Source organism: Hymenobacter mucosus, from assembly GCF_900188255.1.
GTDB lineage: Bacteria > Bacteroidota > Bacteroidia > Cytophagales > Hymenobacteraceae > Hymenobacter > Hymenobacter mucosus.
The window spans coordinates 575403-632270 of record NZ_FZNS01000004.1; the positions used below are offsets into that span (position 1 = coordinate 575403).

At 57.2% G+C, this 56868-nt stretch carries 54 protein-coding genes (1 of these 54 cut by a window edge); 31 read left to right on the forward strand and 23 right to left on the reverse strand.

Features of this window, described 5'->3' with window-relative positions:
* Positions 1-78: 78 nt before the first annotated feature.
* Positions 79-495, reverse strand: a complete 417-nt coding sequence (locus tag CHB83_RS12440) for a hypothetical protein (RefSeq protein WP_089332847.1) — start codon at positions 493-495, stop codon at positions 79-81.
* Between the two features lie 463 nt (positions 496-958).
* Here CHB83_RS12440 and CHB83_RS12445 point away from each other — a divergent pair, with 463 nt between their 5' ends.
* Together CHB83_RS12445 and CHB83_RS12450 are read left to right on the forward strand one after the other, a co-directional pair.
* Positions 959-1720, forward strand: a complete 762-nt coding sequence (locus CHB83_RS12445) for a suppressor of fused domain protein (RefSeq protein ID WP_089332848.1) — start codon at positions 959-961, stop codon at positions 1718-1720.
* Between the two features lie 453 nt (positions 1721-2173).
* On the forward strand, positions 2174-3250 hold the full coding sequence (locus CHB83_RS12450) for a CBS domain-containing protein (protein WP_089332849.1): 1077 nt from the start codon (positions 2174-2176) through the stop codon (positions 3248-3250).
* Positions 3251-3315: 65 nt separating this feature from the next.
* On the opposite strand, the gene lpdA is transcribed toward CHB83_RS12450, so the two are convergent.
* Positions 3316-4722 carry a dihydrolipoyl dehydrogenase gene (gene lpdA, locus CHB83_RS12455; protein WP_089332850.1) on the reverse strand — a complete coding sequence of 469 codons (1407 nt, stop codon included), beginning with the start codon at positions 4720-4722 and terminating at the stop codon, positions 3316-3318.
* Between the two features lie 228 nt (positions 4723-4950).
* Between lpdA and CHB83_RS12460 the strand changes: the two genes are divergently transcribed.
* Positions 4951-5601 (forward strand): HAD family hydrolase, encoded by a 651-nt coding sequence (locus CHB83_RS12460; RefSeq protein WP_089332851.1) that lies wholly within the window; start codon positions 4951-4953, stop codon positions 5599-5601.
* A 129-nt stretch (positions 5602-5730) separates the two neighbouring features.
* Here CHB83_RS12460 and CHB83_RS12465 read toward each other — a convergent pair whose 3' ends face one another.
* Positions 5731-5970 carry a glycine zipper domain-containing protein gene (locus CHB83_RS12465; RefSeq protein ID WP_045687359.1) on the reverse strand — a complete coding sequence of 80 codons (240 nt, stop codon included), beginning with the start codon at positions 5968-5970 and terminating at the stop codon, positions 5731-5733.
* Positions 5971-6230: 260 nt separating this feature from the next.
* On the opposite strand from CHB83_RS12465, the gene CHB83_RS12470 reads away from it, so the two are divergent.
* The 5 genes from CHB83_RS12470 (at position 6231) to CHB83_RS12490 (ending at position 11767) form a co-directional block, all read left to right on the forward strand.
* Positions 6231-7109 carry a pirin family protein gene (locus CHB83_RS12470; RefSeq protein ID WP_045687358.1) on the forward strand — a complete coding sequence of 293 codons (879 nt, stop codon included), beginning with the start codon at positions 6231-6233 and terminating at the stop codon, positions 7107-7109.
* Between the two features lie 164 nt (positions 7110-7273).
* Positions 7274-8998: a PQQ-dependent sugar dehydrogenase gene (locus CHB83_RS12475; protein WP_089332852.1), complete on the forward strand. Its 1725-nt coding sequence runs from the start codon at positions 7274-7276 to the stop codon at positions 8996-8998.
* 74 nt (positions 8999-9072) lie between these two features.
* Entirely contained in the window at positions 9073-9894 is an 822-nt protein-coding gene (locus CHB83_RS12480; protein WP_089332853.1) for an aldo/keto reductase, read from the forward strand.
* Between the two features lie 164 nt (positions 9895-10058).
* Positions 10059-10283 (forward strand): hypothetical protein, encoded by a 225-nt coding sequence (locus CHB83_RS23535; RefSeq protein ID WP_143437127.1) that lies wholly within the window; start codon positions 10059-10061, stop codon positions 10281-10283.
* A 284-nt stretch (positions 10284-10567) separates the two neighbouring features.
* Entirely contained in the window at positions 10568-11767 is a 1200-nt protein-coding gene (locus CHB83_RS12490) for a Gfo/Idh/MocA family protein (RefSeq protein ID WP_089332855.1), read from the forward strand.
* 144 nt (positions 11768-11911) lie between these two features.
* On the opposite strand, the gene CHB83_RS12495 is transcribed toward CHB83_RS12490, so the two are convergent.
* The 4 genes from CHB83_RS12495 to CHB83_RS12510 form a co-directional block, all read right to left on the reverse strand.
* Positions 11912-13036: a glycoside hydrolase family 43 protein gene (locus CHB83_RS12495; RefSeq protein WP_245855341.1), complete on the reverse strand. Its 1125-nt coding sequence runs from the start codon at positions 13034-13036 to the stop codon at positions 11912-11914.
* Between the two features lie 306 nt (positions 13037-13342).
* Positions 13343-13606 (reverse strand): hypothetical protein, encoded by a 264-nt coding sequence (locus tag CHB83_RS12500; protein WP_045687351.1) that lies wholly within the window; start codon positions 13604-13606, stop codon positions 13343-13345.
* 112 nt (positions 13607-13718) lie between these two features.
* Positions 13719-14258 carry a DUF4136 domain-containing protein gene (locus CHB83_RS12505; RefSeq protein WP_179225525.1) on the reverse strand — a complete coding sequence of 180 codons (540 nt, stop codon included), beginning with the start codon at positions 14256-14258 and terminating at the stop codon, positions 13719-13721.
* 73 nt (positions 14259-14331) lie between these two features.
* The gene (locus CHB83_RS12510) at positions 14332-15312 is read right to left on the reverse strand and encodes an aldo/keto reductase (protein WP_089332857.1); all 981 of its coding nucleotides are present in this window, start codon (positions 15310-15312) and stop codon (positions 14332-14334) included.
* A gap of 377 nt (positions 15313-15689) precedes the next feature.
* Between CHB83_RS12510 and CHB83_RS12515 the strand changes: the two genes are divergently transcribed.
* From CHB83_RS12515 to CHB83_RS12535, 5 genes are all read left to right on the forward strand, one after another.
* Positions 15690-16139: a GNAT family N-acetyltransferase gene (locus CHB83_RS12515; protein WP_089332858.1), complete on the forward strand. Its 450-nt coding sequence runs from the start codon at positions 15690-15692 to the stop codon at positions 16137-16139.
* 146 nt (positions 16140-16285) lie between these two features.
* Positions 16286-17587: a PAS domain-containing protein gene (locus tag CHB83_RS12520; RefSeq protein WP_089332859.1), complete on the forward strand. Its 1302-nt coding sequence runs from the start codon at positions 16286-16288 to the stop codon at positions 17585-17587.
* A 42-nt stretch (positions 17588-17629) separates the two neighbouring features.
* The gene (locus CHB83_RS12525) at positions 17630-17986 is read left to right on the forward strand and encodes a CZB domain-containing protein (protein ID WP_143437128.1); all 357 of its coding nucleotides are present in this window, start codon (positions 17630-17632) and stop codon (positions 17984-17986) included.
* A gap of 42 nt (positions 17987-18028) precedes the next feature.
* Positions 18029-19693, forward strand: coding sequence for a M28 family peptidase (locus CHB83_RS12530; RefSeq protein ID WP_089332860.1), 1665 nt, complete (start codon positions 18029-18031; stop codon positions 19691-19693).
* Positions 19694-19881: 188 nt separating this feature from the next.
* Positions 19882-20454 carry a hypothetical protein gene (locus tag CHB83_RS12535; protein WP_143437129.1) on the forward strand — a complete coding sequence of 191 codons (573 nt, stop codon included), beginning with the start codon at positions 19882-19884 and terminating at the stop codon, positions 20452-20454.
* A 69-nt stretch (positions 20455-20523) separates the two neighbouring features.
* On the opposite strand, the gene CHB83_RS12540 is transcribed toward CHB83_RS12535, so the two are convergent.
* Together CHB83_RS12540 and CHB83_RS12545 are read right to left on the reverse strand one after the other, a co-directional pair.
* The gene (locus CHB83_RS12540; protein ID WP_089332862.1) at positions 20524-22074 is read right to left on the reverse strand and encodes an ArnT family glycosyltransferase; all 1551 of its coding nucleotides are present in this window, start codon (positions 22072-22074) and stop codon (positions 20524-20526) included.
* Positions 22075-22172: 98 nt separating this feature from the next.
* A complete protein-coding gene (locus CHB83_RS12545; protein ID WP_045687345.1) occupies positions 22173-22418 on the reverse strand; it encodes a hypothetical protein in 246 nt (81 codons plus the stop codon).
* A 143-nt stretch (positions 22419-22561) separates the two neighbouring features.
* Between CHB83_RS12545 and CHB83_RS12550 the strand changes: the two genes are divergently transcribed.
* Together CHB83_RS12550 and CHB83_RS12555 are read left to right on the forward strand one after the other, a co-directional pair.
* Positions 22562-23908 carry a YfcC family protein gene (locus tag CHB83_RS12550; RefSeq protein WP_089332864.1) on the forward strand — a complete coding sequence of 449 codons (1347 nt, stop codon included), beginning with the start codon at positions 22562-22564 and terminating at the stop codon, positions 23906-23908.
* Positions 23909-24415: 507 nt separating this feature from the next.
* A complete protein-coding gene (locus CHB83_RS12555) occupies positions 24416-26422 on the forward strand; it encodes a carboxypeptidase-like regulatory domain-containing protein (RefSeq protein ID WP_089332865.1) in 2007 nt (668 codons plus the stop codon).
* An 88-nt stretch (positions 26423-26510) separates the two neighbouring features.
* Here CHB83_RS12555 and CHB83_RS12560 read toward each other — a convergent pair whose 3' ends face one another.
* On the reverse strand, positions 26511-26912 hold the full coding sequence (locus CHB83_RS12560; protein WP_089332866.1) for a DUF6960 family protein: 402 nt from the start codon (positions 26910-26912) through the stop codon (positions 26511-26513).
* 195 nt (positions 26913-27107) lie between these two features.
* On the opposite strand from CHB83_RS12560, the gene CHB83_RS12565 reads away from it, so the two are divergent.
* The 9 genes from CHB83_RS12565 (at position 27108) to trpS (ending at position 37346) form a co-directional block, all read left to right on the forward strand.
* Positions 27108-27797, forward strand: a complete 690-nt coding sequence (locus CHB83_RS12565) for a DUF421 domain-containing protein (RefSeq protein WP_045687341.1) — start codon at positions 27108-27110, stop codon at positions 27795-27797.
* A 91-nt stretch (positions 27798-27888) separates the two neighbouring features.
* Positions 27889-28581, forward strand: coding sequence for a DUF421 domain-containing protein (locus tag CHB83_RS12570; protein WP_089332867.1), 693 nt, complete (start codon positions 27889-27891; stop codon positions 28579-28581).
* Between the two features lie 193 nt (positions 28582-28774).
* Positions 28775-30592, forward strand: coding sequence for an alpha-amylase family glycosyl hydrolase (locus CHB83_RS12575; RefSeq protein WP_245855342.1), 1818 nt, complete (start codon positions 28775-28777; stop codon positions 30590-30592).
* Positions 30593-30902: 310 nt separating this feature from the next.
* Entirely contained in the window at positions 30903-32741 is a 1839-nt protein-coding gene (locus CHB83_RS12580) for a glycosyltransferase (RefSeq protein ID WP_045687340.1), read from the forward strand.
* A gap of 138 nt (positions 32742-32879) precedes the next feature.
* Positions 32880-33710 (forward strand): DUF4198 domain-containing protein, encoded by an 831-nt coding sequence (locus tag CHB83_RS12585; protein ID WP_089332868.1) that lies wholly within the window; start codon positions 32880-32882, stop codon positions 33708-33710.
* Positions 33711-33818: 108 nt separating this feature from the next.
* Positions 33819-34193: an STAS domain-containing protein gene (locus CHB83_RS12590; protein WP_045687338.1), complete on the forward strand. Its 375-nt coding sequence runs from the start codon at positions 33819-33821 to the stop codon at positions 34191-34193.
* Positions 34194-34361: 168 nt separating this feature from the next.
* Entirely contained in the window at positions 34362-35279 is a 918-nt protein-coding gene (locus tag CHB83_RS12595; RefSeq protein ID WP_089332869.1) for a ribonuclease Z, read from the forward strand.
* Between the two features lie 97 nt (positions 35280-35376).
* Complete coding sequence (locus tag CHB83_RS12600; RefSeq protein WP_089332870.1) at positions 35377-36114, forward strand: queuosine precursor transporter; 738 nt, start codon at positions 35377-35379, stop codon at positions 36112-36114.
* Between the two features lie 254 nt (positions 36115-36368).
* Positions 36369-37346, forward strand: a complete 978-nt coding sequence (gene trpS / locus CHB83_RS12605) for a tryptophan--tRNA ligase (protein WP_089332871.1) — start codon at positions 36369-36371, stop codon at positions 37344-37346.
* A gap of 137 nt (positions 37347-37483) precedes the next feature.
* Here trpS and CHB83_RS12610 read toward each other — a convergent pair whose 3' ends face one another.
* The 5 genes from CHB83_RS12610 to CHB83_RS12630 all read right to left on the reverse strand — a co-directional run bounded on the left by CHB83_RS12610 (position 37484) and on the right by CHB83_RS12630 (position 41443).
* Positions 37484-38326: a hypothetical protein gene (locus tag CHB83_RS12610; protein ID WP_245855344.1), complete on the reverse strand. Its 843-nt coding sequence runs from the start codon at positions 38324-38326 to the stop codon at positions 37484-37486.
* A gap of 140 nt (positions 38327-38466) precedes the next feature.
* Positions 38467-39651, reverse strand: a complete 1185-nt coding sequence (locus CHB83_RS12615; protein ID WP_089332872.1) for a CaiB/BaiF CoA transferase family protein — start codon at positions 39649-39651, stop codon at positions 38467-38469.
* Positions 39652-39667: 16 nt separating this feature from the next.
* Complete coding sequence (locus tag CHB83_RS12620; protein ID WP_089332873.1) at positions 39668-40342, reverse strand: ATP-binding cassette domain-containing protein; 675 nt, start codon at positions 40340-40342, stop codon at positions 39668-39670.
* Positions 40339-40665 (reverse strand): hypothetical protein, encoded by a 327-nt coding sequence (locus CHB83_RS12625; RefSeq protein ID WP_045687334.1) that lies wholly within the window; start codon positions 40663-40665, stop codon positions 40339-40341. The genes CHB83_RS12620 and CHB83_RS12625 overlap by 4 nt, the downstream gene beginning before the upstream one ends.
* A 43-nt stretch (positions 40666-40708) precedes the next feature.
* The gene (locus CHB83_RS12630) at positions 40709-41443 is read right to left on the reverse strand and encodes a class I SAM-dependent methyltransferase (protein ID WP_089332874.1); all 735 of its coding nucleotides are present in this window, start codon (positions 41441-41443) and stop codon (positions 40709-40711) included.
* A 122-nt stretch (positions 41444-41565) separates the two neighbouring features.
* On the opposite strand from CHB83_RS12630, the gene CHB83_RS12635 reads away from it, so the two are divergent.
* Positions 41566-42582 (forward strand): Gfo/Idh/MocA family protein, encoded by a 1017-nt coding sequence (locus tag CHB83_RS12635; protein ID WP_089332875.1) that lies wholly within the window; start codon positions 41566-41568, stop codon positions 42580-42582.
* A gap of 234 nt (positions 42583-42816) precedes the next feature.
* Complete coding sequence (locus CHB83_RS12640; RefSeq protein WP_089332917.1) at positions 42817-44409, forward strand: DEAD/DEAH box helicase; 1593 nt, start codon at positions 42817-42819, stop codon at positions 44407-44409.
* A gap of 409 nt (positions 44410-44818) precedes the next feature.
* Here the strand turns inward: CHB83_RS12640 and CHB83_RS12645 are convergent, their stop codons facing one another.
* From CHB83_RS12645 to CHB83_RS12655, 3 genes are all read right to left on the reverse strand, one after another.
* Entirely contained in the window at positions 44819-45754 is a 936-nt protein-coding gene (locus tag CHB83_RS12645; protein ID WP_089332876.1) for a 1,4-dihydroxy-2-naphthoate polyprenyltransferase, read from the reverse strand.
* A 41-nt stretch (positions 45755-45795) separates the two neighbouring features.
* Entirely contained in the window at positions 45796-46461 is a 666-nt protein-coding gene (locus CHB83_RS12650; RefSeq protein ID WP_045690370.1) for an HAD family hydrolase, read from the reverse strand.
* A gap of 126 nt (positions 46462-46587) precedes the next feature.
* The gene (locus CHB83_RS12655) at positions 46588-47166 is read right to left on the reverse strand and encodes a glutathione peroxidase (RefSeq protein WP_045690369.1); all 579 of its coding nucleotides are present in this window, start codon (positions 47164-47166) and stop codon (positions 46588-46590) included.
* A gap of 259 nt (positions 47167-47425) precedes the next feature.
* Between CHB83_RS12655 and CHB83_RS12660 the strand changes: the two genes are divergently transcribed.
* Entirely contained in the window at positions 47426-48511 is a 1086-nt protein-coding gene (locus CHB83_RS12660) for a 3-oxoacyl-ACP synthase III family protein (RefSeq protein ID WP_045690368.1), read from the forward strand.
* A gap of 106 nt (positions 48512-48617) precedes the next feature.
* On the opposite strand, the gene CHB83_RS12665 is transcribed toward CHB83_RS12660, so the two are convergent.
* Positions 48618-49199 carry an LOG family protein gene (locus CHB83_RS12665; RefSeq protein ID WP_089332877.1) on the reverse strand — a complete coding sequence of 194 codons (582 nt, stop codon included), beginning with the start codon at positions 49197-49199 and terminating at the stop codon, positions 48618-48620.
* Between the two features lie 217 nt (positions 49200-49416).
* Positions 49417-51210 carry an arginine--tRNA ligase gene (gene argS, locus CHB83_RS12670; RefSeq protein WP_045690367.1) on the reverse strand — a complete coding sequence of 598 codons (1794 nt, stop codon included), beginning with the start codon at positions 51208-51210 and terminating at the stop codon, positions 49417-49419.
* 420 nt (positions 51211-51630) lie between these two features.
* Here argS and CHB83_RS12675 point away from each other — a divergent pair, with 420 nt between their 5' ends.
* Entirely contained in the window at positions 51631-52401 is a 771-nt protein-coding gene (locus CHB83_RS12675; protein WP_089332878.1) for a TerC family protein, read from the forward strand.
* Between the two features lie 80 nt (positions 52402-52481).
* On the opposite strand, the gene CHB83_RS12680 is transcribed toward CHB83_RS12675, so the two are convergent.
* Both CHB83_RS12680 and CHB83_RS12685 read right to left on the reverse strand, forming a co-directional pair.
* Positions 52482-52928, reverse strand: a complete 447-nt coding sequence (locus CHB83_RS12680) for a YbaY family lipoprotein (RefSeq protein ID WP_089332879.1) — start codon at positions 52926-52928, stop codon at positions 52482-52484.
* Between the two features lie 118 nt (positions 52929-53046).
* Positions 53047-54021: an arginase gene (locus CHB83_RS12685; protein WP_045688931.1), complete on the reverse strand. Its 975-nt coding sequence runs from the start codon at positions 54019-54021 to the stop codon at positions 53047-53049.
* Positions 54022-54345: 324 nt separating this feature from the next.
* On the opposite strand from CHB83_RS12685, the gene CHB83_RS12690 reads away from it, so the two are divergent.
* From CHB83_RS12690 to CHB83_RS23825, 3 genes are all read left to right on the forward strand, one after another.
* Entirely contained in the window at positions 54346-55749 is a 1404-nt protein-coding gene (locus CHB83_RS12690; protein WP_045688932.1) for a type III PLP-dependent enzyme domain-containing protein, read from the forward strand.
* 174 nt (positions 55750-55923) lie between these two features.
* The gene (locus CHB83_RS23820; RefSeq protein ID WP_161806918.1) at positions 55924-56079 is read left to right on the forward strand and encodes a hypothetical protein; all 156 of its coding nucleotides are present in this window, start codon (positions 55924-55926) and stop codon (positions 56077-56079) included.
* 177 nt (positions 56080-56256) lie between these two features.
* Complete coding sequence (locus CHB83_RS23825) at positions 56257-56409, forward strand: hypothetical protein (RefSeq protein WP_161806917.1); 153 nt, start codon at positions 56257-56259, stop codon at positions 56407-56409.
* 184 nt (positions 56410-56593) lie between these two features.
* Here CHB83_RS23825 and CHB83_RS12695 read toward each other — a convergent pair whose 3' ends face one another.
* Positions 56594-56868 carry the 3' portion of a D-glycero-alpha-D-manno-heptose-1,7-bisphosphate 7-phosphatase gene (locus CHB83_RS12695; protein ID WP_089332880.1) on the reverse strand. Its footprint extends 250 nt past the window's final position, so only the last 275 of its 525 coding nucleotides appear in the window; its start codon lies off the right edge, out of view; its stop codon occupies positions 56594-56596.

Genomic DNA, 56868 nt, shown 5'->3' on the forward strand with positions numbered 1-56868 from the left:
TCTTAAAAGGTGAGAATAAGGGAGTGGGAAGGTGGGCAGGTTACTGCCGAGGCATAGTCTACCTAGGCAGTAGAAGTATTACGTAAGCTCATCGGTACTTGGTGCAGCTTTTTTGCTGGCAGTGCTCCGGGCCTTGGCAGTTTTCGGATGATGCTTGTGGCCGTGGCTTTTCCGGGGCGCGTCTTCCGGTGCGGGCACCGCCTCGGGCTCCTCCGCTTCGGTAGCCGACGTATTCTTGGCTTCTAGCAAGCGGGCCAAGTCAAACGCAGGGGCGGAGCGGGGCGATTCATCGTCATCTCGGCGCTGATCCAGGTAAATGAGGCCGGCCGCCAACAACGTCAGGCCGCCCACTAGCTTTTGCCCAGTGCTCAGCTTAGCAATTTCGTTGGTCACCTTCCGAAATTTCTTGATGGACAGGACTGCGGCATCCAGAACATCTTCCGACACGGCATCCTTGCCTTTCTTCTTGTGCTTTTTCTTTTTGTGCTTGGCCATAGGAGTGCAGAAGCAGGTAGTAGGGCGGGAAACAGCGGGCCAAACCGGCCAACAGAAGTGCTGCCACCGTAGCCCGCGGACTAGGTATTCGCAACGCCCGCCCTCAAGGTTTCCATAAATCCATGATGTTCAGCCTACTGTACAGCTTACGGAGAGGCAGACACCCCACCTACCCTTCAGCCCAGCTACACTACTTGGCTATGAACCACAGATCAGGATAAGCAGGGCGGCTCCTGCTGTTCCTACCCCCTGGCTTGGGGCGAAGCATAGCCGGCAGAGGCGCTAGCAGCTAGCCCCTGGAAAGCAAAGTATTGAAACGCGGGTAGTAGCACGAAACGGCGTGAAAGCACTAGGCACCTTACCGTAGATACTTACTAAAACACGACGCTAAAACTAACATCAGCAGAATGGCAGCAGAAGAAAAATGCTAGCTTGAGGCTTCATGTATTCTATTTCAATACTTATGTCGGAGCAAGACCCAGAATTTGAAACAACGGGCAGCGGAGCGCCTATTTACCGCTACGAAGACGTAGAGCCAGAACCATTCAGCTTGGCCGCCGGCGACGAGGAAGCCATTGCGGCTATTTCCGCCCACATTGAGCAGCACGTGGGCCCAATCAGCTCAGTATTTCACGAAATCGTTTCTGATAAGGTACACATAGATGTACACATTGTAGCGCCCAACAAGGACTTCCCCTTCTACACCCTGGTTACGTCGGGCATGAGCGACTTGGCCATGATGGTACCGGAAGGCGCAGAGGATGTCCGCTATGCCGAGCTGTGCGTGCTACTACCCAGCACTTGGCCTATGCCGGACGTTGGACAACTTGGTAGCACCTTCGAGAATGAGGACGCCTACTGGCCCATTGGCTGGATGAAATTTATTGCCCGGTTTCCGCACGAGTATCGCACCTGGCTGGGCTCCGGCCACACCATCCCCAATGGCGAAAACGCTGCCCCCTTCGCCTCCAACACCAAGCTGGGCTGCATGATGTTACTACCGTCTCTGAGCCTGCCCGGTGAGTTTCACGAGCTGAAAATAAGCGAGGAGAAAACCATTTACTTCTACTCCCTCTACGCCATTTACAAGGAGGAAATGCACCTGAAGATGAACAAAGGTGTGGAGGCCCTGCTAGAGAAGTTTGATGAACAGGGCATTTCCGATGTGCTGGATATCACTCGCCCCAACGTGGCGAAGAAGAAGGGCTTCCTAGGCTTGTGGTAAGCAGCAAGGTAGAAGTGCGGGCGGCCTCTACCACGTCCGCACCGGCAGCTACGAGGCCATTAAGAACAAGCTCATCGAAACCATGAAGGCTGGCGGGGGCGACGCGCCCGACCTCATCCTGATTGCCGACAACTACACCTTCCCCGCGACACCAAGCTCCTCAAAAACACCACGGCCCACGTCCGCATTATCCTCTGCGGGGTCCACGACTATAGCAACCCCAAGTACCTCGCCCTAGCCTGCCAACACGGCTTCTCCCTGCACACCATCGAAGGCGACATTGAGAACCTAAGCAAGCTACTGGAAGGCGAAACCATCACCATCCAAGGCCAGCAGTACCAAGTGACGAAGGACGGGTTTAAACTGGTACAGAAGACGTAAGCGACTCCAACGTTCGCATCAAAGACAAGTCATACAGCAACATAAATTAACTAAAAACCAAGAGATCTAGCCATGGAAATAACCATAGACGAGAAATTAGAAGAAGTAAATACTTTAATATCCGAAGGAAGGTCTCCTTCCGTAACAGTAAGAGAACTTTTAAGTTGGGTTTTAGCAGAAAGAAGAGGATACGTGGTAGTAACCCTAATAAGATTAAAATTAAAAAGGCATAACCTTATTACTTTACCAGACTTTGAATCAGCTTATCTTGACTCCGAAATAGAATTTGTCCATCACACATATACAGATGATGAAACAAGCCAAGATACCTCAGACACAGTTCCAGAAACAGATAACGACGCTGATCAACCAGATATTTCTGAACCTGTGGCACTAGGACGCTATTCAAAAATAGAGCCTGCTTACAAAATTAGCCGACTGGAAGCCGCAAATCGCTCTCCAGTTTATGTTTCTCCAGATTCGGATTTGGAGCATGCTATAACTATAATGTTAGCAAATAGATTTTCCCAACTTCCTGTTATGACTAACGAAAGAGAAGTGAAAGGAATTATAAGCTGGGCATCTATTGGAAGCAGAATGGCATTAGGAAAAAGAGATTCATTAGTAAGGGAATTTATGGAGCCACATCAGGAGATGCGGCATAATGACTCTATTATTTCAGCAATAAACATTGTTAATCAACATGATTACGTACTAGTAAGAAAAGATGACAAAAGAATATCCGGCATAGTAACAGCTAGTGATTTAAATTTTCAATTTCAACAAATTTCTGAATCTTTTATGTTATTAAGCGAGATTGAAAATTATATAAGACGACTATTAGAACCAAAATTCAATGTAGAGTTACTTAATACAGCAAAGGACCCTAATGATACAGAAAGAACAATAGAATCAGTTTCAGACTTAACATTTGGTGAATATATCAGATTACTAGAAAATCCAGAGAGATGGAACATGCTTAATTTAGCTATATCACGTAAAATATTTTGCGAAAAAATAGACCAAACTCGTAAGATTCGAAATGATGTAATGCATTTCGACCCTGATGGAATACGTCCAGAAGACCTTAAATCATTACATGATTTTTCAATTTTTTTACAAAAGCTTCATAGCTTCAATTTGATATAAAGCCAAAAGCGGCTGGCGCTATAGTAGCCCCAGCCGCTTTCGTTTTACCTCCTTTTGGCGCAGAATTACATGTGAATCGCGCGGTTCTCAGTAGCGGCGAGGCAGGCTTCCTTCATGGCTTCGGCGTAGGTGGGGTGAGCGTGGCTCATGCGGGCTACGTCTTCAGCAGAAGCGCGGAACTCCATGGCCGTTACGGCTTCAGCAATTAGGTCAGCGATGCGGGGGCCGATCATGTGCACGCCCAGGATTTCGTCGGTTTCCTTGTCGGCCAGCACTTTCACGAAGCCGTCGAGGTCCATGGAGGCGCGGGCACGGCCCGAGGCGCGGAAAGGGAACGAGCCGGTTTTGTAGGCCTTGCCCTGCTCCTTGAGCTGCTCTTCGGTGTAGCCTACCCCCGCCACTTCCGGCCAGGTGTACACCACGCCGGGGATGAGCAAGTAGTTTACGTGCGGCTTCTGGCCCGCAATGGTTTCGGCCACGAACACGCCTTCTTCCTCGGCCTTGTGGGCCAGCATAGCCCCGCGAATCACGTCGCCGATGGCGTAGATGCCGGGCACGTTGGTTTGCAGGTGCTCATCTACCTTAATGCGGCCGCGCTCTTCCATGGCTACGCCGGCCGCTTCCAGGTTCAGGCCCGCAGTGTAGGGCACGCGGCCCACGGCCACCAGGCAGTAGTCGCCTTCAAACTTCACTTCCTCACCTTTCGGGTTGGTAGCGGTTACGGTCACGGCGTCGCCCTCGCGGGTAGCGCCGGTTACTTTGTGACTCAGGAAAAACTCGATGCCGATTTTACCCAGGATGCGCTTCAACTCCTTGCCGAGGGCGCGGTCCATGGTTGGGATGAGGGAGTCCAGGAACTCAATTACGGATACTTTCGCGCCGAGGCGGGCGTACACGGAAGCCATTTCCAGCCCGATTACGCCACCACCAATCACAATCATGTGCTTGGGCACTTCGCGGATGTTCAGGGCCTCAGTGCTGGTGATGATGCGCTCCTTGTCCTGGGCAATGAAGGGCAGCACCGTGGGCTTGGAGCCGGTAGCAATGATGACGTTTTTGGTTTCAATCTGCTGGGCCTCGCCGCCCGCCGTGGGCGCGATGCTGATGTGATTCTTATCCACGAACGAACCCACGCCATGCAAGACGTCGATTTTGTTCTTCTTCATCAGGAACTGAATGCCGTCGGTGTTGGCCTTCACCACCCCGTTTTTACGGTCGATGAGCTGGTTCATGTTGATCTGCAAGTCGCTCAGCTCAATGCCGTGCTCCTTGAAGGTGGTGTGGGCATTGTGGTAATGCTCCGTAGAATCGAGCAGGGCCTTGCTGGGAATGCAGCCCACGTTGAGGCAGGTGCCGCCCAGGGTGTCGTACTTCTCGATGAGGGCCGTTTTGAGGCCGAGCTGGGAGCAGCGGATGGCCGCTACATAACCGCCCGGGCCGGAGCCGATGACGGTAACGTCGTATTGGTTCATAGTCAGCGGATGAATTCGTTGAAATCAACGGGCGCGAAGGTACGCAAGGGGAAGTTGTGAGGTCGGGAAATTGTGTAGGCCAGTGGCGGCGCGGGTCCTGGCGGGGCCGTTGCTACCAATAACCATTGGGCAAGCGAGTGGTTATTTTCTTCGAGTAAGCCCGAAAAAGCCCAATTTGCAGCCGCCACAACGGCACCTGACGCCTTTGTCAACCCTGACCCCTTCCGCATGAAAGCCTTTCTTTTCGACCTCAACGGCACCATGATTCACGACATGGACTACCACACCAGCGCCTGGCAGCACGTGTTCAACAACGAGCTAGGCGGCAATTTTAGCTGGGAGGAAGTGAAGCCGCAGATGTACGGCAAAAACCAGGAGGTACTAGTGCGCATGTTTGGCCCCGACCGCTTTACCACCCAGGAGATGGACGAGCTTTCCTTGCGCAAGGAGCAGCGCTACCAGGATGAGTTTCGGCCCCACCTGCAGTTGCTGCCGGGGCTGCTAGATTTTCTGGTGCAGGCCCACCAGCGCGGTATCGCCTTGGCCATTGGCTCGGCGGCCATTCCCTTCAATATCGACTTCGTGCTGGACGGGCTCGATATTCGGCGCTACTTCTCGGCCATCGTCAGTGCCGACGATGTGAAGCTCAGCAAGCCTCACCCCGAAACCTTTCTGAAAGCAGCTGAAAAGCTGGGCGTGGCCCCTACCGACTGCCTGGTGTTTGAGGACGTACCCAAGGGTGCCGAAGCCGCCCAAAACGCCGGCATGAACACGGTAATTCTTACCACTACTCACACGCCCGCTGAGTTTGCCCACTTACCCAACGTGCTGCACTTCGCCCCCGATTTCACTGACTCGTTCATGCAGAATCTGCTGTAGCAGGAGATTAGGCTGCCTATTGGTGCTGCCGCCTGCTTACCCCACACAACACACCACCCTGGTCTGCTCAATGCACGCGCGCTGAGCAAACCGGGGTGGTGCGTTGAAGCATGTGCTCCTAAGAGTGTTCTATTGGTTGCGGCGGCGCTCCTCGCGCTCCGCTTTTTTCTTGTCGCGCTGGTTGCCAATTACGGCCCCGCCCACGGCCCCAGCCGTGCCACCTAAAATGGCGCCGCCGGTACCGCCCACGGCGCCACCAAGTACGGCGCCACCCGCTCCGCCAATGGCGGCTCCGGTGCCTTTGCTAGTGCTACAATCGGTGAAGAAGAAGCAGGCCGCAGCCACGAAAGCAAAACGTAAAGTTCTCATTGTCTGACTGTTTTTAACGTAAGCAAACACCCTTCTGCAGGAAAGGGATACCCTCGTTCAACGGGTAGTAGCACTGGTGAGTTGGAAAAAACAAAATTCTACTCCGCTGAGCCCGGCTCTTTCCTCTGCTACCTGTAAGGCTTACGCACGGCCAGGCGGGTAAGGCCAGCACATTTTCTGGTGCATGCAGTAGGATGCGCAACCATTTGCCAGTAATCTGCTTATTACTGCCGTATTCCACTTCTACTCCCCTCCCAACGATGGCAACCACCGGCAGAAGAATATTCCAGGTTATTGATGGCAATAAGAAGTTTGTTGGCGACGGCTTTGACGTGACCAGCCCCATGCCAGGGCCGCGCATCCGCCAGCTTAGCCCCTTCCTGCTCATCGACCACACGGGCCCCATGCCAGTAGCGCCCACCGAGGCGCCGCTGGGTACTCCGCCCCACCCCCACCGCGGCTTCGAAACCGTGACGGTCGTGTACGAGGGCTACCTGGCCCACCGCGACACGGCCGGCCATACCGGTGCCCTGGGACCCGGCGACGTGCAGTGGATGACGGCCGGCGCGGGCCTGCTCCACGAGGAACGCCACGAGCGAGAATTTGCCCGCCGGGGCGGCACTCTGGAACTGTTGCAGCTGTGGGTAAACGTGCCCGCCCGCGACAAACTGGCCCCGCCCCGCTACCAGAACATTCGCGCCGAAGCCATTCCGGAGGTACTCACGGCCGATGGCCGGGGCCGCATTCGGGTAGTGTCGGGTAGCTACGAGGGGGTAGCAGGCCCAGCGGCTACCTTCTCTCCCATCAACCTGCTCGACGTGCACCTGCCCGCCGGCACCGCCACCACCCTGCACCTACCCGCCGACTACAACGTGGGCATCTATGTGGTGAAAGGCAGCATTACACTACACGGAAACCGCTCGGCGGCCACCAAACAGCTGGTAGTATTTGGCTGGGACGCTCCCGAGCTGCACCTCACCGCCACCGAAGACACCGTGCTGGTCGTGCTGGCCGGGGAGCCCATTGAAGAACCCCTAGCCACCTACGGCCCCTTCGTGATGAACACCAACCGGGAGCTAGTACAGGCCATTGCCGACTTTGAAAGCGGTGGCATGGGCACGTTTCCCGAGGATGAATAAACCCGCAGCTGGCAACAGCCTCTGTAACCTAAACCTACTACTGCGGCTTACGCCGCTTGCCCCCTTTCATCAGAAATCCGCAAGGTCAAGCATAACCTAAGTTCTCGTCTGGAAGTAAGGTAAACCGCCTATAACAAGAGGTTTTACCTTGAAATTTTACTTGGATGCGGTTACGGTTTAGCTTGATATGGGTCCTGTGGGGGGCCATGGTAGTGCGGGGGGCAGCTCAGACGGTAACTGGCCCCCAGGGCGAGCAGTTTACGCGGCGCGTCATCACCGAGAAGCTTAGCGACCCGTGGGAGGTAGCCTACGGCCCCGATAATTTTCTGTGGGTGACGGAGGCCCGGGGCTACCGCGTCAGCCGCATCAATCCGTCCACGGGCGCCCGGCAGGTGGTACTGGACCTGAGCAAAAACCGTGAGTTTCCGCGCTACGATAAGGTGCCCGACTCGCTGGATGGGGGCAAGCCCTGGCCCCAGGGCGGGCTAATGGGCCTGGCCCTTCACCCCCAACTGCTTACGGGCAAGCCCTACGTATACTTGGCTTACATCTACCAATTTGAGGGCGCCAAGCAGCCCGACAAGGGTAGCCGGCCCAACCACGGGGGCAACTACTTCACCACTCGCTTGGTGCGCTACGAGTACAATGCCGCCCAGCAGCAGCTTACGCGCCCCGTAATCCTTTGCGACACCATTCCGGGTAGCAACGACCACAACGCTGGCCGCCTATTGATTGCCCCCGTAGCGGGCCGCGACTACCTGTTCTATTCCGTCGGGGACCTGGGGGCGGGACAGTTTGAAAACGGGGGCCGCCCCAACCATGCCCAAAATGCCCGCTTCTACGAAGGCAAGGTGCTGCGCTTTAGCCTGGAGCCGGATACCGACGAGAAGCCGACCGACCAGTGGATTCCCAACGACAACCCATTTAATGCGGGCGTGCAGAACGCCGTTTGGAGCCTGGGCCACCGCAACGCCCAGGGCTTGGCGTACGCCGTAGTGGGCGGAACCGGGCGCCTATATGCCTCCGAGCACGGCCCCTTTTCCGACGATGAAATCAACCTGATTGAGCGCGGCAAAAACTACGGCCACCCGCTAGTAATTGGCCTGACTGATGGCAACTACAACGGCCTGGCCGCCGCCGCTTCCGACCAGGCCAGCCTCCCGGGGCGCTGGCACACCACCTACCCCACCATTAGCAGCGAGAAAGCTAATGCGACCCTGCTGGGGGCTAACTACCGCGACCCTATTGCCTCGCTGTATCCGCTCAGCAATGCGTTTCTGACTACCGTGCTCACCCGCATTCGGTCCCACACCCCCGACGACCCCACCTGGAACTCGGAGGCACCTAGCAGCTTGGCGGTGTACACGGCCACGGCCATTCCCGGCTGGCAAAACTCCCTGCTGATTCCGACGCTGAAGAAGGGCAAGCTGATTCGGTTGAAGCTGACGGCCAACGGCTCGGGCGTGGCCTCCGATACGCTGATGTACTTTAAAGGCCCCGTGCGCTACCGCGACCTAGCCTTTTCGCCCGATGGCACCAAGCTCTACCTCGCCACCGACAGCGCCTCCATTACCTCCGGGCCCTCCGAAGAAGCCCCCAAAGGCACGGCTTGCCAAGGCTGCCTGCTTGAGTTTACCTATGTGAGCGGCGGTACCGCTACTACCCCAACTCAAGGTAGCAGCACCATGACCCCGGAAAAAGCCTTCCAGACCACGATGTCCCTGGTAAAATCGCTCAAGCCGAAAGACCGGCGCGTGAAGCGGGCCGGGCTGCCAGCCGCCCAGCAGCCCGTTTTCGACTTGTTTCTAAAGCCAGAAATGACGGCGGAAGAAAAGACCCGCGCCCAGCGCAGCGCACCTGCCCTGTTGGTAGCCCTGCGTCAGCAGTAAAATCAGCGGGCTTCGTCGGCGGGTTGGTTGTTGATTGATTAGTAGTCACGCTTCGTTTTCCCCTTACCTGGTGTATGCTCACACGTCTTATTCCAGCCAGCCAAGAGGCCCTGCCCGCCATTGGCCTTGGCACTTGGCAAACCTTTGATGTGCGCGGCGCCGGGGCATACCCACCACTGCGCCAAACGCTGGAAACCCTACAAGTGGCCGGGGGCAGCGTTATTGATTCGTCGCCGATGTATGGGCGGGCTGAGGAGGTAGTAGGCGAGCTGACGGCGGCCCTACCCACGCGCGATGCCTTTTTCTACGCTACCAAAGTCTGGACCCAAGGGCGGGAAGCGGGCGTTCGGCAAATGCAAGACTCCCTGCGCAAGCTGTGCCGCTCTAGCATCGACCTGCTGCAAATTCACAATCTGGTGGACTGGCAAACTCACCTGCCGACGCTACGGGCGTGGCAGGCGGCCGGAAAAGTGCGCTACCTCGGCATCACCCACTACACCGATTCCATGCACGGTGAACTGGAGCGGGTGCTGCGCCAGGAAAAGCTGGATTTCGTGCAGTTCAATTACTCCATCCTCGACCGCCACGCCGAGCAACGCCTCCTACCCGCCGCTGCCGACCTGGGCGTAGCTACGCTCATCAACCGTCCTTTCACGGAGGGTGGCCTGCTTGCCCACGTGCAGGGCCGGGCCTTACCTCCCTGGGCCACGGAACTGGGTATAAGCAGCTGGCCGCAGTTCCTGCTCAAGTTTATTCTCTCGCACCCTGCCGTCACGTGCGTGATACCCGGCACGAGCAGCCCAACTCACCTAGCCGATAACCTAGGCGCCGCCGCGGGCCCGTTGCCGGATGCCGCTACCCGCGAGAAAATGGCCGCTTACGTACGCACTTTGTAAGTCAAACGAGGGCGAAAACAGGCCCGATGCAGGGGTAAGCTGCGGGTAGGTTTTCGCACGTATATAGTAACTAGCTTTTTGCTTTGCAGGAACATCCTTTCTGGTAGGACTTCGGGAAAGAGGCCGGGCCCACTCATCTTTTCCGCCCTCTTTTTCCTGCCGCCATGCACAGCATGCACCTCAAGCTTACACCGCTTCACCAACCGACGATTGTTATTACGATGGTCGTCAACGTGGTACTAGCCGCTTGCAACGCCGATGCTATCCGGCTGGCTCACAAATCAATAGTCAGGATGGGCACGCTTTGGCGGTACCCACCGATATTGGCCGGGGAGAAGATATGGTACGCTCAACCGCGGCTACCAGTATTGGTACGGCAGCGTGGCTAATATGGCAAAAGCGAACTACCAACGCCGAGAAGGCCGCGGAAACTTCTCCCCAAGCACCGGTATTACTCCGCCGCTTCTACGGCTCTACTGGCTTGGCTACGGCCTACTTCGGGCTAGCGGACTCCGCCTACTTCACCACAAGTGCTTCTCTGGTCGCAAGCTTTTGCCTTCAGTCTTTCTGGCAGTAGTAGCTTGAGGAATGAGGCCACAATTTTGCTCTGGCCGCTTTCGCAACCCCCAGGTTATGAAAGCGGTATCAAGAGTATTCACCAATTGCTCGTATTATGCAATCCTTTGACGCTCATCCTGCCTCCCGCCGGGAGTTTATGCGCATGCTTTCCTTGGGCCTGGGCGCCACACTGGTAGGCACCTCAGCCGTTGGCGGCCCTTTGTCGTGGCTGGAGGAAATCAGCTACGGGCCGGCTAGCTTGGAAGCCCTGCAAACCGGGCGCCGGCTGGGCGTAGCGCTGGTAGGACTGGGCAAGTACAGCACGGGTCAGTTGGCGCCAGCCTTGCAGCAAACCAAGCTATGCAAGTTGGCGGGCATCGTCACGGGTACTCCTTCCAAGGCCGCCCAGTGGCAACAGCGGTACCAGGTGCCAGCCAAGAACGTGTACGACTACAAAACCTTTGACCGCATCGTCGACAACCCCGACATCGACATTATCTACATTGTGCTGCCGGTGGGCATGCATGCCGAGTACGTGGAGCGGGCCGCCCGGGCGGGCAAGCACGTAATTTGCGAAAAGCCCATGGCTCCTACGGCGGCGGAATGCCAGCGCATGATTGCCGCCATGCAGAAAGCGGGCAAGAAGTTCAGCATTGGCTACCGCCTGCATTTCGAGCCCCACCACCAGGAAATGATGCGCCTGGGTCAAAAACAAACGCTGGGCCCCATCAAGCGCCTAGTGGCTGACAATGGCTTCCGCTTCAACAATGACACCCCCTGGCGCGTGGATAAGGAGTTGGCCGGCGGCGGCCCGCTCATGGACATGGGCATTTACTGCGTGCAAGGTGTGGTGTACACCAAGGGCCAGCTGCCCACGTCCGTAACGGCCAAGCTGGCGCCCAACCCCGATCCGAAGGGGCTGTTCAAGGAAGTGGAAGCGGGCATAAACTGGCAGATGCAGTTTGCCGATGGCTCGGTAGCCGACTGCCGCACTAGCTACGCCGAGAATCTGAACAGCCGCCTGCGGGCCGAAACCGACAAAGGCTTTCTGGAATTGCAACCAGCCTTTGGCTACGGCGGCATTGAAGGCCGAACCAGTCAGGGGGCCATGAACATTCAGAACGTGCCTCAGCAGGCCCGCCAGATGGACGACTTCGCCGACTGCATCCTCAACAACAAGCCCACCCGCGTACCCGGCGAAATGGGCTTACGCGACGTGCAAATTCTACAAGCCATCTACCGGGCAGCTGCCACTGGCCAGAAGATTTCAACCAAAGACGTGGTAGCCGTGCTAGACAAAACCAACAGCCGCTAAGATTGGGCAATGAAGATCATTACGGGTTAGAAACCCAGTCCGCTAGTTAAGAGCGCTACCGCCCGAAACACCACGGGCCCCACACCAATATTCAGGTGTGGGGCCCGTGGTGTTTCGGGCTGCTTTCTAAGCGCAGGCTATTGCTTACGGGTTAATAGTTTCGAAGCCGCCGTCGGGAGTACGCTTTAGCTCGGTCACCTTCACGTTGCGCAGCCAGGTTTTGTTGGATAGTTCAGTATCATGGTAGAAGATGTACCACTTGCCGTTCTTCTCAACGATGGAATGGTGGGTAGTCCAGCCTTGTACGGGGTTCATGATAACGCCCTGGTAGGTGAAGGGGCCGTAGGGCGAGGTGCCAGTGGCATACACCAGCAAGTGCGTATCGCCGGTGGAGTAGCTGAAGTAGTATTTGCCGTTGTACTTGTGCAGCCAGCCGCCTTCAAAGAAGCGCCGCTTCGTGTCGCTAGACAGCAGGGGCTTACCCTCTTTATCCAGAATCTTCACTTCCCTCACTGGCTCGGCAAAGCTGAGCATGTTACCGCTTAGCTTTGCTACGCGTGGCCCCAGGGCCTGTTCGGTGGGTGCTGGCTCCTGGCTTTTGTCATTGGCATTGTAGGAGCCTGTGCGCCAGCGATGCAATTGCCCGCCCCAAATGCCACCCATGTACATGTAGGTGCTACCATCGGCGTCCGTAAACACGGCTGGGTCGATGCTAAGGCTGCCCTCAATGGGCTTGGGCTGGGCCTTAAAGGGGCCCGTAGGCGAGGTGCTGGTGGCTACCCCAATGCGAAAGACGTCCTGCTTGTCCTTCACCGGGAAATAGAGGTAGTATGTGCCGTTCTTGAAGGCCGCATCGGGCGCCCACAGCTGCCGACCAGCCCAAGGAATATCCTTAATGTCGAGGGCCACGCCGTGGTCGGTTACAGCTCCGCCTACGCTATCCATGGACAGGATGTGGTAGTCGCGCATGGCAAAATGGTCGCCATTGTCATTTTCCGGCATCCCCGTTTCAATGTCGTGGGAAGGATAAATGTAGATCTTCCCGTTGAACACGTGGGCCGAGGGGTCGGCGGTATAGATATCCTTGAGTAGGGGCTTGCTAAGGTATTTCTTGCCGGTTGTGTCAGCCGTGGCAGTAGAAGCAGCAGCTTCGGGAGTAGCGGCAGTATTTTCGCTGGCGGTGTTGCTTTGGCAGGCACTGCCGAGAGCAAGTGGCAGCAGCAACACCAGCGCAGACGGGTGGAGACGAGGTAGCAAGGAAACAGGCACTTTGTGGGAGTTTTAGAAGGTGAAAAATAGAGCACACAAACCAACGGCGGCGCACTGCTTGGCCAACTAGCGGCCGCTACTCACGGAGGTAGTTGCGGGATTGGCGCGGGAGCTAGCCTGCTGGCTGCTGCCAAATATAGACCCCTCCTTTGCCAGCTAATACACGCGAAATGGCCCTTTTGCCGAAGAAAAACTATCCAATCGTTTGCGGTAGCAACTTCCATTTTTCCATCTACCCCGAACGCAAAACGGCCCCGACGTTGTTCGTCGGGGCCGTTTTACTAGGTGCGCGTGCACCGTGGGCGTTTAGTCGGCATTGCCTGTAGCGCCGTCGTCGGTAAAGTCAGCGGCGTTGTTAGGGTTGTGCTCCGTGTAGCTAGCTACTTCGTTGGTCAGGGCTACGTCAACATCGGCAGCAGCACCCGCAGGCTGGGAGCTACCGGCTGGTGAGGGAGTAGCCTTTTTTGCGTTGAAAGGCCAGCTGCCTTGCGTGTAGCTAACATAGGCACCAGCCGCAACAGCAGCTAGTGCGGCCCCTACGAGGGCGGTGGTATTGGACTTCTTCGACATGATAAGAGTACGTTGAATGCAGGAGTACTGCGGCGAGGCTAGATGCGCCGCCGGGTTCTTGCTTAGTACGGTAACTCGTCGTTTTTTGTGACTGAACCGTTACTATTTTGCTTTACTGCGGCGGCACGGGGTACTTCTTAAACATGGTAGCAATGCCTTCATCAATGCGGGCGGCCAGCTTTTCTGGGTTTTTGCTGAGCGCGCTGGCTGCTATTCCCTGCCATACTTGCTCATTGCGCGCCGCGTCTACCACATCCACGGTGGCTGTGCCTTCGCGGTAGGTACCGGCCGACACTTGCTGCGCTTCCCAGTGGTAGCGGCGCTGACCAATGTAGCGTGGGGCCTCCCAAATCGTGCTTTCCCGGGTTTGCACCTTCTGCTCCGTCACTACCCCAATGTTTACCCACAGGTCCGGCGACTCGGCGCGCTGGTAGCCCCGGCGTTCCATCTCCCGCCCCACGGCCTGCTTCAACTCCTCAATACCTACAGCGCCGCCCGCAAAAGCAGCTTCGTTGCGAGCTGTCACGTCCATAAAATTGTAGGTTTTGTACGCAGAGAAGTTGACGCCGGGCGCCTGGGTAGTCGATTCTACCCGCACGGGCGAGCAGGCGGCTCCGGCGAGGAGCAACGCAGATAGCAGAACAATTTTCATAGCACAGGAAGGGAAAGATGAACAGGGGCCGGGCGAGTGCGTACCCGCCCAGCCAAACACAAGTGGCCCAGATTTAGGAGAAGCCCAGCACTGGGTGGGGCTGGTAGGGCTCCTCCAGACGCTTAATCTCCTCATCGGATAGCTTCACTGAAACGGCTGCCACGGCGTCTTCGAGGTGGCCGGGCTTGCTGGCCCCCACAATAGGCGCCGTGATGACCGACTTCGAGAGCATCCAGGCTAGGGCTATTTGGGCGTTGGGCAGGCCCCGCTCCTGAGCAATTTCAGTTACGCGGTCGGCCACGACAAAGTCGTCGTCGCGGCCGTAGAGGCTTTTCCCGAAGGCGTCGGTTTTGGCCCGCTCGGTTTCGTTGCGCTCCTTGCCGCGCCCACCCGTGAGCAGCCCCCGCGCCAGCGGCGACCAAGGAATAACACCAATGTTTTGGTCTTGGCAGAGAGGTAGCATTTCGCGCTCTTCCTCCCGGTACACGAGGTTGTAGTGGGGCTGCATGCTCACGAAGCGCGTCCAGTTGTGCTTATCGGCCAGGTACAGAGACTGGGCAAACTGCCACGCAAACATCGACGATGCACCAATGTAGCGGGCCTTGCCGGCCTTTACCACGTCGTGCAGGGCTTCCAAGGTTTCCTCAATGGGCGTGTCGTAGTCCCAACGGTGAATCTGATAGAGGTCCACATAGTCGGTGCCGAGGCGCTGGAGGCTGGCGTCAATGGCGCTCATAATGTGCTTGCGCGACAGCCCCCGTTGGTTGGGGCCCGGCCCCATGGGGTTGTACACCTTGGTTGCCAGCACTACCTCGTCGCGCTTGGCAAAGTCGCGCAGGGCGCGGCCCACTACTTCTTCACTGGCTCCGTTGGAATACACGTCGGCCGTGTCAAAGAAGTTGATACCCAGTTCCAGCGCTTTTTGAATGAAGGGCCGGCTTTGCTCTTCGTCCAAGGCCCAGGGCCAGCGTTCAGTGGGCGTGCCATAGGTCATGGTGCCCAGGCAAATACGAGAAACTTTGAGGCCAGTGGCCCCCAAGCGGATATAGTCCATATGGGTTGGTTTAGTTGAGGAAAGCCAGCTGCGCACAGCGGCTAGTTGCACGTCGGTTGTTATACGCCTTTCCCTTGCCTTTGCTCTAAGCCGGCTGCGTTAGTATCATAATTTTATCTATGCCGGTGGAGCTATACTCGGCGCTTGTTTCCCCCAACGCTTTTCGCGTTTGCCACCCAAGCCCAACCGTACAACTAACCCCTATCTATACTCAGTGACTATACGCCCGTTTCCGCCCCCTGCCATACCTTTGCGCTGCATGTACACGCGGCACGCACCTAGCTCGCCTCAAATTTCTGCTCTGCCTCAGCCCAGAACCGGCCAGAAGAATCTTGCCCCCGCTCCCCCAACACGTTTTGCCTTCTCGCTTCCCCCTCATGACCCTCACTTGGACCACTAAACCCTTCGACGCTCTCACCCTATCGGAACTATACGCCCTGCTGCAGCTACGCTCCGAGGTATTTGTGGTCGAGCAAACCTGCGCTTTTCAGGATATCGACGGCCAAGACCAGGCGGCGTATCATTTGCTGGGGCACAGTGAAACCGGTGAGCTGGCGGCGTACACCCGGTTGTTTGGGGCGGGCATTAGCTACCCCGAGGCCAGCATTGGGCGGGTAGTAGTAAGCCCCAAATACCGCCGCTATGGGCTGGGCCGGGAGCTGCTGCACGAGTCGATTGGGGCGATAGAAGCGCTGTTTGGTGCTCAACCCATCCAGATTGGGGCGCAGCTCTACCTCAAGGGATTCTACGAGAGCTTCGGCTTTCAGCAGCAGGGAGAGGGCTACTTGGAAGATGGCATTCCCCACATCCACATGATTCGGGCGTAAGCGACCGGCGGCGCAAAACGGTGTCGCCAAGCGGAGGTGTTGATTTTCGGGTTGCTCTTTTAATCCGCCTAACTGGATGGTATCTTTACTCGTTGGATAGCTGCGCCCCAGGTGCAGCTATTTTTGTCCTTTTGCCTACTGCCCCCATGACCACTCCACTCGTGCCGGTTGATTATCAACAGCTTTTCCGTTCTCTCCCCGATAACTTTTTGCTGATTGCGCCGGACGAAGACGCCACGATTCTGGATAACACCGACCGCCACGTAGGCGTGTCGTTGAAAAGCCGGGAGGCGGCCGTGGGCAGGCCCTTCTTTGAGGCCTATCCCGCTACCGATGAGGAGTCGGCTGCTATTATTCGGGAGTCGCACGAGCACGTACGCCGCCACTTGGAGCCGCATACCATGCCCCTGATTCGGTACGACCTGGCGCGGCCGGAGGCCGAGGGTGGTGGCCTGGAGGAGTTGTACTGGGAAGCTACCCACTACCCCGTTTTGGATGCCCAAGGCCAGCTGCAGTACATCCTGCAGCGCACCCAGGATGTGACGGAAAAGATGCGAGCGGCCCAACTGGCCGAAGCTACCCGCAAAGCCCTCAACGACGAGCAGGAGCGCACCCGGTTTATCCTGGAATCGTTGCCGGTGATGATCTGGACGGCCCAGCCCGATGGCAACCGAGACTTCTTTAACACCCGCTGGCTGCAGTTTACGGGCCACCCGTTGGAAGAAGAAGTAGGCATGCAATGGCTGAACCGCTTGCACCCCGATGACCGGGACCGAGTGTTGAAGATTTGGCAGGAATGTCTGCGGACCGGGCAGCCCTACCAAGCTGAGTACCGCCTGCGCCGCGCCGATGGCCAGTACCGCTGGATGCTGGTACGCGGCCACGCCCACCGCGACGCCGACGATACCATTACGATGTGGGTTGGTGGCGGCACCGATATTCACGACCAGAAGCAAATGGTGCAGGAGTTGCTAGAGCAAAACGAGCAGCAAGCCACCCTTTCCGACCAGGCCTACCAGGCTTACCAGGAAATGCAGGCCCAGCGCGAAACGTTCTACAACCTGTTTATGCAAACGCCCGCGCTTATCTGCATACTGCGTGGGGCTGAGCACCGCTATGAGTTTGTGAACCCCGAGTACCAACGCTTCTTTCCCGGCCGGAAACTAGTGGGGCTTACTGTAGCGGAGGCCTTGCCGGAAATAGCGGAACAAGGCTTCATTGACTTGCTTGACGGGGTGTACTCTACCGGCGAAACCTTCATAGGTACTGAAATAGTAGTTATGGTTCACCCGCAGGGCGAGGAGCCCCAACGGCGCTACCTCAATTTCACCTATCAGCTTTTCCGTGAGCAGGGCCAGAAAGCCGGCATCACGGTGTTTGCCTTCGATGTTACCGACTTAGTGCAGGCTCGGCAGGCCCTTGAAAACCCAGGTGCTGGTGTTCAATAAGATGGTTTCCCACTTTGCTTTCGGGCAACTATCCCCCCTTCTATGGACATGACCACCCTGGATTTTCAGCAGGCGCGTATCAAGCAAGTGCTGTTTAAATCCCGGCTGCGCTCTACACTCTACGGAGTACGCGAGGCTGATCCTAACTTGTTTGCTATCCGCCAAAGCCCGCTGGGCGAATGGCTGTACACCGTGGTAAAACCCCGCTATGGGTCTTTACCTGCCGTACTGCGCCTAGAGCAGGAAGTGCAACGCATGCTCGACACGGGCCGCGCCTTGGTGCAACAGCAGCAACGCGGACAACTGGAAGAGTCACGCTCAGGCATGGAGCGAATTGATGCGCATGCTACCCGCATCGAAGCGCTACTACAAGAGCTGGAGCAGTCAGCCTTGGCGTAGCCCTGTGCCGATATAACGGCGGGCCTGCGTATTATTGGCCGTATGAAATGCTCTCCTCTTTTGCTGCTGGCGGCCCTAGGCAGTGCGTGGCTGACTAGCCCAGCCACGGCGCAGGCCCCCCTTCCCAAACCCGTAACCAAAGCCCTTGACCGCGTGCGGCCTGGGGATGTAAAGGCGCACATCTGGTACTTGGCCGATGACCGGCTGCGCGGCCGCCAGCCCGGCACGCCTGGCTACCAGATGGCCGTCGACTACGTGACTACCCAGCTGCGCCAGCTGGGGGTGCAGCCAGCCGGTGAGGCAGGCACCTTTGTACAGCGTGTGCGCTTGCGCCGCGCCACCACCCAGCCCGGGGCTACGCTCACGCACCAGGACCAAGGCAGCACTACGGCCCGGCCCTTCACCTATGCCACCGATTTTCTGCTAAACCCCCACCCCGAGCAAGCTGCAGTAACGGTAGAAGCGCCCGTGGTGTTTGCGGGCTACGGCATTAGCGCCCCCGAGCTGGGCTATGATGACTACGCAGGCTTGGACGCGAAAGGCAAGCTAGTGGTGGTGGTGCGCGGTGCGCCGGCCCGTTTTCCAAGCACCGTAGCCGCGGCCAGCCAAGACCTAGGCATGACCCTGCAAAACGCAGTGCGCCACGGCGCGGTAGGCGTACTGGTGGCCGCCACGGCAGCTCCCGCTACGCCTCCCTCAGCTACTGCTCGGCGTAGTACTAATAGCGTACTGGGTCCCGATGGGCGGGTAGCGGCTTCGCGCACCTACGCCCCAGGTAGCTCCTTGCAGGTGGTGGGCAACGTAGGCGCCGCGGCCTTCAACGACTTGCTGCGCACGGCGTCGCTGGATACTGGCCGGGTGCTGCCCTCCTTACGGCGGGGCACGCCGGCCTCGGCGCCACTAGCCACCACCCTGCGGGCCAGCTACCAGTCGAGCTACCACGACTTCGACAGCTACAACGTGGTGGGCAAAGTGGAAGGCTCCGACCCTACCCTGCGCAATGAGTACGTGGTTCACTCGGCCCACCTCGACCACCTAGGCGTGGGAACACCCGTGCAGGGCGACTCGATTTATAACGGAGCCCACGACAACGCTTCGGGCGTGGCTTCGGTGTTGGAAATTGCTCGCATCTATTCCCGTATCAAGCAGAAGCCGCGCCGCTCGGTGCTCTTTGTGCTGCAAACGGGTGAGGAGTTGGGCCTGCTGGGCTCGGGCTACTTTGCAGCCTTCCCTACGGTACCGAAGGCTAGCTTGGTGGCCGACGTAAACACCGATATGCCCACTATCATTGCGCCGCTACTGTCGGTGGTGCCACTGGGAGCCCAGCACTCTAGCCTCAGCCAGCCGGTAAACCAAGCGGCGCACTACCTCGGGCTTAGCGTGGAAAACGACCCGGAGCCGGACCAGAACCGCTTTATTCGCTCTGATCAGTACAGCTTTGTGCTACAAGGCATCCCAGCCCTGCACATTAAGTATGGCAACCGCACCGCCGATGGCCGGAACAACCTCGACGAAACGGTGAAAAAGTGGCGGGCTACTACCTACCACAAACCGCAGGATGGCACAAACGGAGTATTCGATTTCGAGGCGGGCCGCAAATACGTGCAACTCAACTTTCTCATTGGCTACCTGATAGCGCAGGAAACCAAGCGCCCCACCTGGAATACCGGCGACTTCTTTGGGCGGCAATTCGGACAGGCTCAGTAAAAGACCGGTGTGCGCTTCTGAATTATTCCACGAAAAATGTGAAGTAAATCTGGAATATAATTCCGATTATTAGCCATCTGAGGCAAGGAGCAATACAGTACGATTCAGGTACGACTGATGCTGGCAAGCCGTTAGTTTCCGCTTTGTCAGCTCACTGCATGTTTATCTACGGCCACCTTTCTTCTCCCTTGCACACGGCTCCTCTACCGGGCTCGTGTTCGGCCTGCGCTGCCGTAGACAGCCAGCAGTTGCATATTGTTGGGCATTACATGCACGTGTATTGGCTTCCATTGTTCTCCATCGGCAAATCAGGCGCCGCCGAATGTCAGCAATGTCAGCGGGTGATACCGGCTAAGCACATGGAGCCCGTGCTTAAACAGGCATTTATCACCTTGCGCAAAAACGTGCGAGTACCCGCCTGGCACTTCGCTGGGTTGCTGCTTGTGGTGCTGGGGCTGGCGTGGAGTACGGTAGTGTACAGTACCAATCAGAAAGCCAACCAAGTCTTTATTGCGGCGCCCCACAAAGGCGATATGTACCACATCAAGACCGACAATGGTCACTACTCCTTACTGAAAGTGGCGGCCGTGGCGGGCAACAGTGTGAAGCTGCTGGCCAATAGCTACGAAATTGACCAGGAAACCAAAGTAGCGGAACTCAACAAACCCGAAAACTACGCCTCCGAGCCCGTTGAGCTAACCCGCTACGACCTCAATATTATGCTGGCAAAAAAGGAAATAGTAGCGGTAGAGCGCCCATAGCACTATTGCCGCCTTACGCCGCTGCCCACCCTAGCAAGCGCACACGCTGCTACGGGTGGGCAGTTGGGTTTAAGGCCGCTTGCTCTCCCACAGGGCTTTTGCGGCCGCGTGCTCCCGGTAAATGCGGGCCAGGATTGCCGCATCGGGGGCAGTACCGAGGTAGATAGCCGCGCTCTGCTCCCGGGCGTAAGCATTTTGCACCTGGGCTACCTGCCGAAGCGTACGAAAGTGCGGGAACAAGTCGGCGTCGGGAACCTCATCATCAATGATCAGGAGGTAGGACCAGGGCCGGGCGGGTCGCCTCGGAAACCACAACAGGTAGCTCCCATTGAAGCTATGCGCCGACGGCATGGGGCGGCTTCGGTTATAATAATTGATGGCGCCCGCCTGCCCGTAGTTGGCAGTTAAAATGAGGGTTTGGTTTCTGGTTTCGGGAGGTAGCTGCTGATACACCCACCAAGTTTTGCCGGCCAGTTCCTGCCAGCCCAGCATATCGGCAAAGTCTTGGGGCAGGGAATGGTCGCGGCCATCTTCCCAGCGCAAGGCCCCGCTACCTCGGTAGGCCTCGCCCACCTGCTGCATACGGGCGGGCGCAAACAGCGTGAAAGTCATTGGTAACAGGGGCACTAGCAGCAGCACGGGCAGCAGCAGCAGAGCCGGCCGCAGCCACCGCTGGCCCCGTGGCCACCCCTCCAACTGTCGCTCCCACCACACTGCTCCGGCCGCAAACAACACAGGATAATAGCCCAGCGCGTAGTAGCTCTTGCCGTGCAGCACCGTTAGCAGCAGTAGGCCCAGGCAGTAAATGAGGCCTAGTACCCGGTAGGGCAGCAGCGGCCGGTACACTAGCAACGCCACCAATCCCGGCACCCACACCCACAGCGCTGGCAAGCACATGAGCAGCTGGTCCTTCCAGAAATCGGCCCCCGACACGTTCACGAGCTGAGTATCATGCAACTCCTGCATGTGATGCAAAAAAGGAATACCATGCTGCAACTGCCACAGCACATTGGGCAGCCACACTAGCGCCGCTACGCCTGCTCCCATCCACAAAGCTCGCGTCAGCAGCAGCCGACGCAAGTCTGTGAGCAGCAAGCTAACCATCAGGGCTCCGATAAAGAATAGGGCCGAGTACTTGTTCAGTAACCCCAGCCCCAGCACGGCCCCCATGCCTAACAATAGGCCAGCCCGCTCCTTTTGCCGGTAGCAGATTAGTAAGTAGCTGACTAGAGTAAAGGCAAGTACCTCGAGGGAATTGGGTTGAAACAGGAAGTTGAGCCGCGCAAAACCACCCAGGAGGTAGCACAGGCCAGCTAGCCCTACCGCCCACCCGCTACCGCCCAGGCGCTGGGCAGCTCGCGCCACCAAGTACACCGTGAGGCTACCCCACAAGAAGGGCCAGAACTTCACCCAGAAGTAGCCGCCCCCGAGCTGCAGGGTAACCCAGCTTTGCAGGGCCGTCAGCGGAGGCACCTCAATGTAGCCCCAGGCTAGGTGCTGTCCGTAATTGAGGTAGAGATATTCGTCGCGGTGCAGTTCGTAGGCCCGACTAGCGAGCAAAAAGCCAGACGCAAACTTGAGGACAGCCAAGAGCAACGGGAGCAGGCGGGAAGGCTTCATGCCAACAATATAGCACCCACCTAATACACGAGAGCTACTCGCTTGTTCTTCTCGCTACGCTCATGCAGCCTGTTGCTGCCGCTGAATTAGTAGGCCGGCTACAGCTCCTTCGGCAGGCGGATGCCTTCCAGATAATCGTGCAGGCCGGCCGAGTGCTGAAAGAGGTGGATAAACAAAATTCGCTCTTCTCCCCACTGGCACCACTCTTCCGCGTAAAAGTCGCCCACGGCAAACAAGCGCAGACGGAAACTATCCTGCCGCCGCTCGGCCAACAAATGGCCGTGGCCGCGCAGGTGCTCGGCTTGGCGGTACATGTGCAGTTGTTTAAACTCAGCGAACTTCATAGCGCTTGAAAACCCAAAGATACTGCTGCTGGGTTCCAGTAGGGAGGTAGCGCCCCGCGAAAATGCGCCCCCGTCCTCCTTGCTTGGCTTCTTAAGCCGCAACAGGGGAAACGGCACGCGCACTATTTCACCATCTTCGCGGAATGAAGACGATTCGCTTTCCGCACCCGCTGGTGCTGCTGACGGGGTTTGTGTTGCTGGCTTGCCTGTTGAGTTACGTGCTGCCCGCTGGGGTATTTGAACGCCAAGCCGATGCTGCCACCGGCCGCGACGTGGTAGTGGCGGGCTCTTACCACCGCGTACCGGCTACTCCGGTTACCCCCTTGCAGGCCCTGGTGAGCATTCCGAAAGGACTGGTTGATTCTGCTTCCGTGATTTTCCTGGTGTTTCTGGCCGGCGGCGCCTTTACCGTGGTGGACCAGACCGGGGCGCTCCGCCAGGGGGTAGACTGGCTGTTGGCGCGGTTTCGGGGGCGCGAGGCCATCGTTATTCCCATTATCTCGGTGCTGTTTGCGACTATGGGTGCCCTAGAGAACATGCAGGAGGAAATTGTACCCTTGGTGCCCGTGCTCCTGATTTTGATGCGGCGCATTGGCTACCCGCCCCTCACCGCTGCCGCCGTGAGCCTGGGCTCGGCGGCCGTGGGGGCGGCGTTTAGCCCTCTGAACCCGTTTCAGGTAGGGTTGGCGCAGAAGCTGGCCCAGCTACCCCTGCTTTCGGGCGGTGGGTTTCGGATGGTCTTTCTGGGCTTGGCCTTGGTTATCTGGATCAGTGGTACCGTGCGCTACGCCCTGCGCCACCGGGTAGCCCCGGCTGCCACCGAAGAAGCCGACCCAGCCGCCCTTCACATTGGGCAAAACCACGGCTTCGTTTTGCTACTGCTGTTTGTCACCTTTGGCTTTTTCGCCTATGGCGTTCTGCAACTAGGCTGGGAGTTTGAGCAGATGGCGGCTTTGTTTCTCGGGCTCGGCATTGTGGCGGGCTTGGTGGGCGGCCTAGGCCTAACAGGTACGGCCGAAGGCTTTCTGGCCGGCTTCCGCGACATTGCCTTCTCGGCTATTCTCATTGGGTTTGCCCGCGCCATCTTCGTTGTGCTGGAGCAGGGCCACATAGTAGATACTGTGGTCAATGCCCTGTCGGCGCCGCTGGCAGGGTTGCCCGCCTGGCTCTCGGCCTTGGGTATGATGGGCGTGCACACGGCCCTGCACCTACCAGTACCCAGCGTGAGCGGGCAGGCCGTGCTGACCATGCCTCTGCTCGTTCCGCTCTCCGACCTCATTGGCCTTTCGCGCCAGGTTACGGTGCTGGCTTACCAGTACGGGGCCGGCCTTTGTGAGCTAATTACGCCCACCAACGGCGCCCTAATGGCCATTGTGGCGGCGTGCGGCGTGCGATTTGACGCGTGGTGGAAGTTCGTACTGCCGCTCTACGCGCTGCTGGTGCTGCTAGGCATTGTGGCCGTGGTAGTAGGCATTGCACTGGGAATATAAACCTACGGGGCAACTAATAGAGAAGCCCCATGTCATCAACCCCCAAAACTCTTGCCTACCAGTGCAAAGTAGCAGGGTAGCGGGCTGCCTGACCGTGCAAAATACTCCTAGCAGCGCGGCTCTTCCCCAACAGAACGCGCCCAACAGTGAGGCTCTCTCTTGTGCGCGCGGGGCTGGTGCCACGGCTACCGCATATTGGGCAGGCAGCACTCCTGAAACCGCTCACGCCCGGGGGCCTTTGTTTAGCCCTGACAGTGCTATAGTGCCCGTGAGACGGACTGTAGTACTGCCAGGGCTAAACAAAAGCGGAGCTATAATGAGTTGGCACAGCCGTTTTTGTCGTTTGACAGGTAAACCCGGCTTAGGGTGCTTCCAAGAATTTACTGGGTGCGGTTGCTGCCATCTGAGCAAGTAGAGGCTTTGCGGGCACTACATGTGGTAGTGTCAGGCGCGGGCTTGCTATGGTGTACTGATTGCAACAACCCTGATTCTTTTTTCTTTGCGCTTATGCTGCGTTTTCTGCTTCTGGGGCTGCTCACGTTCACTGCCGGGGCTCAGGGGCCCGTTACCATTAAAGGGCGGGTGCTGGACGCGCAAACGCGCCAGCCGGTATCCTACGCCCAAATTGGGGTAGGCGGCAACCAGCTGGGCACCAGTGCCAACGAAGAAGGCCGCTTCTCTTTAAGCATCCCCCCCGAGTATCAGCAGCTGACACTGGAAATTACCTTTATTGGCTACCGTCGCGCCACGGTGCAGCTGCCTGTGCCAGCCGGCCAGGAGGTGCAAGTATTGCTAGCGCCTGCGCCTACCCAGCTGGCCAACGTCACCGTGTCGGGCTCGGCGCTGGGCATTGTGCGGGCCGCGGTAGCCCGCATTCCGCGCAACTACCCCGCCCGCCCGGCCGTGCTGACGGGCTTCTACCGCGAGTCCAGCAATGTGCCGGGGGGGCGCTACCAGTACTTGGCGGAGGGCATTCTGAAAGTGCGCAAAGTATCGTACCGCACGCCCCGCGAAACCGGCGACGTGCAACTCTCTCAAACCCGCAAGTACGAAGCCGCCGACTCTAGCCGCATTCAAATGCTGTGGCAGGCCGGCCCCTTTATTCCGCACCGGTTCGACTTTGTGCATAGCCGCGCCGATTTCATCAATAAGGCGCATTTCAGTGAGTACGACTATCAGATGGGCGACCCTACTACCTTCAATGGCCGGCCAGTGTACGTTATCATCTTCACTCCGCGGCGCGGCGCTACCAAAGCCAACTACCAGGGACGCCTTTACATTGACCTGGATACGTACGCCTTTTTGGGGGCCGACTACCACCTGACGCCCGGTGGGGTGCGGCGCTACCAGGCTCAGTTTGGGGTGCAGTTTTCCTCGGCCTATACTGCACGCACCCGCCACGTAAGCTACCAACGCTACGCCGGCCGCTGGCACCTGAAGCGCGTGTGGGACCAGGCCGTGCGCACCACGCCGAGCCCGCCCTACCAGCATACCAGTGAGTTCATCACCACGGCTATTGATACGGCCCACACTGCGCGCCCAGCCTACGCCGACCGCCTACAGTTTGAGGACGTATTTTTGCGCAACTCCGTGCGCTACGACTCTACATTCTGGCAGCACTATACCACCTTGGTGCTGCCCAAGCAGGTAGCCCAGCAGTTACTAGACGAAGAACGCCAGCGCAAAGCCGAGCAGCTATTCTCCGACTCGGCTGCCATGGCCGACCGCCTCCCGGCCCTGGATTCCGTCGCTCTTACCACTGCCAGCACGTCCCCACCCGATACAATTTCTGATTCACGTAAGCCTGGCAAGCGTACGTATGGGCAGCTTCGCTACTACCTCAGCATTAATGCTGTTCCCTTGCTAGTTACGTCAGGAAGCTTACTGGTTTCCTATGCTCCGGCGGGTTCGTCATTTGCTCCCGTTATAGCCGCCACCGTGCGCCCCCGCCAGCTTAGCGCCATGCCTGGGGGCAGCTACCAGTACCGGTTTGCCCAGCGGTGGGTAGCCCGCTATGGGTTTGGTACGGTACGGGGCGAGGTGCGCGGCGGGCTCAACAGTTGGGGACTATTCTACCGCTACAACCTTTCACAGCGCCACCGGCCGTTCTACGTGCGCGCCGGCCTCGACTATAGCACCCTCAAGCTACGGCAGCGCCTGGGTCGCCTGCCCAACCCCGACGCCAACCTGCGTGTGGACGGCACCCGCCTGAATGCCAGCCGCCTTGCCCTGGGCCTGCAAACCGTTACGACTGGCTTTCAGCCTCACTTGGGGGCCGAGCTAGAGCTTAATGCGCGGTACCAACTATTGCTGGAAGCCAGCTATTGGGTGCGGCCTCGCACCCGGCAGGAATTACTGCTGGAGGAAAAAAGAGGCTTCTTTCGCAGCAATGCCACGGTGTCATTGTCAAGCCCCGAGTTGCGGGTACAGCTAAACAACGAGCCCCTGCACAGCCCGCTGGTAGTACCACAACGCTTTGGGGTGCGCCTGGGGCTGCAGTTTGGCCAGTTCTGATGCGGCCCCTACCCACGCTAAGAGCGGCCGCTCCGTTCATCTGGCCAGACGAACGGAGCGGCCGCTTTTGGTTCAAAGACAAAACCCACTAAGCGAACCGCAGTTCTTCGGCTTCAAAAACGCGCTTCACTTTGCGCTTTTTTTCCACCATCTGAAACGTAGCGGTGCTAGTAGCTTCGTCCCAATACACGTCGGAGATGAGGCCCCGGTGGGCCGCCCGCCCATCCTCGGGGCTGGTTTCTTCCACTAAGTCGCCAAAGCTGAAAGGGGGCTTGTCGTAGAGTTCTTTGAACAGCTCCCCGCTGACTTTAAACTGCTGCTCATCGTAGCGCAGCAAAATCCAGTCGTCGGTTTCATCTATTTTCTCAAAGACTTTGCCCAACGGCTCCAGCCATTCAAAGCTGCGGCGGTTGGCGGGGTGAATGTAGCGGAAGCCGTAGTCAGGCGTCCAGGAATACAGGCCGTAGATAACAGGTTTCGGTCGAGGCACGATAAAAAGCTTTGATAGTCAGCAAAATGGCAGCCCTGCTTTGTAACAGCAGCGCCGCAGGTCAGCAAGCCGGAATGGTGATTTTTACGGACGCAATTTCCGGCTTTTCAGTATAACTACCCCCGCTAGGGCTTCGTTCATCAGGGGGAGGCCGCTCGCGAGTGCGGCCTTTTGCTTGCCTTACAACAGGGTACCATGAAGAAGGAAGAGATTTATTTAGGCGACTGGCAGCGCATCCTGTTTGGCGATACGCCCGGCGAGTTCACCTGGGAAGTGCTTGTTCGCACAGTTTTGATCTACCTGATCTTTCTGGTAGTAATGCGCCTGCTCGGCAAGCGCATGAATGCTCAGCTCACCATTACGGAACTGGCTGTGATGCTCACGTTGGGGGCAATTGTGTCGGTGCCAATGCAAACGCCCAACCGGGGTATGATTCCGGCCGTGCTGCTTCTGCTGTGCGTGCTATTTTTCCAGCGGGGTAGCAACTGGTGGGCTTTTAAGCAACGCAAAGTGGAGGCGGTACTGCAAGGCAATGTGACTTTGCTTGCCAAAAATGGCGTGTTGCTGCTGGATAAATTGAAGGAGGAGCGGGTGTCGCACGAGCAACTCTATGCCCAGCTTCGCGACCAGAAAATCACCCAGCTAGGCCAAGTGAAACGGGCTTATATGGAAGCCGACGGCACCTTCAGTATTTTCCAGCAAGAGCCTCCCGTGCCTGGGCTTAGCGTGCTACCCGACCTCGACCAGCGCCTGCGGCGTAGCCAGGAAACCGTGGACAGCACCAAGGCCTGTCGCTACTGCGGAACCGTAGCAACACCCCAAAGCCACACCGGCACGCAGTGCCCCAACTGCCACCACGACGACTGGACTCCAGCCGTGCGCTAATTTACTTACTATCAACCACGGGTTTCTGGCCTAGTGCTCAAACGGGCACTACGAGGTGCCACTGTGGGCTTTCACACCCATTTTCGCAGGTATGCAGCAAGAAGAATTCAAACTGTTCGACACCATGCGTGTCATACTCGGCGACGTGCCGTGGAGCTTTCTGATAGAGGCTGTTATTCGCGTTACCTTTCTGTACGTGTTGCTTGTGGTGGCCATGCGGCTCATGGGCAAGCGCATGGGCGGCCAGCTCAGCCGCAACGATATGGCCGCTATGGTAGCCATGGCTGCTGCCGTGGGGGTACCCATGCAAGCTCCCGACCGGGGCCTTATGCCTCCTCTGTGCATTGCGGTTATCATTGTGGTGGGCCAGCGCCTGATAGCGGCCTGGACGCTGCGCAGCAAGAAATTCGAGCAAGCTTCGCAAGATGACATTGCTATTCTGCTGGAAGATGGCTGCCTGCAGTATAGCGCCATGGAAAGCTCGGTGCTGCCCAAAGAGCGCCTGTTTGCCAAGTTGCGGAGTGAAGGTATTACGCACTTAGGCCAGGTGAAGCGGGTATACATGGAAGCCAACGGCAACTTCACCATTCTGCCTCAGGAGCCCCCCCAGCCCGGTCTTACGGTGCTACCCAACTGGGACGAGGAATTCTTGGCAGATCAGGAGAAAGCACCGGATACCCTGGCTTGCGCCCACTGCGGCAACGTGCTCCCGAGCAAACAGGCGAGCAACCAAGTCTGCCCCCACTGCCAGCACCAGCAATGGCTTCCAGCAGTAGTCGGCTAACGTAGCATTATTCCATTACAAGCTCATCATCAGCAGTTTACCCTCTACCTCAACGCTATTTACTTAAAAGCATAGGCAGAATTTTATCAGAAGAGCCTTAGGAGAGCATTTTCTAGGATTATAACTAATTTTTGGGATAGGCAGTATGTAGCAACATCTGTTGAGCTTTTGCGCTGCACTACACCTATACCTAATGCCTGAAATTGACTCCCCCACTGCTCCCGTGCTACAAGCTGGCATGGGCGCTCTTCCGCACGAACACGGCACTACGTTCCGCGTGTGGGCCCCGGCCGCCACGGCGGTTTCTCTTGTTGGTCCTTTCAACGAGTGGAGCCCCAAGACGCACCCCCTAACCCACGAAACCGACGGCTACTGGTCGGCCGATTTCGATGCGCTTGGCCCCGGCACTGAATACAAGTTTTGGCTGAAAACACCCTCGGGCGAGCTAACGCGCAACGACCCGTACGCTCGGGAGGTAACCCATTCAGCGGGCAACTCCATTGTTCCAGATCATACCTTCGACTGGGAAGACGACCACTTCCAGATGCCCCCCTGGAACGAGCTGGTGATTTACGAGCTGCACGTGGGTACCTTCAACGCCCCCGACCCGGAGAAGCCCGGCACCTTTCTCGACGTTATTGACAAGCTTGATTACCTGCAGGATTTGGGTATCAATGCCATTGAAATTATGCCGCCCACGGAGTTTCCGGGTGGCCGCAGCTGGGGCTACAACCCGGCTCACCCCTTCGCCCTCGAAACGGATTATGGCGGACCGAAAGCCTTCCGTGAGCTTGTAAAGGTGGCTCACCGCCTCGGCATTGCCATTATTCTGGACGTAGTGTACAACCACTTTGGGCCCGGCGACTTGGACCTGTGGCAGTTTGACGGCTGGAGCGAAAATGACGGCGGCGGCATCTACTTCTACAACGACTGGCGCGCCGAAACCCCCTGGGGCCACAACCGCCCCGACTACGGCCGCGACGCCGTGCGCGCCTACATCCGCGACAACGCCCTGATGTGGCTGGAAGACTACCGCGTGGACGGCCTACGTTGCGACTCTATTTCGCACATCCGCAACGTGGACGGCTCCAGTGACCCAGCCCGCGACCTGCCCGAAGGATGGAGCTTGATGACTTGGATTAATGAAGAAGTGCGGGCTCACATGCCTTGGAAAATCACCATTGCGGAAGATTTGCTGGGCAATGAGTACATCACTAAGGCTCCCGAAGATGGCGGCCAAGGCTTTTCCTCGCAATGGGATTCCGCTTTCGTGTACCCCATCCGCGACGCCCTGACTACCCCTGAGGATGCCGACCGTGACATGGAGCAGGTGGCCGCGGCCATCAGCAAGGTGTACAACGGCGACGCCTTCCAGCGCGTCATCTACACGGAGTCGCACGATGAGGTAGCCAACGGCAAAGCCCGCGTGACCGAGGAAATCATGCCGGGCAACGCTACTTCCTGGTTTCCTAAAAAGCGCTCTACCTTAGGTGCGGCGCTGGTATTCACGTCCCCCGGCATTCCCATGATTTTCCAGGGGCAGACGATGCTGGCCGACGGCTCTTTCTCCGACGACCAACCCCTGGACTGGAGCCGCGCCGAGCAGCACGCCGGGCTTGTTCGTCTCTACCACGATTTGATTCAGCTGCGCCGCAACACGGCCGGCCACACCCGCGGCCTCCTGGGTCAGCAGGTGCAGATTCTGCACGTCAACAACGAGGACAAGGTAATTGCCTTCGCCCGCTGGGACCAGGGTGGCCCCGGCGACATGACCTTGGTGGTGTGCAACTTCGCCGACCGTGCTCATGAAGCCTATTCCATTGGCGTACCCGCAGGAGGCCACTGGCGCGTCCGATTCAACTCCGACTGGGCTGGCTACGACCAAGAGTTTGGCAACTTCGTGAGCCTAGATTCTCAAGCGGAAGAAGGTGAGTACGACGACCAGCCCTTCCATGCCGCTTTCGGCCTGGCCCCCTACTCCGTCCTGATTATTTCGCAGGAGCCGGCATAAGGCTAGTATGTAATTACCAACGCAAAACGCGGCGGGTAGGGATGGTAGCAGTACCGCCCTTGCCCGCCGCGTTTTGCGTTGTACTAGTTAGGCTACGGCCTGACTATGAGCACCTGCCGCTAGGTGGTAGCCTTGCCTGGTGCGGGGCTACTAGGCGTGAATTGTCCTGAGCAAACGCTCCTAATAAAACTGAGCCCAGCCAGGGCCGTAGGGACCTACGACGTGATTTACCCAAAACCATCTGGTTTTTATACTGCGAAACACGTCGAGAACCATATCTTGCCGCTGCTCCCACCGAATCATCTTTTCTATGCAAGTACCCCTCCCCGCCCCCGAACCCATTGCTCCGGATGCCCTGCTCGTGGAAGTAGCCTGGGAAGTCTGCAACCAGGTGGGCGGTATCTACACCGTTATCCGCTCGAAAGTGCCTGCCACGGTGCAGGCCTGGGATGAGCGGTACTGCCTGCTCGGCCCCTACTTTGCCCATCAGGCCCAGGGCGAGTTTGAGCCCTACGACGACTACCAGCTAGCCAAGCTCTCCGACCCTTTTGCGGGTGCCGTGCGCGAAATGCGGCGCCAGGGGTATGATGTGCACTTGGGAATTTGGCTTGTGACGGGCCGCCCACGCGTGGTGCTCATCAACCCCTACCAGGTGTACGACCGGCTCGGCCAGATCAAGTCTGACCTCTGGCACCACCACCACATTCCTACCCCCGACAGCGACGATCTGCTGCATCAGGTAGAAGCTTTTGGCTATCTGACGAAGGTGTTCCTGCAGATCTTAACGGCCGAGGTAGTTCCTCCGCAGCGCGTACTGGCCCACTTCCACGAGTGGATGACGGGCGTTGCCATTCCCGATCTGCGGCGGGAGCAAGTGCCCGTGCACATCGTATTCACCACGCACGCCACCCTGCTAGGCCGCTACCTGGCCATGAACGACCCCAATTTCTACGACCACCTCATGCAGGTGGATTGGCAGGCGGAGGCCCGGCACTTCAACATTGAAACGGCCGTAACCATTGAACGAGCAGCGGCCCACGGTTCCCACGTCTTCACCACCGTGAGCGAACTGACGGTACGGGAATGTATTTATTTGCTCGACCGGATTCCGGACGCGGTGCTGCCCAATGGCTTGAACATTGAGCGGTTTGTGGCCTTGCACGAATTTCAAAACCTGCACCAGCAGTACAAGTCCAAAATTCACGAGTTCGTGATGGCACACTTCTTCCAGTCGTACTCTTTCGATCTGGATAAGACCTTGTACCTGTTTACGAGTGGGCGCTACGAGTACCACAACAAAGGCTTCGACTTGACCCTGGAGGCGTTGGCCCGCCTCAACTACCGCCTGCAGCAGAGCGGCCTGGAGGGCGATGTAGTCATGTTTTTCATCACCAAGCGGCCCGTTCATAGCATCAACCCCCAGGTGCTGCAAAACCGGGCCGTGCTGGAAGAAGTGCAGGCCACCTGCGAGGCAATTGAGCGCCAGGTGGGCGAGCGGCTGTTCTACGCCGCTGCTGCCAGCACCGACCACCGCCTACCCGACCTGAGCAGCATGGTAGATGACTACTGGAAGTTGCGCTACCGCCGCCTGCTCCAAACTTGGAAAACCCAGCACCTCCCATCCGTCATCACCCACAACCTGGTAGACGACCAGAACGACGACATCCTGAACTTTGTGCGCCGGGCCAACTTGGTAAATAACCAGCACGACCGGGTGAAGATCGTGTATCACCCTGATTTTGTATCGCCTACCTCACCCCTGTTTGGCATGGAGTACGGCCAGTTTGTGCGCGGCTGCCACTTAGGGGTGTTCCCGAGCTACTACGAACCCTGGGGGTACACCCCGCTGGAGTGCGTAGCCCGCGGCGTACCAGCTATTACCTCCGACCTTTCTGGCTTCGGCGACTACGCCTTGCAGCACGTGCCAGCCCACGAAGACAAAGGAATCTTTGTGGTGCGCCGCCAGGAAAAGAGCTTTGAGGAGTCGGCTGAGGAACTCACGGATATGCTCTGGAATTTCGTGCAGCTCAACCGCCGCGAGCGAATCATGCAGCGTAATAACGTAGAAAGCTCCTCAGAAATGTTCGACTGGAAAAACCTGCGTATCTACTACGACCGTGCATATGCCTTAGCACTGGAGCGTAGCTAAGCCTCTATTTTCCTTGCGAAAAAAGAGCCTAGTTAGGAGATGTACCTGGCTAGGCTCTTTTGTTATGTTGTCCTCTGTAGTTGTAGTCTATTGCAAGGCTTCACTAAATCTTAATACTAGCCTTCTTTTCTTCGCCCAATGACGCGCCGCCTCCACCTGCTGGTTTCTTTACTGCTGCTCGGAGGCACGGCAATAGCGCAAGAATTTTGGCTAGAGCCAGTGCGTTTTATAGTAGCGCCCGGCGCGGTCGTGCACCTGCGGCGGCTTATGGGGCGGGGCTTTCAGCAGCCGCAGCGGTGGGCTGGCCGGAGTAGCCGCCTAACTACTTTTCGGCACTATGCGCCGGGCCAATTGCCCGTTGATCTTCTACCTACCATGGCTGCCGCGGACACCTTGCAGAGCACCCTTACCATTGCCCAGCCTGGTACCCATCTGCTGGCACTGGCTACCAACGATGCCTATAGTACCCTAGCGGCCAACGAGTTTAACGACTACTTGCGTGAGGCCAAGCTGGACTATATAGTAGCCCTGCGCCAGCAGCGGGAAGAAATGCAGAAGCCTGGCCGGGAAGCGTACCGGCGGTGCGCCAAGACCCTTGTACAAGCGGGCCCCGTTTCAGCCGCCGACACGGCGCGGGCCTGGAGCCGGGCAACGGGCTTGCCCCTCGAATTGGTGCCCGAACAAAACCCTTACGCACTCCATGCTGGCGCGTCCCTCACTCTTAGAGTGTTGGCTGCCGGGCGTCCCGTACCCGGCCAAGTAGTGCAGGTGTGGCAGCGCACTTCTCTCCCGGCGGCCCCGCCTTTGCAACTTCGCAGTAACCAAAATGGCCGTGTGTTGTTTCGCTTATCCGGGCCTGGTGATTACTTAGTAAGCACCGTGCGTATGACGCCCGCTCTCAACCACCCGCAAGCTGAGTGGCAAAGTACTTGGTCTACCCTTAGTTTCGGTTTCAAGCCCGACAGATGAGTCCGTAGCGCAGTTTTTCTTCCTTGTCTGGTCCTTAGCGAACACGCTTCGATCAAACAGTTTTTTTGTTACCTTCGCAACTCCCATAACCACCGAACGACCTGCGGTATGAAGTACTCGATAGATAAAAAAGAGACCTACACGATTATCACGATTGATGAGAAAAAGCTCGACACTACCGTCGCGCCGGATCTGAAGTCGGAATTCGTGAAGTTGAATGCTGAGGGCATCAATAACCTGATTTTGGACCTTGGCAACGTCAAGTACACCGATTCGTCGGGGTTGAGCTCTATCCTCATTGCAAACCGTTTGTGCAATTCTACCGGCGGCTTGCTCGTGCTTACTGGCCTGCAAGATCATGTGATGAAGCTCATCACCATTTCCAAGCTGGAGTCGGTACTGCACATTCTGCCCACCGTAGAGGAAGGCATCGACCGTATTTTCCTGCACGCCATTGAGCGGGACCTGACCAGCAAAGAATAGCGTTGAGTACGCCGTTGGCTGTTGGCTGTTAGCTGTTATGTTTCGTACTGACAGCTACCAGCCAGCAGTTTTTTCTTTTTCTAGCGGCGGCGTATACTCGCTAGTGTGTTCTCATTGTCTCATCTTACAAAATGCTAACGGCTCCTCGTCGTTGGCGCGCAGCTTCCGTTGGAGTTTGAGCTGAAAATTCTGGGCAGTGCCTCCGCCACCCCGTTCATGGACCGCCACCACACGGCGCAGGTTCTCACGGTGGCCAATTCGCAGTATCTTATTGACTGCGGTGAGGGTACGCAGCGCCGGCTGCTGGAGCATAAGATTCGTCACCAGCGCATCCAGAACATTTTCATCAGCCACCTTCACGGCGACCATTTTTTTGGGCTTTTCGGCCTGCTTGGCACTATGCACCTCAACGGCCGCACTGAGCCGTTGCGGCTGTTTGGTCCGGCAGGGTTAGATGAAGTACTGACTACCCAGTTCCGGCATTCGCACACCCAATTAAGCTTCGAGCTTGATTTCACGCCCGTAGACACTACCCAGCACGAGCTGATCTTTGAAGACAAGCAGCTCACGGTGCACACCTTGCCCATGCGCCACCGCATACCGTGTTGCGGGTACTTGTTTCGGGAAAAACCCAAGCGCCGCCGGCTGCTGGCCGAGCGCCTACCCCACGGCCTCACGCCAACCCAACTTACCGCCCTCACTTCAGGCGAAGACGTAGTAGCAGACAACGGCGAACTGCTAGTTCGCAACGCCGATGTGACAGCCGCGCCCAAGCGCAGCCGCAGCTACGCCTACTGCTCCGATACCATGTACACGGAGAGCCTGGCCGACCTAGTGCACGGGGTAGACTTGCTTTACCACGAAGCTACTTTCCTGGACGATATGCGCGAACGGGCCGCTACCACCCACCACTCCACGGCTCGCCAAGCGGGACTGCTAGCCCGGCGCGCCGAGGTACACCGCCTACTCATCGGCCACTTCTCCAGCCGCTACCGCGACTTACAGCCCCTACTAACCGAAGCCAAAACCATGTTTGAGTGGACGGAACTGGCAGTAGAAGGCCTCACGGTGAGCCTGGCTGAGTAATTATCCGCTTCCGGCCCTCTAGCGCTCCGTTACTTTCATCCTTGATGCTTGCCCCACCAGGTAGCCGGTAGGAGGTGCAGCCCAATGCTTATACCCCATGGGGCACAAAAAACAGCAGCTTTACCTAGTTCTGAGCGGCATATTCATCGTCAATGCCTTGTTGGCCGAAATTATTGGGGTTAAGATTTTCTCCCTGGAGCCCCTAATTGGCCGCCCCGATAATCTGACAGCAGGCGTGCTCATTTGGCCGGTGGTATTCGTGACAACGGACATCATCAATGAATACTTCGGCAAGCAAGGCGTACAACGTGTGAGCTACCTTACGGCCGGCCTTATTCTGTTTGCCTTCTTGGTAATCTATGCCACTACCAAGCTGCCTCCGGCGGCCTTCTGGCTTGATGTGAACAACCAAGATCCGCAGGGCCACCCCATCAACATAGACTTTGCCTACCAAATGATCTTTCGGCAGGGCATGGGCATTATTGCGGGGTCCCTCACGGCGTTTGCCATTGGGCAGGTGCTGGATGCTACGGTATTTCAACTGCTGCGCCGGGCCACCAAGGGGCGCTACGTATGGCTGCGCGCTACGGGCTCCACGTTGGTATCCCAACTCGTAGACAGCTTCGTGGTGCTCTACGTGGCGTTCTACCTGTTCGGCAACTGGACGCTGGACCAGGTACTAGACGTAGCAAATACCAACTACTGGTACAAGTTTGCCGCGGCTATTCTGCTTACTCCGGTACTCTACCTAGCGCACTTCCTGATTGACCGCTACCTCGGCACAGAAGAAACCAGGGAGCTACAACAAGAAGCCAGTGCAGACATTAGCGTATAGCTTGGGCCTCTGCAAGTAGTACTTATTACACCTTAAGTCTACTAAAGGGTACCCACTCCTTGGCTTGTGAATAGCCTTGCGGACTAGAAATTTCACATGGCACTACTGGGCTACGTTGCGACCTGCGCCAGCCTCGCAGGGCCAGTAATGGAGAAGCGGATTCCAACGAATAACTTAGCGGCCCTGATTCACGCTCTTCACACGAGGAGGGCTACGCCCGCTCTTGTGCCTACTGTTTACTAGTTTTTCTCTCCATGTCCCGAATCCTTACCGGCATCCAAAGCACCGGGCGCCCCCACTTAGGCAACTTGTTAGGGGCTATTCTGCCCGCCGTTGAGCTGTCCAAGAATGCGGCCAATGAGTCGCTGTACTTCATTGCTGATTTGCACTCACTCACGACCGTGCGCGACGCGGAGCTACTGCGCCAGAACACGTACGCCGTGGCCGCCTCGTGGCTGGCCTGTGGGTTCGACACGGAAAAAAACCTGTTCTACCGCCAGTCCGATGTGCCGCAAGTGGCGGAGTTGGCTTGGTACCTGTCGTGCTTCACCCCCTACCCCATGCTGGCCAACGCCCACTCGTTCAAGGACAAGTCGGACCGTTTGTCGGACGTGAATGCTGGGCTGTTTACCTACCCAGTGCTGATGGCGGCGGACATTCTGCTCTACGACGCTGACGTGGTGCCCGTGGGCAAAGACCAGATTCAGCACCTGGAAATCACGCGCGACATTGCCTCGGCCTTCAACAACCGCTATGGCGACACCTTTGTGTTGCCGCAAGCCCGCGCCGATGAACAGCTCATGACTATTCCGGGCCTCGATGGGCAGAAAATGAGCAAGAGCTACGGCAACATCATCGACATCTTTGCTGACGATAAGGCGCTGCTCAAAACCATCAAGAGCATTGTATCAGATAGCACCCCGCTGGAAGCGCCTAAGAACCCGGACTCGGATACCACCTTCAAGCTTTTCTCGCTACTGGCTACGCCCGAGGAAACGGCCGACATGCGCGCCCGCTACCTGGCCGGCGGCTACGGCTACGGCCACGCCAAGCAGGCCCTCTACGAGCTGGTGCTGCGGCGCTTTGCAACGGAGCGCGAACAGTTCAATTTCTACATCAACAACCTACCCGAAGTAGACCGTAAGCTAGCCGAAGGGGCCCGCAAAGCCCAGGCCTATGGCTCAGAGGTTCTAAATAAAGTACGCGAGAAAGTGGGCTATCAGCGCCGCTGAGGTTCATTCGCGCTACAGGCTCGCGGAAACGCAGCCATAAAAAACACCCGGTTCTTCGCGTTGAGAACCGGGTGTTTTGGTATGCAGCAGGTAGCTTTTCTGAGCGCCGCAGTAGCCCCGTTATTTATACAAGCTGCCTAGTATGGCAGGCCATCAACGTTGAAGTGTCGTTGCTCGTGAGAAAAGCTGAACCCTACTTTACTCCCGCGGCTGACCTGCTGATTTTCAAGCTTTTGCTTGACCGATATTTTCTGGATATCATCCAGCGGTGGGGCAATTAAGTCGTTGTTTACGGCGGCAATCATGGCGCTTTCCACGAACAGCTTAAGCCCATCGGGCGTCACTACGTTGTCCGACATGTCATTGTCGGGCAGTTCTAGCTGCTGCACCCCTTCCAGGAAAAAGTGGTTATCAATGTTGATAAGCAAACGGCCCACTAGGTAGCCGGGGTCACTCATGCGCTGGTACTTGATGCTGTCGGCCATGAAGTTGTAGGCCATGATGTGGCCAAAAAACCGCCGCCGGAAGTCCTCCTCCACGTATTTGGTAGGCATGGGGCCGTAGTCATCGGGGAAGGTGACAATATTGGAGTGCATCACAAAGACCAGCAGGTCGCCGGAGAAGCGGATATGAAACTCCATATCGTTCACGGGCCGGTATTCGATAATAACCGTGGAATCGACGGGCGTAATGCGGCGGCTCAATTCCACCACCAACTCCTGCGACACCTTCCGCAATAAATCGAAAGTAGCCAGGGTGTTGCGGTAGATGGCCTGCTTAGCCGTGGACTTCTGCCGGAGTCCATCAAAAATTAGGTTGAGGCGGTCGGCGGGGGTAGCGCCTGGCTCACCGGGGGCGTTGGTAGCCGTGTTGTCAGAATTGGGCACGCCCGCAACGGTGGGTGCCGGGGCACCGGGCGTTCCGTCGTTTACGTGCGCAAGCGTAGCTGGCGTTGGTGCCGATTGAGGTAATTCGTCCATACAAACAGAAGCAAAGGCGCGTGAGTAGGTAGTGCGCAATGAGAAATATTACCAGCAATGCGGTAGAATCCTACTTCACCTACGCAAAGGAGGGCGCCAACAGTTTCGAAAACACATATATACATATGTCCATCAAATACTTATGCATTCGTTCCTATCTCATTTTCTGAGGATGCATCCAGTGCCTGCAGGTGGGCGCCTAGGTGAGGTGGCGGCGGCAAGTGAGTAGCCCGGGGCCACGCTGAACTATGGAAGGCCACAGTGCGCAAGCCCGGGTGCGGAAACTCCGGGGAAGCGGGTAGCAGCATCGAGTGCGCGGCCTCCTGCGCCAGGGCTTGTCCTACTGTGCGCACCGCCCCGGCGGGTACAGCAAGCCTTTCCAGAGCCGCTAGCAGAAGCGAGCTTGGGAGTTGTAGTATCCGCTCGCGCAAGAGCTGCTCTAGCTCGGCACGGTGCGCTACGCGAGCAGCATTGGAAGCAAATCGGGCCTCCTGCGCCCAGATGGGCCGCTCCAGCACAGCACATAGGTGTTCAAACTGCCGGTTGGTACCTACTGCCAGCAAGAGGCGCACCCCATCAGAGGCTTCGTACACAGTGCCGTAGGGCACAATACTAGGGTGGCCCGACCCCATAGGGCGGGGCTCTTGCCCCGTTACCAGGTAGGCAGAGGCTTGATTCGCCAGGGAAGCCAAAGCACTATCCTGCAACGATACGTGCACCACTGCCCCCTGGCCCGTTTGCGTGCGCCGGTAGAGGGCCGCAAGCAAGCCCTCTTTCAGTTGGTGCGCGGCCAACAGGTCAATCAGGGCTACGGGCATTTTGAGGGGTTCCTGGCCAGGACCAGCCGCATTAAGATGCATGAAGCCCGTTTCTGCTTGCAGCACGGCATCGTAGCCCGCCCGCGGAACGGCGGCCCCGTAGCCCGTGATGAGGCCATACAGCAGCCGCGGATTGAGCGCTGCCAGGGTGTCGTAATCTACTCCTAGCTTGGTGGCGTCGCCGGGTTTGTAACTAGCTAGTACTACGTCGGCGCGGGTGGCTAAGCGGTGCACAGCCGCGCGGCCAGTAGCAGTAGTAAGGTCAAGCACAATGGACTGCTTGCCCCAGTTGGCGCAGGCGAAGTAAGCCGTAACGTCGGTACCGGGGGCTTCGCCGGGAGTGCGCCAGGTGCGGGTTACGTCGCCGCCGGGGGCTTCAATCTTCAGCACCTGTGCGCCCAGTTCCGCAAAAAACTGCCCTACCTGCGGGCCAGCCAGCACAGAAGCCAGCTCGATAACTGTTAGTCCGGTGAAGGGAAGTGAGAGGTTAGAAGCAGTACTGGGCATGGAGCGAGGGTTGGCATCAGCTGGCAAGATAGCCCCGGTCGCGGAGTGCGAGCACGGGGTCAGCGGGAAGTTGCTCCAAGCGCCCTCCGTGCAGCAGGTACACAACGTCGCACAGGGGTAGCACTTCGGTGTAGCGGTGGTCGGTGAGCAGGATGCCTTTCTGTGCTTTAGCTTGCTGAAACATCTCGCCCAAAGTTTCTACGTGCAGTGGCATCACCCCCGAAAAAGGCTCGTCAAACAACGAAAACCGCGTTTTGGCATGTAGCAGCAGTAGCACCTGCACTAGCCGGGTAGTACCCCCCGAAAGCTCACCGATGCGGCGGGAAACCTGAGCCCGTATATCTGGAAAATTAGCCAGTGCCTGTTCAGCATCAACCCCAAGCATGCGTGCTGCTTCCATCAGCGTGAGGTGCTCTGGCAGCAGTGGCACCTGGGGAAGGTAGTTCAGTAGGCCTGGCTTTCGATAGGCGGGCACTACACGCTGCCCATTCACTCGCACGGAGGCGTCGGCGACGTGGCGGCCACCAAAGACAGTTTGCAGCAGGGTAGATTTACCGCAGCCGTTGCGCCCCAACAGGCCTACCACTTGCCCGGTCTCCACCCGCAGGTACACATCGGAGAGGATGCGCCGCTCCCCAAACGCGAGCTGCATACCATCCGCTTCTAATACGTAGGAGAAAGACTTGCTCATTGCAGCACAGCATGAAGCAGCCCAACGGCGGCGCTGAACAGTAGCGTATCAGCCACTAGTACGCCCGCCCACAGCTGCCAGGGCGCAATGTGCAGGTTTAGGTAAAACCAATACTGGTGGGGCCGCAACTGCGCCGACAGATACCAGATAACCAGAAAGGTGCCTAGCTTCGTCAGCAGTAGTCCTGCTGTGAGCGGGAGAGGCCAGGTAGGAAATGGCCCGACGGCGGCGGCCGCAAAGATCAGCAACGAAAACACTACGGTAAAAGGGGCCACGGTGCGGTAGAACAGGCCTAGGGCCCGCAGGTACGTAGGTATCGTCATGGAGTGCGCGTTGAGCTAGCCACACAACGCCCCGATAACCAGATTATTCTACCACCCCTAACCGTAAAAACACCGGAAACACCACTGGTCGCTCTGCACTGCCCCACCGCTGCGACAGCTCTGCGGCCAGTTTAGCCACGGGGTCCTGATCGTGTTGCTTCTGATACTTTGCTACGCTCGACCAGGTACGCAGGTAGTTCAGCATCCACTCGGCAGACCACTGCCGCCGCACTGCAAACCGCTTGTGCTGCACCTTGGCAAAAGGGAAAGGCAAGTGCGCGTACTCGTTGGTGATGTGCTGGCGGTTAGGGTCCCAGTAGGGGCCCATGGTTTCGTCGTGAAACTTCCGAATCAATGGGTCTATTTCGGGGCTCACCTGCACCAGGCCATACCCCCACTCTGCCACTATACCCCCTGGCCGCGCTACACGACGCACCTCGTCTACGAAGGCATCGGGCTCAAACCAGTGTACCGCCTGCGCCACTGTAATCAGATCGAAGCTAGCTGGTGCAAAGGGCGTGTGTTCGGCTGGGGTAATGTGGTAGTGAATGTTGGGGTGGGCGGCGGCTTTGTCTAGCTGGGCCTGGCTGATGTCGGTGGCCTCTACCTGGCGGAAGTGCTGGGCCAACACAGCCGCCACTTGCCCGTTGCCGGTTGCGCAGTCCCAGGCCTGGTTGTGGTGGGCCACTTGGGGTAGCAGCCAGTCGTAGAGTTCGGCGGGGTAGTCGATGCGGTACTGGGCGTAGAGGTCGGCTTGGGAAGAGAAACGGTCGAGCATTAGTTGGCGTTTACTGGTTGGTTTGTGGTTATTGGCAACTGCTAGCGGGCTAGCAGCCACGGCCGCCCAACTTGTATACGGCCATTGCCACCGCGAAAACGAAAAACTCTTCACCAAAACCAATGCCTACTCCCATCCAAACCGGCCTACTGGCTTACGGCATGTCGGGCCGCATTTTCCACGCTCCCTTCCTAGCGGCACATCCTGGCTTTCACTTACGGGCCGTGGCGGAGCGCAGTCGCAAGCAGGCCGCCGAGCTTTACCCGGACATCATTAGTTACGACAGTGTAAGCGAATTGCTTGCCGACCCCGTGCTGGAGCTGGTGGTAGTAAATACGCCCAACAACACGCACTTCGAGTTGGCAAAGCAGGTACTGGAGGCCGGCAAACACGTGCTCATTGAAAAACCTGTTACTACAACCACGGCCGAACTTACCGAGCTATTTGCCGTGGCGCACCGCCACAGCCGGCAGGTGTTCGGCTACCAGAACCGGCGCTGGGACAGTGACTTTCAAACGGTACGCCAGGTAGTGGAAAGTGGGCAGTTGGGTCAGCTTACGGAAGTGCACTTCCGCTTCGACCGCTACAAAGCAGCCCTCAACGTGAAAGCATTCAAGGAAGAGCCAACTACTCCCGGCAGCGGCCTTAGCTACGACTTGGGCCCGCACGTGCTCGACCAGGCGCTGAGCTTATTTGGGCAGCCCGAGCGGTTCCACAAGACCTTAGCAACCAACCGTCCGGGCTCCCAGGTCAACGACTACTTCCATTTCCACCTCGCCTACCCCGGCGGGCTCCAGGTGTTCGTGAGTGGTAGCTTGCTGGTGGCCGATGCCGGCCCGGCCTACGTGCTGCACGGCACCCAAGGGTCGTTCCGCAAGCAGCGCACCGACGTGCAAGAGTCTCAGCTCGACCAGGGCATGCTGCCCACAGATGCGGCCTACGGCTTGGAGCCAGCCGGTCAGGAGGGCATCCTCACCCTGGTGCTGCCCAATGGTCAGAAGCACACTAGCACGGTGCCTTCGCCGCGCGGTGATTACCCGGACTTGTTTGAGGCCGTGTACCAAACGCTCGTTCACGGGCAGCCCTACCCCGTGCGTGAGGAAGAACTTCACTGGCAGTTAGCAGTTTTAGAAGGCTAGGAAAAGCCCTTAGCGCGGCGCTACGCCTCATGCGGCTCTGTTTGTGACTACTACGCTGCGCCAGCCATATAGCAACCCAACTATACGGCACGAAATCCGCCTATCTTTGTTATCATTACATAAGCGGTTTGCTGACCGGACAACGAGGTCAGCCATTTCATCATCCTAATTCGCTGAACCTTGAAGTTTCACGATTTTAATCTCCACGACGACCTATTGGCCGGCGTGGATGCCATGAATTACCAGAATGCCACGCCTATTCAAGAGCAGGCTATTCCTAAAATCATCGAAGGCAAAGACCTGATAGCCTGCGCCCAAACCGGCACCGGCAAAACAGCGGCCTACCTGCTTCCCCTCCTCGATAAGATTTCGCACGCCAAGCACGGCACTACTTCCACCCTGGTGCTGGTGCCCACCCGGGAGCTAGCTACTCAGATTGACGAGCAAGTGACCGGATTCGGCTACTTCGTAGAAGCCAGCTCCATTGCCATTTATGGGGGCGGCAAAAGTGAAGGCTGGGAGCAGCAAAAGCGCGCCCTTACCTCCGGCGCCGACATTATCATTGCTACGCCGGGCCGCCTCATTGCCCACATGCAAATGGGCTACGTCAAGTTTGAGCACCTGAAATACCTGGTGCTGGACGAGGCCGACAAGATGATGGATATGGGCTTCTCCGATGACATTTTGAACATCGTGCGGCAGCTGCCCAAGGAGCGCCAAACGCTTTTGTTCTCGGCAACCATGCCCAACAAAATCCGGGAGTTTTCGCAGCAGATTCTGCACAACCCCGACGAAATCCGTTTGGCCGTGTCGAAGCCTGCCGCGGGCATCGACCAGCAGTTTTACATGGCCTTCGACCGTCAGAAGATCTACTTGCTGGAGCACCTGCTCAAAACCCAGGAAGTGCAAAGCATGGTCTTGTTCACGTCGCAGAAAGCCGCCGTTGGGGGCATTGTGCGGGCGATTAACAAGCTGGGCTACGAGGCGAAAGGTATCAGCTCCGACCGGACGCAGGAGGAGCGCGAGCAGATCATGCGCGAGTTTAAAAACAAGCAGTTTCCCATTCTGGTGGCTACTGACGTGCTCAGCCGGGGCATTGATATCGACTCGCTCAGCCACGTAGTAAACTACGACATTCCGCGTGCCGCTGAGGATTACGTGCACCGCATTGGCCGCACGGCCCGCGCTGCCACCAAAGGCACGGCCATCACCTTCATTTCCGACCAAGACCAGGACCGCGTAGTGAAGATTGAGAAGCTGATTGAGCGGGACATTGAGAAGAGGAACATCACCGAAGAACTTGGCTTAGGTGAGGCGCCTGAGTTTGACCCCAAGCGGTTCAGTGGCTTGCGGGGCAAAGTAGGCGGACGGCCTGAACGTGGGGGCCGCGCGGGCAGTGGCAACCGCGACCGGGGCCCCCGCCCAGAAGGAGAACGGGGCCCGCGGGGCGAAGGTAGCCGCAACGGTAGCGGACGCGGCTCACGCCCCGATGCCAACGGCAAACCCGATGCTCAGCAGCAAGAACGTATTGCAAAAGCACAAGCGGCTTTAGCAGCTCTCGATGCAGGCCAGGCACCGGCCCAGCCCTACCAGCGTCCGGCGCGCGAAGCTCGGCCTCCGCGCCCAGAAGGAGAGGCTCGACCGCCTCGTGAGCCACGGGCCCCGCGCCAAGAGGGCGAACCAGCACGCACGGAGCCACGCGCCGAGGGGGAAGAGGCTAAGCGTCGTAGGAAGCGGGGCGGCCGCAATCGTAGTGGCCGCGGTCCTCGCCCCGAGGGTAGCACCCCCACTGCTGAATCCACCGCAGCCGTACCAAGCGCCGAATAAATAAAAAAGCCCCGCTACTACTAGCGGGGCTTTTTTGTGTCCATATCCGTCTCGGTTCATAGGTGCGCCGCTACCGTACCATACACCTTATTACTACCCACAGGTAGAACTACCTTTTCATAGCCTCCATGCTCCTATGGCTGATTGACACACGATACTTTTTTCATGCGCTAGCAGTGGCCTTTGTGGCCAGGCGCGGTAGATTTGGCTTCGCACATGGCATAAGCAGGTTGATCTTACTCAGCACAACTTACTAATAGGTAATTACGTAATAATGCATCAATGATGCATTATTACGTAGACCTAATTGCAATTAAGCTCTTAAGTACATGCAACATAGTTGCTAAAACATAATACTCAAAAGAAAACCCAGCCGGAGCTGGGTTTTAAAAGGGCTTGAAACCACGCTTTACAGCACTTGGCCTAGGCCAAACAAAAGCGTAAATACGAGAGTAGTCAGTGCCATTTGCTTGAGTAGCGGATCAAGTTGCATAGACTCTTGGCGCTGCCAAACCTGCAAGGCGTTGCGAAACAGCAACGGGGCCGAAAGCACAAACAACCACTGCCAAGGCGAGCGGTACGTTAGGGTCACGTATACTATAGCGCAGGCAAAGCCTACTAGCAGCAGCAGCCAGTGGTAGCGGCGGGCGTGCACGGGGCCAAGCCGCACTGGAATGGTGATTTTGCCAGCCAACTTGTCGGAGCGGATGTCCCGGATGTTATTGACGTTGAGGACTGCCGTAGCAAAGCAGCCCAAGGCTGCCGCGGGCAGTAGTATGGGTAGCGGCAAGGTGCGCGTTTGCAGAAAGTACGTGCCGCACACCCCCACCATCCCAAAAAAAATAAACACGGACGCGTCGCCCAGGCCGGCATAGCCATACGGCTTGGAACCGGCCGTATAATTAACGGCCGCCCAGATAGCCGAGAGGCCCAACACAAAGAAGGATAGAAAGATCCAGGCGCCGGCAGTACCCAGGGCCACCCACAGCAGCAGCAAGCCACTTAGCAGGGACAGCACCCCGAACACCAGCATCCCCTTCTTCATTTGCTGGGGTGTGATGGCACCGCTCTGTACGGCCCGTTGGGGTCCTTCGCGGTGCACACTATCGGCGCCGTTCTGGGAATCGCCATAGTCATTGGCGAGGTTACTCAGGATCTGTAGCAGAATGGTAGTGAGAGCCGCCAGTCCCACTACCGCAGCCCGAAACTGCCCCTGGCTGGCGGCCAGAAATCCGCCGGCCATAATACTGGCCAGCGCGAGCGGCAAGGTGCGAGGGCGAAAAGCGGAAACCCAGGCTTTGGCAGGGCTAGTGGGAGCAGTAGGGCTGCTGGAAGAAGAGACCATGACTGGAAACGTTGAAAAATGCCATCCTGTGACTAGTGTACTTACCCTGCCGTTTCAATGGCGGCAATCTTTTCCGCCGAAAGCTCCGAAAAGTGCCCTATTACCAGGTCGGCGTGGTGGAGGTCTTGCAGGGGCGAATGCTCACTGTTGTAGCCAATGCAGTACAAACCGGCCGCTTTGGCTGCCGTAACACCATTGGCTGAGTCCTCAATTACTAGGCACTCGGAGGCAGGAGCCTGAGAAAGGGAGGCCGCGTGCTCGAAGATGGCCGGATCGGGCTTGGAGCGCGGAAAATCTTCGCCGCTGATGAGGTGGGAAAAATAAGGCGCCAGCTTAAACCGCTCCATTACCCGGTCAATGGTGGAGTGCGATGCTGACGAGGCCAGAATAAGCTCAATATTATGCTGATGCAGGTCCTCGATAAGGGAGCGCACGCCATCGAGCAGTTCCAGATCGGGTTTCTCATCGAAAGCCCGGTTAAAAAAGTCGCGCTTGGCCTGCACCAGTTCCAACACTGGTTGCGACAGTTGGTGCTTTTCTTTCAGGTACTGGTAGGTGTTCTTCGTGGAGCGGCCCGTAAACTGAGCGTATTCTTCGTCGGCTACATCAATACCGAGCTCGTCGAAATGCCGGAAGTACGCGTAGCGGTGAACCGGCTCCGTATCGACGATGACGCCGTCCATATCGAAAATAACAGTGCGTATCATGCAGCAACTAGTGGTTATGAGCGCGAAGGTAGAGAAACCCAGGGCTCTTGACTAACAAGTGGCGGCCTGCCCTGCCGCGCCAGAAAAGCGCAAGCAAAGCAGGCCGCGTATTTCACAGGGAGAATGTTACTTCAGAACGGCAGCTACTAGCTCGTCGCTCATGGGCTTTACCTTGGAGGGATAGAAGGCTACTACGTGGCCGGTTTCGTCTACCAGATACTTGCAGAAATTCCAGGTAGGGGCATCTCCTACGGCCCCGTTCTTCGACTTATCGGCCAAGAACTTGTAAAGCGGAGCCGTATCGTCGCCTTTTACCGAAACCTTGCTGAACAGGGGGAACGTGACGCCAAAGTTTTTCTCGCAGAAAGTAGCAATCTGCGCCTCAGTACCGGGCTCCTGGCCGCCGAAATTGTTGGCCGGAAAGCCTAGAACTACCACTTTATCGCCGTGCTTCTTGTAGAGTTCTTCCAGCTCTTTGTACTGAGGCGTGTACCCGCATTCCGATGCGGTATTCACGATCAGCAGCTTTTTCCCTTTGTACTGGCTCAGCTTTACGTCCTTGCCATCAATGCTTTTCACGGTGAAGTCGTAGACGGTGCCGGTGGCGGTGCTTTCGGTGGTAGTGGTCATGGTTGGGGCAGGCTGGGAGTGGGAGAAAGACAGGCCGCTAGCGAGCAGCGTGCCTAGTAGTACAAAAGCTTTCATACGAGAGAGAAAAAGTCAGTGACCAACCAGCCGCCGGGCACATTGTTCGGTGCCGATGACCAGTTAGCTCAAAGTAAAGAAACTCTTCCGCACGAAACTATCCGTATCAGCTCTTGCGGCTCAGCAAAGGGCAACGGCACCGTGCTATCTTAGCATAACTCAAGGCTTACTGTGCGGCATTTGCTGAAGGGAATCCGAGCGGGCTATTAAAAAGCCGTACTTTTGCCTTTTGCACATTTCTTCCCTGGTTAATCTGCTCATGCGTACGACTCTCTATTCTGTCATTACCGGTACGGGCAGTTACCTTCCCGCTCGTATTGTTAGGAATGAGGATTTCACAGCATCTACCTTTTATGACGCTGATAGTAACCTTCTCACCAAACCGAGTGCGGAAATCGTTGCGCGCTTTGCGCAAATCACGGACATCCACGAACGTCGTTACGTTACGGATGACCAAGTAACCTCCGACATTGCCTTTCTGGCGGCGCAAGACGCCCTGCAATCCAGCGGTACGGACCCCGAGTCGCTAGATTATATTCTGGTGGCTCACAACTTTGGGGATGTACAGGCCGATAACCGGCGGTCGGATTTTGTGCCGAGCCTGGCAGCGCGCGTCAAGCACAAACTGGGCATCGAAAATCCGCAGACCATTGCCTACGACTTACCCTTCGGCTGCCCGGGCTGGCTCCAGGGCCTGATTCAGGCCGACTACTACTTGCGCTCGGGCGACGCCAAGCGCGTTCTGGTGATTGGGGCGGAGGTACTCTCGCGCGTGTGCGACCCGCACGACCGGGACAGTATGCTGTATGCTGATGGCGCCGGGGCGGTGCTACTGGAAGCGCAGGAAAGCAACGTACCCGTGGGTATCTTGGCCCACGGTACTCGCTCCGATACCGTTCAGGCAGCTCACTTGCTGCGCATGGGCGCCTCCTACAACCCCAACTACCCAGGGAGCGACCTGTTTTTGAAAATGGAAGGCCGCAAGCTCTACGAGTACGCGCTCAAAACCGTACCGCAAGCCATCAAAGACTGCTTAGAAAAAGCCAAGCTGCCCCTGGCCGACATGCACAAACTACTGCTACACCAGGCCAATGGCAAAATGGACGATGCCATTCTGAAGCGACTGTACGGCTTGTACGACGAAGCTACCGTGCCCGAAGGCGTCATGCCGATGACGATTTCCTGGTTGGGTAACTCTTCGGTGGCTACCCTACCTACCCTGCTGGACCTTCTACTGAAAGATAAGCTGCCCGGCAATGATATTCAGCCAGGTACTAACATCGTGTTTGCCTCTGTAGGCGCCGGTATGAACTGCAACGCCGTAGTGTACCGGATGCCAGGCTAAGCAGCCCCCCCAACGCGCAAGCGCCCCGCCAGACAGTGTCCGGCGGGGCGCTTGTGTTTGACGTGCTACTAGCACCAGGGCTCAGTCTGTGTAGTGATAAGCGGGCTTAGGTAGTGCGGGGCGTCAGCCACTTTTCCAGAAGCACGGGCTGGTAAGCCAGCATTTCTTCAATTATACCATTGGGGTCGGGGTTGCTGAGCAACTGGTCGCGGTTTTCACGGCGCAACAGGCCTTCATCGGCCATGTGGTCTAGGGCGCGCAACAGATGGTCGTAGAAGCCCTCTACGTTGAGCAGCGCCACGGGCTTTTTGTGCAAGCCAAGCTGCCCCCAGGTCAGCACTTCAAACAGCTCTTCCAACGTACCATACCCCCCCGGCATCGCCACGAAGCCTTCGGCTAAATCGGCCATCAGGAGCTTACGCTCGTGCATGCTTTTCACGATATGGAGCTCCGTTACGCCCCGGTGCTCCACCTCCTTGGCCACCAGAAAATCGGGAATGACCCCGATAACTTTGCCGCCATGCGCTAATACACTATCGGCTACGGCTCCCATCAGGCCTACGCGGCCCCCGCCGTACACCAGCGTCATGCCACGTTCGGCTAGCACACGGCCCATCTCCTGGGCTCGTTGGGTATACATTTCGTTGGTTCCGGCACTGGAACCGCAATACACGGCTACGCTTTTCATAAAACTGTAGGGCGAAGCACGGCCTCGCCTATTATTGGTTGAAAAAGAAAACAGTAGCAACGCCAGGCTTTGGCATTGCTACTGAGATGATAAAGAGCGGCAGACGGAGAGCCGCAACACGTTTGCAGTTTTTACTCGCGTTGCTGAGTTAGAGGCCTCAGGCCCTTAACCTGCTTTGGCTACCTCCTGCGCCCGCGCGCTCGGCCATACGTGAAAATTACATCCGCTCGGGCACCTGAATACCAAGCAGGCCCATGCTAACTTTTAAGGCCTTAGCCGTTTGGGCCGACAGCGCTACCCGGAACGCCTTCTTGGCAGCATTGGGCTCAATGAAGATGGGCACTTCGGTGTAGAACCGGTTGTAGGCCTTGGCCAGGTCGTAGGCGTACTGAGCTACAACGGCCGGCGACTGCGTGCGCGCCGCTTCCGTTACCACGGCCGCATAGCGGCCAAGCTCCTGAATCATTTCCCGCTCGGTAGCCTGAATTTCCGTGAGGCCAGCCAAGCTTGCGTTGGCTGCTACGCCTTGCTCGGCCGCCTTGCGCAGGATGCTGGAGATACGGGCGTGCGAGTACTGAATGAACGGGCCAGTGTGACCTTCCAAGCTCACGGACTCTTCGGGGTTGAAGAGCATCCGCTTCTTAGGGTCCACTTTCAGCAGGTAGTATTTGAGGGCTCCCAAGCCCAGCATGTGGTAGAGCTGCTCAGCTTCGGCATCCGACAAGCCTTCTGTTTTGCCTTTCTCGAGGGTAGCAGCCTTTGCAGCTTCCACCACTTCGCGTACCAACTCGTCGGCATCAACCACGGTGCCCTCCCGGCTTTTCATCTTGCCCGAGGGCAGGTCTACCATACCGTAGCTGAGGTGGTAAATGGCATCGGCGTAGGGCTTGCCCAGCTTCTTCAGCACGGCCTTCAGCACCTGCATGTGGTAGTTCTGCTCGTCGGCAATAACGTACACCGACAGATCATAGTGGAAGTCCTGGTACTTTAACTCGGCCGTACCCAAGTCCTGGGTGATGTACACGGAGGTACCGTCGGCACGGAGTAGGAGCTTCTCATCGAGGCCCTCTTCCTGCAGATCTACCCACACCGAGCCGTCGTCCTTCTTAAAGAAGACGCCCTTTTGCAGGCCCTCTTCTACCCGCTCCTTACCTAGCAGGTACGTTCCCGACTCGTAATAGTACTTATCAAAATCGACACCGATGGTCTGGTAGGTTTCGTTGAAGCCTTCGTACACCCAGCCATTCATTTGCTTCCAGAGGCTTACCACCGCTTCGTCGCCGGCTTCCCAGGCGCGCAGCATGTCCTGGGCTTCCAGCATCATGGGGGCTTGGCGCTTGGCTACGTCGGCGGCTACGCCTTCGGCTTCCAGCTGCTTTACCTGCTCGCGGTAGTGCTTCTCAAACAGCACATAGTACTTTCCGGCCAGGTGGTCGCCCTTGATGCCCGCCTGCTCGGGTGTTTCGCCCTGGCCGTACTGCTGGTAGGCCAGCATGGACTTGCAGATGTGAATACCCCGGTCGTTGACGAGGTTGGCTTTGGTAACGGTAGCACCAGTAGCTTTCAGAATCTCGGCCACTGAGTAGCCGAGGAAGTTGTTGCGCAGGTGCCCTAAGTGCAGGGGCTTGTTGGTATTAGGGGAGGAATATTCCACCACCACATTTTGCGGGCCACCCGTTTCTACTGGTGTAGTGGCAGGCTGCTGCCGCAACTGGGCAAAGACATCGAGCCACGCCGAGTCGGCAATTTCTAAGTTCAGAAAGCCTTTCACCACGTTGTAGCCGCTTACCAGCGGCTCATTGGCTACCAGCCAGTCGCCAATGCCTTGCCCAATTTGCTCGGGGCCTTTGCCTAGAGTTTTCGTAAAAGGGAACGTAACGAGGGTAAACGAGCCCGCAAACTCCTTGCGCGTAGGCTGCAAGGTGAGCTGAGGCGAGGCTACCTCGGCGTCAAATACGTTCTTGATGGCAGCCCCGAGGGCCGCTTTGAGGGTTTGTTCGAGTTGTTGCACGGAAAGCGAAACGCTTAAGAGAAGCGGTATACTAGGCTTCTGGAAGATACATTCTTGGACTGACAACCACGGGGCACTGCGTAAACTATGGGCCAGCCAGCGGCGGCATCTACCCTCACTACGGAGTGCTAGTAGCCGCGCTCTGCGCCTTAGCTTACGCTAGATTCGTCGTTGGTTGGGTAGCCGCAGAATTGTCTTCATCGGGAGTTGACACGGTAGCCAGACTAGGCCGTCGCTGCTACAAAGGTAGAAAGCCCAGCCAGATGCCGCCCGAAAAAATATGGCCGCTGGCCCGACTGCCCGTCATCCTACTGCCTACAGGTGGCAAGGTACCTCCCAGCCCCAGCTATTTTCTAGGTGCTGAACCAAAGCCAACGGCTGTGCGTGTATTTGCTGCAAAGAGTATCTTGCGCCCCACGCATGAACGTTCACCTACAGCAAATCCTCGACAACCCCCTGGCCGCGCTGGCCATTGTGGGCAACCTTGTTATCATTGAAAGCCTGCTCTCCGTAGATAATGCGGCCGTGCTGGCAACGATGGTATCGGACCTCCCTAAGGAGCAACGCCACAAAGCCCTGCGCTACGGCATCATTGGAGCCTACGTATTTCGGGGGCTCTGCATCCTATTTGCTTCCTACCTTATTCAGTTCTGGTTTCTGAAGCCCCTGGGCGGCCTGTATTTGCTTTACCTAGCGTACAGCCAGTTTGCTAACCGCAGCAGCGACGGGGAGGAAGACGTAGACAAGCAGAAAAGCTGGCTCTACCGCAGTACCCTGGGTCTGCTCGGTCCGTTTTGGGCCACGGTGGCGCTGATTGAGCTGATGGACCTGGCCTTTTCCATCGACAATGTGTTTGCTGTGGTGGCCTTCACCGACAACCTGATCCTGATTTGTGGGGGCGTATTCATTGGCATTCTGGCCATGCGCCTGGTGGCGCAAGCCTTCGTGCTGCTGATGGGCAAGTACCCGTTTTTGGAAACGGCTGCCTTCGTGGTTATTGGTATTCTAGGCCTGAAGCTGCTACTTTCCCTCTTTGAGCATTTCCAGCCCCACCACCCCTTCAGCCACTTCCTCAGCAGCGAAGCCGCCGATGCAGGCCTTACTGTGCTTACCGTAGCTGTGTTTGCCGTACCACTACTCACCTCCTGGCTGTTCGGGGTGCCTTACCGCCAGGGTGGTCGTCAGGGGTAGCAAGTAGAACCCCATAAGCAGTAAGGGCTGGCACACGCATGTGCCAGCCCTTACTGCTTATGGGGTTCTACTTGCTACCCTCAGTTTTTCGCTCGGCGCAGTACCATCTGCACTTGCTTGGGGTTGCCGCGCGTGACGACAGGGTAGGACACATCGTTGATGAACAGCAATTGCCCATCGGCCACAATGCGCGCCTGCAACGCATAAGTGACATTTTCCTGAATTCGGGCCGTGTCGTAGCGCAGCGTAAAGGCCAGTGGAACCTGTCGCCCATTGGGCCGGATGGTCACTGAGTCGACCACCGTAGCGGCCACATCCTGCCGCGACACATCCTGTAATTGTAGGCGCACTACGGCCGATGCGGGCAGGGCCATTCGCTCCCGATAGGTTACGGTGCCCGTTATAGAATCCTTCACCGTCACCACAACCGGGGCCGTGGTGCCCGCCCCCCCCGGCGATGAGGGAGTGGCCGTGCAAGCACCTAGTAGTGACACAACACAGAGAGCAGGCAGGAGGGGTGGCTTCATGGCAACTAACCGGGATAGAATGATAACGAACAGGCACGAATGTATTGGGAATCTGCTATTTTCCAAGGAAGTCCCCAACTCTACCCGGGCTCGGCCGCAGCTAAACCGTACTACTCTCCTACCGGCTCACAACCTCCGCCATGCGCAAGCGGCGCTGAATGGCATCGGTGGCGGCTTCCAGGATGTCGAAGGCATTGGTAGCCATAGTATTTTCGCTGTCGAGCGTGGGGTTGATTTCCACCATCTCGAAGCACACAACCCGGTCATTATCCAGCAAAGCGCGGCACAGGCTAATGGCTTCCTCTACGTTCAGGCCCTCCTCTACTGGCGTGCCCGTACCCTTGGAGAAGCGGGAGTCCAGGGAGTCCACGTCGAACGAGATGTAGACTAGGTCGCAGAAGCGCAGACGCTCGTAGATTTCGCGGGCTACTTGGCGGGTTCCCTTAGCTTTTACTTCATCAAGCTTGTAATTCTTAATTCCTAGCCGCTCGATGATGGCATTTTCTTCCGCCTCGGTGTCGCGCACTACCACGTACACGAGGTGCTCTCCAATAAGCTTAGGGCCCGTTTCGCCTAGGTTTTTAAGCTTCTGCCAGAAAAATTCCGTTTCGGGTTCTATCGTGTTCCGCTGGCATTGCCGGTTATCATCGCCCAGGGAAATGGCTATTGGCATGCCGTGCATGTTGCCCGAGGGAGTGGTGTAGGGCGAGTGAATGTCGGCGTGAGCATCTATCCACACCACCCCCAGCGTTTTGTGCGGGTAGGCGGCTTTAATGCCCGCAATGGTCGCTGCCGCATTACTATGGTCGCCGGCTAGTACCAGGGGGAACTCCCCAAACCGTAAGGTTTGTTCGACGGTGCTGGCAATGCCTTTTTGCACCGTGTAAATAGAATCAATGTGTTTGGCCTTCGGAAAATGATTTTTCTCGAAGAGCACGTGGTTCAGGTCCGGCACACTGACGGAATTGAACCGACGAAAGTAATCGGACCCTTTATTGAGGCAGGCCACTTTGAGGGCATCTACCCCCAGGCTGGCGCCTCGGGTGCCGGCTCCGAGTTCGGAGCGCACTTCCACTAACTTGATGCGACGCATACTACATGGGCAGGAAAAGGGTTAGAGTGGTTTATATGCTTGCCGATTACCAAGGCCACAGGCCAGGATAGGCTTGACGCGCGCGGACCTTCCGGCGCAACCAACGAACAAAGCACAACCAAAACCCCCGCAAGGGGGTATCTTTGCGGGTCCTAAGTTCGGAAAAAGCTTTGCTTGGAAAAAGCGCATACAGTGGCGCTTATCAAAGCATTTTGCCCACTTATCGTACGCGTTCTTTTTCAACTAGGTAGGCGAGTGTTTACCCGCACCGCCGGCCATTCTTTCCTTCATCCTCACAAGAAAATAGCATCACCCCCTCCTTTAATGGATACCTACCACTCCCTGATTTCGCAGACTTTCGATTTTCCCACCGACGAGTTTCACGTTGAAAACGACGAGCTGCGCTTCCACGATATTGACTTGATGGCCCTGGTAGAAAAGCACGGCACCCCGCTGCGCCTCACCTACCTCCCCAAAATCAGCAGCCAGATTCAGCGGGCCAAGGAGTGGTTCCGCCTGGGCATTGAGCAAACTGGCTACCAGGGCCGCTACTCCTACGCCTACTGCACCAAGGCCTCACACTTCAGCTTTGTGGTGGAGGAAGCCTTAAAAAACGGCGTCCACATCGAAACTTCCAGCTGGTTTGACACCAATATCATTCGGGCCATGTACCAGAAGGGCAGGGTCACGAAGGATACCTATATCATCTGCAACGGGTTCAAGACCGAAGAATACAAGCGGGAAATCACGGCCCTCATCAACGATGGGTTTGTGAACTGTATGCCTATTCTCGACTCGCCGAACGAGGTAGACTACTACCACGACAACGTGCGCGAAAAGTGCAATGTAGGTATGCGCCTGGCTTCCGACGAGGAACCACGCTTTCAGTTCTACACTTCGCGCCTGGGCATTCGCTACACCGACGCCGTGCCGCTCTACGAGCAGAAGATCAAGGATGATCCGCGCTTTGAGCTGACGATGCTGCACTACTTCATCAATACCGGCATCAAGGACACCAGCTACTACTGGTCGGAGCTGAGCCGCTTCGTGCACAAGTACTGCGAGCTGCGTAAGGTGTGCCCTACCCTCACCACCATCGACATTGGGGGCGGCTTACCCATTCAAACCAGCATTCAGAAGGAGTATGACTACCCCTACATGATTGCCGAGGTGCTGCGCACCATCAAGCGCATCTGCGAGGAAGAAGGCGTACCAGAGCCCGACATCTTCACCGAATTCGGTATTTTCACCGTGGGTGAGTCGGGCGCTACGATCTACAGCATTCTAGACGAGAAGCTGCAGAACGATAAGGAGCTCTGGTACATGATTGACGGCTCGTTTATCACCAACCTACCCGACACCTGGGCCCTCAACCAGCGCTTCATTATGCTGGCCCTGAATGGCTGGAACCGCTCGTACAAGAAAATTCAACTTGGTGGCCTCACCTGCGATTCGCAGGACTACTACAACGCCGAAAAACATATTTACCAGGTGTTTTTGCCGGAGCGCAAGCCTGCCCAAGACCCTAAGCCCCTGTATGTGGGCTTCTTCCACACCGGAGCTTACCAGGAGAGCTTGTCGGGGTACGGTGGCGTGAAGCACTGCCTGATTCCGGCACCGAAAATGGTTATTCTAGACCGCGCCGAGGATGGTACGCTCACGGATTACGTATTCGCAGAAGAGCAAAGTGGCGAGTCGATGATGCGCATTCTGGGCTACCAGAAGTAAGCCTGGAGGTAAGCCGAGCAACTGCCCCAAATTACGCCAGCCAATGGGGTAGTTTGGGGCAGTTTGCCGATCTGGGGGTAGTATTAATCGAAAGCCGAAGTCGACAGCTTGGACGCCGCAGGGGCTTCCTGTATCTTTACCGCTCTGAACCAGACCTTTCTTATCTTCAATGCCATGAAAAAAGTTCTACTATTTACCTGCGTCGCTTCGCTGGCTTTTAGTGCGTGCAACCGGAAGTCGCAGTGCCCCGCTTATTCTAGCACCAAAGAGGCCACTCGTATTTCTTCCACTATTTCCGCTAGCGCAGCTACCCCGGCCCCTCGTCAGTAGTACTCGTGGCGTTGCCAGACTATTCGGCTCCTTCTGCTATGCGGAAGGAGCCTTTTTATTTTCTGCTCCTGCCAGTACCATAGGCACTAAATAAGATTGTTGAGACGTTGTACAGTCAAAATGCTCCTAATCAGAGCAGCTGTCCAGTTTCCCCACTTTTACATTTTGTAATATTCAATGAGAAAGATTTTCATTTTCTCTTTGCTTAGCACGCTGGCTTTGGGCTCTTGCCGCACCAAATGTCCCGCTTACTCGGCTACTAAACCCGCTACTCAGGTAGCTACCGCCATTACGGCTAGTGCCGCTCTCACTACCCCTGAGCGACAGTGAAGAACACGCGTGGGCTCCCCCACGCAGTAGCGGAAGAATAGCGGCGGGGTGCTCGGCACCAAGGAAGCAAGCTAGGTTTATGAGAAGCTAGCACTGGTAGGAGGCACTGAAGAAGTTACTAAAGCAGACAATTTGGCACCTTCCTAGTAGCAGTTACATGTTACTGGCGGGCGGCTTTCTGTATCTAGTAGGCGGTAGCCAAAATAAGGTCGGTAGCGGCGAGCAAGTCGGCTACGTGGGGCTGGTAGGTGGTAGCTTCTGAGTAACCCACCAAGATTCCGCGTACGCCTACCCGAGCGCCGGCTTCCATGTCGCGGTACCGGTCGCCAATCATCCAGCTTTGGGCAGGATTAAGGTGAAACCGGGCCATGGCCTTCTCGAGCATGAGGGAGCCTGGCTTGCGCGATAACGACTCTGACACGCTAGGATGGCCCGGGGCGAAATAGAAGGCATCTATCA

Coding starts and splice junctions, on each gene's coding strand:
- CHB83_RS12630 (WP_089332874.1), bottom strand. CDS start 41,443: ATGCTCGACCGTTTCTCTTCCCAAGCCGACCTCTACGCCCAGTACCGC.
- CHB83_RS12490 (WP_089332855.1), top strand. CDS start 10,568: ATGCAATCCTTTGACGCTCATCCTGCCTCCCGCCGGGAGTTTATGCGC.
- CHB83_RS12625 (WP_045687334.1), bottom strand. CDS start 40,665: ATGACGATACCTACGTACCTGCGGGCCCTAGGCCTGTTCTACCGCACC.
- CHB83_RS12610 (WP_245855344.1), bottom strand. CDS start 38,326: ATGGACGAATTACCTCAATCGGCACCAACGCCAGCTACGCTTGCGCAC.
- CHB83_RS12515 (WP_089332858.1), top strand. CDS start 15,690: ATGACCCTCACTTGGACCACTAAACCCTTCGACGCTCTCACCCTATCG.
- CHB83_RS12505 (WP_179225525.1), bottom strand. CDS start 14,258: ATGAAAATTGTTCTGCTATCTGCGTTGCTCCTCGCCGGAGCCGCCTGC.
- CHB83_RS12575 (WP_245855342.1), top strand. CDS start 28,775: ATGCCTGAAATTGACTCCCCCACTGCTCCCGTGCTACAAGCTGGCATG.
- CHB83_RS12475 (WP_089332852.1), top strand. CDS start 7,274: ATGCGGTTACGGTTTAGCTTGATATGGGTCCTGTGGGGGGCCATGGTA.
- CHB83_RS12550 (WP_089332864.1), top strand. CDS start 22,562: ATGAAGACGATTCGCTTTCCGCACCCGCTGGTGCTGCTGACGGGGTTT.
- CHB83_RS12510 (WP_089332857.1), bottom strand. CDS start 15,312: ATGGACTATATCCGCTTGGGGGCCACTGGCCTCAAAGTTTCTCGTATT.
- CHB83_RS12465 (WP_045687359.1), bottom strand. CDS start 5,970: ATGAGAACTTTACGTTTTGCTTTCGTGGCTGCGGCCTGCTTCTTCTTC.
- CHB83_RS12690 (WP_045688932.1), top strand. CDS start 54,346: ATGGATACCTACCACTCCCTGATTTCGCAGACTTTCGATTTTCCCACC.
- CHB83_RS12590 (WP_045687338.1), top strand. CDS start 33,819: ATGAAGTACTCGATAGATAAAAAAGAGACCTACACGATTATCACGATT.
- lpdA (WP_089332850.1), bottom strand. CDS start 4,722: ATGAACCAATACGACGTTACCGTCATCGGCTCCGGCCCGGGCGGTTAT.
- CHB83_RS12460 (WP_089332851.1), top strand. CDS start 4,951: ATGAAAGCCTTTCTTTTCGACCTCAACGGCACCATGATTCACGACATG.
- trpS (WP_089332871.1), top strand. CDS start 36,369: ATGTCCCGAATCCTTACCGGCATCCAAAGCACCGGGCGCCCCCACTTA.
- CHB83_RS12650 (WP_045690370.1), bottom strand. CDS start 46,461: ATGATACGCACTGTTATTTTCGATATGGACGGCGTCATCGTCGATACG.
- CHB83_RS12645 (WP_089332876.1), bottom strand. CDS start 45,754: ATGGTCTCTTCTTCCAGCAGCCCTACTGCTCCCACTAGCCCTGCCAAA.
- CHB83_RS12545 (WP_045687345.1), bottom strand. CDS start 22,418: ATGAAGTTCGCTGAGTTTAAACAACTGCACATGTACCGCCAAGCCGAG.
- CHB83_RS23825 (WP_161806917.1), top strand. CDS start 56,257: ATGAGAAAGATTTTCATTTTCTCTTTGCTTAGCACGCTGGCTTTGGGC.
- CHB83_RS12680 (WP_089332879.1), bottom strand. CDS start 52,928: ATGAAGCCACCCCTCCTGCCTGCTCTCTGTGTTGTGTCACTACTAGGT.
- CHB83_RS23820 (WP_161806918.1), top strand. CDS start 55,924: ATGAAAAAAGTTCTACTATTTACCTGCGTCGCTTCGCTGGCTTTTAGT.
- CHB83_RS12655 (WP_045690369.1), bottom strand. CDS start 47,166: ATGAAAGCTTTTGTACTACTAGGCACGCTGCTCGCTAGCGGCCTGTCT.
- CHB83_RS12540 (WP_089332862.1), bottom strand. CDS start 22,074: ATGAAGCCTTCCCGCCTGCTCCCGTTGCTCTTGGCTGTCCTCAAGTTT.
- CHB83_RS12620 (WP_089332873.1), bottom strand. CDS start 40,342: ATGAGCAAGTCTTTCTCCTACGTATTAGAAGCGGATGGTATGCAGCTC.
- CHB83_RS12675 (WP_089332878.1), top strand. CDS start 51,631: ATGAACGTTCACCTACAGCAAATCCTCGACAACCCCCTGGCCGCGCTG.
- CHB83_RS12635 (WP_089332875.1), top strand. CDS start 41,566: ATGCCTACTCCCATCCAAACCGGCCTACTGGCTTACGGCATGTCGGGC.
- CHB83_RS12565 (WP_045687341.1), top strand. CDS start 27,108: ATGAAGAAGGAAGAGATTTATTTAGGCGACTGGCAGCGCATCCTGTTT.
- CHB83_RS23535 (WP_143437127.1), top strand. CDS start 10,059: ATGCACAGCATGCACCTCAAGCTTACACCGCTTCACCAACCGACGATT.
- CHB83_RS12585 (WP_089332868.1), top strand. CDS start 32,880: ATGACGCGCCGCCTCCACCTGCTGGTTTCTTTACTGCTGCTCGGAGGC.
- CHB83_RS12580 (WP_045687340.1), top strand. CDS start 30,903: ATGCAAGTACCCCTCCCCGCCCCCGAACCCATTGCTCCGGATGCCCTG.
- CHB83_RS12530 (WP_089332860.1), top strand. CDS start 18,029: ATGAAATGCTCTCCTCTTTTGCTGCTGGCGGCCCTAGGCAGTGCGTGG.
- CHB83_RS12440 (WP_089332847.1), bottom strand. CDS start 495: ATGGCCAAGCACAAAAAGAAAAAGCACAAGAAGAAAGGCAAGGATGCC.
- CHB83_RS12570 (WP_089332867.1), top strand. CDS start 27,889: ATGCAGCAAGAAGAATTCAAACTGTTCGACACCATGCGTGTCATACTC.
- CHB83_RS12555 (WP_089332865.1), top strand. CDS start 24,416: ATGCTGCGTTTTCTGCTTCTGGGGCTGCTCACGTTCACTGCCGGGGCT.
- CHB83_RS12640 (WP_089332917.1), top strand. CDS start 42,817: ATGAATTACCAGAATGCCACGCCTATTCAAGAGCAGGCTATTCCTAAA.
- CHB83_RS12520 (WP_089332859.1), top strand. CDS start 16,286: ATGACCACTCCACTCGTGCCGGTTGATTATCAACAGCTTTTCCGTTCT.
- CHB83_RS12600 (WP_089332870.1), top strand. CDS start 35,377: ATGGGGCACAAAAAACAGCAGCTTTACCTAGTTCTGAGCGGCATATTC.
- CHB83_RS12480 (WP_089332853.1), top strand. CDS start 9,073: ATGCTCACACGTCTTATTCCAGCCAGCCAAGAGGCCCTGCCCGCCATT.
- CHB83_RS12525 (WP_143437128.1), top strand. CDS start 17,630: ATGGACATGACCACCCTGGATTTTCAGCAGGCGCGTATCAAGCAAGTG.
- CHB83_RS12450 (WP_089332849.1), top strand. CDS start 2,174: ATGGAAATAACCATAGACGAGAAATTAGAAGAAGTAAATACTTTAATA.
- CHB83_RS12615 (WP_089332872.1), bottom strand. CDS start 39,651: ATGCCCAGTACTGCTTCTAACCTCTCACTTCCCTTCACCGGACTAACA.
- CHB83_RS12445 (WP_089332848.1), top strand. CDS start 959: ATGTCGGAGCAAGACCCAGAATTTGAAACAACGGGCAGCGGAGCGCCT.
- CHB83_RS12685 (WP_045688931.1), bottom strand. CDS start 54,021: ATGCGTCGCATCAAGTTAGTGGAAGTGCGCTCCGAACTCGGAGCCGGC.
- CHB83_RS12470 (WP_045687358.1), top strand. CDS start 6,231: ATGGCAACCACCGGCAGAAGAATATTCCAGGTTATTGATGGCAATAAG.
- CHB83_RS12500 (WP_045687351.1), bottom strand. CDS start 13,606: ATGTCGAAGAAGTCCAATACCACCGCCCTCGTAGGGGCCGCACTAGCT.
- CHB83_RS12665 (WP_089332877.1), bottom strand. CDS start 49,199: ATGAAAAGCGTAGCCGTGTATTGCGGTTCCAGTGCCGGAACCAACGAA.
- CHB83_RS12660 (WP_045690368.1), top strand. CDS start 47,426: ATGCGTACGACTCTCTATTCTGTCATTACCGGTACGGGCAGTTACCTT.